This window comes from Fibrisoma limi BUZ 3, assembly GCF_000296815.2.
Taxonomy (GTDB): domain Bacteria; phylum Bacteroidota; class Bacteroidia; order Cytophagales; family Spirosomataceae; genus Fibrisoma; species Fibrisoma limi.
Genome location: NZ_CAIT01000009.1, coordinates 1 through 57,671 on the forward strand (window position 1 = coordinate 1; position 57,671 = coordinate 57,671).

General features: G+C 54.8%; 47 protein-coding genes (1 of these 47 running past the window's edge). 31 read left to right on the forward strand and 16 right to left on the reverse strand.

Going from position 1 to position 57,671, the window contains the following annotated elements; translation table 11 throughout:
* Positions 1 to 22: 22 nt before the first annotated feature.
* The 3 genes from BN8_RS19510 to bshA form a co-directional block, all read right to left on the reverse strand.
* Complete coding sequence (locus BN8_RS19510) at positions 23 to 655, reverse strand: sterol desaturase family protein (RefSeq protein WP_009283654.1); 633 nt, start codon at positions 653 to 655, stop codon at positions 23 to 25.
* A gap of 86 nt (positions 656 to 741) precedes the next feature.
* A complete protein-coding gene (locus tag BN8_RS19515) occupies positions 742 to 2,079 on the reverse strand; it encodes an NAD(P)/FAD-dependent oxidoreductase (RefSeq protein WP_009283655.1) in 1,338 nt (445 codons plus the stop codon).
* A gap of 114 nt (positions 2,080 to 2,193) precedes the next feature.
* Positions 2,194 to 3,330 carry an N-acetyl-alpha-D-glucosaminyl L-malate synthase BshA gene (gene bshA / locus BN8_RS19520; RefSeq protein ID WP_009283656.1) on the reverse strand — a complete coding sequence of 379 codons (1,137 nt, stop codon included), beginning with the start codon at positions 3,328 to 3,330 and terminating at the stop codon, positions 2,194 to 2,196.
* A 207-nt stretch (positions 3,331 to 3,537) separates the two neighbouring features.
* Here bshA and BN8_RS19525 point away from each other — a divergent pair, with 207 nt between their 5' ends.
* Positions 3,538 to 4,455: a geranylgeranylglycerol-phosphate geranylgeranyltransferase gene (locus tag BN8_RS19525; protein WP_009283657.1), complete on the forward strand. Its 918-nt coding sequence runs from the start codon at positions 3,538 to 3,540 to the stop codon at positions 4,453 to 4,455.
* 78 nt (positions 4,456 to 4,533) lie between these two features.
* The gene (locus tag BN8_RS19530) at positions 4,534 to 5,235 is read left to right on the forward strand and encodes a TapB family protein (RefSeq protein ID WP_040006365.1); all 702 of its coding nucleotides are present in this window, start codon (positions 4,534 to 4,536) and stop codon (positions 5,233 to 5,235) included.
* Between the two features lie 45 nt (positions 5,236 to 5,280).
* Here the strand turns inward: BN8_RS19530 and BN8_RS19535 are convergent, their stop codons facing one another.
* Positions 5,281 to 5,847 carry a hypothetical protein gene (locus tag BN8_RS19535; RefSeq protein ID WP_009283659.1) on the reverse strand — a complete coding sequence of 189 codons (567 nt, stop codon included), beginning with the start codon at positions 5,845 to 5,847 and terminating at the stop codon, positions 5,281 to 5,283.
* A gap of 234 nt (positions 5,848 to 6,081) precedes the next feature.
* On the opposite strand from BN8_RS19535, the gene BN8_RS19540 reads away from it, so the two are divergent.
* From BN8_RS19540 to BN8_RS19615, 16 genes are all read left to right on the forward strand, one after another.
* Positions 6,082 to 6,462 (forward strand): MerC domain-containing protein, encoded by a 381-nt coding sequence (locus tag BN8_RS19540; RefSeq protein WP_009283660.1) that lies wholly within the window; start codon positions 6,082 to 6,084, stop codon positions 6,460 to 6,462.
* A 363-nt stretch (positions 6,463 to 6,825) separates the two neighbouring features.
* Complete coding sequence (locus BN8_RS19545; RefSeq protein WP_009283662.1) at positions 6,826 to 10,074, forward strand: SusC/RagA family TonB-linked outer membrane protein; 3,249 nt, start codon at positions 6,826 to 6,828, stop codon at positions 10,072 to 10,074.
* 101 nt (positions 10,075 to 10,175) lie between these two features.
* On the forward strand, positions 10,176 to 11,771 hold the full coding sequence (locus BN8_RS19550; RefSeq protein WP_009283663.1) for a SusD/RagB family nutrient-binding outer membrane lipoprotein: 1,596 nt from the start codon (positions 10,176 to 10,178) through the stop codon (positions 11,769 to 11,771).
* Between the two features lie 19 nt (positions 11,772 to 11,790).
* On the forward strand, positions 11,791 to 12,417 hold the full coding sequence (locus tag BN8_RS19555; protein WP_040006627.1) for a hypothetical protein: 627 nt from the start codon (positions 11,791 to 11,793) through the stop codon (positions 12,415 to 12,417).
* 130 nt (positions 12,418 to 12,547) lie between these two features.
* Positions 12,548 to 15,373, forward strand: coding sequence for a M14 family metallopeptidase (locus BN8_RS19560; RefSeq protein ID WP_040006367.1), 2,826 nt, complete (start codon positions 12,548 to 12,550; stop codon positions 15,371 to 15,373).
* A 78-nt stretch (positions 15,374 to 15,451) separates the two neighbouring features.
* On the forward strand, positions 15,452 to 16,774 hold the full coding sequence (locus tag BN8_RS19565) for a M20/M25/M40 family metallo-hydrolase (protein WP_040006368.1): 1,323 nt from the start codon (positions 15,452 to 15,454) through the stop codon (positions 16,772 to 16,774).
* 88 nt (positions 16,775 to 16,862) lie between these two features.
* Entirely contained in the window at positions 16,863 to 19,517 is a 2,655-nt protein-coding gene (locus BN8_RS19570; protein WP_009283667.1) for a M14 family metallopeptidase, read from the forward strand.
* Between the two features lie 123 nt (positions 19,518 to 19,640).
* Positions 19,641 to 20,084 (forward strand): hypothetical protein, encoded by a 444-nt coding sequence (locus tag BN8_RS19575; RefSeq protein ID WP_009283668.1) that lies wholly within the window; start codon positions 19,641 to 19,643, stop codon positions 20,082 to 20,084.
* Positions 20,085 to 20,386: 302 nt separating this feature from the next.
* Complete coding sequence (locus BN8_RS19580; protein ID WP_009283669.1) at positions 20,387 to 21,598, forward strand: GTP-binding protein; 1,212 nt, start codon at positions 20,387 to 20,389, stop codon at positions 21,596 to 21,598.
* A gap of 82 nt (positions 21,599 to 21,680) precedes the next feature.
* Positions 21,681 to 24,143 (forward strand): TonB-dependent receptor, encoded by a 2,463-nt coding sequence (locus BN8_RS19585; RefSeq protein WP_009283670.1) that lies wholly within the window; start codon positions 21,681 to 21,683, stop codon positions 24,141 to 24,143.
* Between the two features lie 10 nt (positions 24,144 to 24,153).
* The gene (locus BN8_RS19590) at positions 24,154 to 25,602 is read left to right on the forward strand and encodes an ABC transporter permease (protein ID WP_009283671.1); all 1,449 of its coding nucleotides are present in this window, start codon (positions 24,154 to 24,156) and stop codon (positions 25,600 to 25,602) included.
* A 1-nt stretch (position 25,603) separates the two neighbouring features.
* Positions 25,604 to 26,956, forward strand: a complete 1,353-nt coding sequence (locus BN8_RS19595) for an ABC transporter permease (protein ID WP_009283672.1) — start codon at positions 25,604 to 25,606, stop codon at positions 26,954 to 26,956.
* 200 nt (positions 26,957 to 27,156) lie between these two features.
* Entirely contained in the window at positions 27,157 to 27,858 is a 702-nt protein-coding gene (locus BN8_RS19600) for an ABC transporter ATP-binding protein (protein WP_009283673.1), read from the forward strand.
* A 12-nt stretch (positions 27,859 to 27,870) separates the two neighbouring features.
* Positions 27,871 to 29,295: a DUF3526 domain-containing protein gene (locus tag BN8_RS19605; protein ID WP_009283674.1), complete on the forward strand. Its 1,425-nt coding sequence runs from the start codon at positions 27,871 to 27,873 to the stop codon at positions 29,293 to 29,295.
* 14 nt (positions 29,296 to 29,309) lie between these two features.
* A complete protein-coding gene (locus tag BN8_RS19610) occupies positions 29,310 to 30,734 on the forward strand; it encodes a DUF3526 domain-containing protein (RefSeq protein WP_009283675.1) in 1,425 nt (474 codons plus the stop codon).
* A 76-nt stretch (positions 30,735 to 30,810) separates the two neighbouring features.
* Positions 30,811 to 33,054 carry a carbohydrate binding family 9 domain-containing protein gene (locus BN8_RS19615; RefSeq protein ID WP_009283676.1) on the forward strand — a complete coding sequence of 748 codons (2,244 nt, stop codon included), beginning with the start codon at positions 30,811 to 30,813 and terminating at the stop codon, positions 33,052 to 33,054.
* 57 nt (positions 33,055 to 33,111) lie between these two features.
* Here BN8_RS19615 and BN8_RS19620 read toward each other — a convergent pair whose 3' ends face one another.
* The 8 genes from BN8_RS19620 to BN8_RS19655 all read right to left on the reverse strand — a co-directional run bounded on the left by BN8_RS19620 (position 33,112) and on the right by BN8_RS19655 (position 41,707).
* Positions 33,112 to 34,323 carry a hypothetical protein gene (locus BN8_RS19620; RefSeq protein WP_009283677.1) on the reverse strand — a complete coding sequence of 404 codons (1,212 nt, stop codon included), beginning with the start codon at positions 34,321 to 34,323 and terminating at the stop codon, positions 33,112 to 33,114.
* A gap of 144 nt (positions 34,324 to 34,467) precedes the next feature.
* Positions 34,468 to 35,565, reverse strand: a complete 1,098-nt coding sequence (locus BN8_RS19625) for a cytochrome-c peroxidase (RefSeq protein ID WP_009283678.1) — start codon at positions 35,563 to 35,565, stop codon at positions 34,468 to 34,470.
* A 1-nt stretch (position 35,566) separates the two neighbouring features.
* On the reverse strand, positions 35,567 to 36,382 hold the full coding sequence (locus BN8_RS19630; protein ID WP_009283679.1) for an MbnP family protein: 816 nt from the start codon (positions 36,380 to 36,382) through the stop codon (positions 35,567 to 35,569).
* Positions 36,383 to 36,521: 139 nt separating this feature from the next.
* Positions 36,522 to 37,163, reverse strand: coding sequence for an SCO family protein (locus tag BN8_RS19635; protein ID WP_009283680.1), 642 nt, complete (start codon positions 37,161 to 37,163; stop codon positions 36,522 to 36,524).
* Between the two features lie 2 nt (positions 37,164 to 37,165).
* Entirely contained in the window at positions 37,166 to 37,609 is a 444-nt protein-coding gene (locus tag BN8_RS19640; protein ID WP_009283681.1) for a hypothetical protein, read from the reverse strand.
* Between the two features lie 21 nt (positions 37,610 to 37,630).
* A complete protein-coding gene (locus tag BN8_RS19645; RefSeq protein WP_009283682.1) occupies positions 37,631 to 38,827 on the reverse strand; it encodes a sialidase family protein in 1,197 nt (398 codons plus the stop codon).
* Positions 38,828 to 38,851: 24 nt separating this feature from the next.
* On the reverse strand, positions 38,852 to 41,206 hold the full coding sequence (locus BN8_RS19650; protein WP_009283683.1) for a TonB-dependent receptor: 2,355 nt from the start codon (positions 41,204 to 41,206) through the stop codon (positions 38,852 to 38,854).
* A 123-nt stretch (positions 41,207 to 41,329) separates the two neighbouring features.
* Positions 41,330 to 41,707 (reverse strand): hypothetical protein, encoded by a 378-nt coding sequence (locus BN8_RS19655; protein ID WP_009283684.1) that lies wholly within the window; start codon positions 41,705 to 41,707, stop codon positions 41,330 to 41,332.
* A gap of 150 nt (positions 41,708 to 41,857) precedes the next feature.
* Between BN8_RS19655 and BN8_RS19660 the strand changes: the two genes are divergently transcribed.
* From BN8_RS19660 to BN8_RS19710, 11 genes are all read left to right on the forward strand, one after another.
* Positions 41,858 to 42,796: a helix-turn-helix transcriptional regulator gene (locus BN8_RS19660; RefSeq protein ID WP_144051781.1), complete on the forward strand. Its 939-nt coding sequence runs from the start codon at positions 41,858 to 41,860 to the stop codon at positions 42,794 to 42,796.
* 80 nt (positions 42,797 to 42,876) lie between these two features.
* Positions 42,877 to 43,341 (forward strand): hypothetical protein, encoded by a 465-nt coding sequence (locus BN8_RS19665; RefSeq protein WP_009283686.1) that lies wholly within the window; start codon positions 42,877 to 42,879, stop codon positions 43,339 to 43,341.
* Between the two features lie 11 nt (positions 43,342 to 43,352).
* Positions 43,353 to 43,676 (forward strand): DUF3817 domain-containing protein, encoded by a 324-nt coding sequence (locus BN8_RS19670; protein WP_009283687.1) that lies wholly within the window; start codon positions 43,353 to 43,355, stop codon positions 43,674 to 43,676.
* Positions 43,677 to 43,706: 30 nt separating this feature from the next.
* The gene (locus BN8_RS19675) at positions 43,707 to 44,633 is read left to right on the forward strand and encodes an ABC transporter ATP-binding protein (RefSeq protein ID WP_009283688.1); all 927 of its coding nucleotides are present in this window, start codon (positions 43,707 to 43,709) and stop codon (positions 44,631 to 44,633) included.
* Positions 44,630 to 45,415: an ABC transporter permease gene (locus BN8_RS19680; protein ID WP_009283689.1), complete on the forward strand. Its 786-nt coding sequence runs from the start codon at positions 44,630 to 44,632 to the stop codon at positions 45,413 to 45,415. The genes BN8_RS19675 and BN8_RS19680 overlap by 4 nt, the downstream gene beginning before the upstream one ends.
* 64 nt (positions 45,416 to 45,479) lie before the next feature.
* On the forward strand, positions 45,480 to 45,812 hold the full coding sequence (locus BN8_RS32965; protein WP_144051782.1) for a DUF6660 family protein: 333 nt from the start codon (positions 45,480 to 45,482) through the stop codon (positions 45,810 to 45,812).
* Positions 45,813 to 45,881: 69 nt separating this feature from the next.
* Positions 45,882 to 48,092, forward strand: coding sequence for a TonB-dependent receptor (locus tag BN8_RS19690; protein WP_009283692.1), 2,211 nt, complete (start codon positions 45,882 to 45,884; stop codon positions 48,090 to 48,092).
* Positions 48,093 to 48,098: 6 nt separating this feature from the next.
* A complete protein-coding gene (locus BN8_RS19695; protein WP_009283693.1) occupies positions 48,099 to 49,034 on the forward strand; it encodes a cation diffusion facilitator family transporter in 936 nt (311 codons plus the stop codon).
* A gap of 244 nt (positions 49,035 to 49,278) precedes the next feature.
* Entirely contained in the window at positions 49,279 to 50,331 is a 1,053-nt protein-coding gene (gene rhaT / locus BN8_RS19700; protein WP_009283694.1) for an L-rhamnose/proton symporter RhaT, read from the forward strand.
* Positions 50,332 to 50,443: 112 nt separating this feature from the next.
* Positions 50,444 to 52,273 (forward strand): glycoside hydrolase family 15 protein, encoded by a 1,830-nt coding sequence (locus BN8_RS19705; protein ID WP_009283695.1) that lies wholly within the window; start codon positions 50,444 to 50,446, stop codon positions 52,271 to 52,273.
* Positions 52,274 to 52,367: 94 nt separating this feature from the next.
* A complete protein-coding gene (locus BN8_RS19710; protein ID WP_009283696.1) occupies positions 52,368 to 53,021 on the forward strand; it encodes an MOSC domain-containing protein in 654 nt (217 codons plus the stop codon).
* Positions 53,022 to 53,607: 586 nt separating this feature from the next.
* On the opposite strand, the gene BN8_RS19715 is transcribed toward BN8_RS19710, so the two are convergent.
* The 3 genes from BN8_RS19715 to BN8_RS19725 form a co-directional block, all read right to left on the reverse strand.
* Entirely contained in the window at positions 53,608 to 54,621 is a 1,014-nt protein-coding gene (locus BN8_RS19715) for a restriction endonuclease (protein ID WP_009283697.1), read from the reverse strand.
* A gap of 236 nt (positions 54,622 to 54,857) precedes the next feature.
* Positions 54,858 to 55,190, reverse strand: a complete 333-nt coding sequence (locus tag BN8_RS19720; RefSeq protein WP_009283698.1) for a HigA family addiction module antitoxin — start codon at positions 55,188 to 55,190, stop codon at positions 54,858 to 54,860.
* Positions 55,191 to 55,205: 15 nt separating this feature from the next.
* Positions 55,206 to 55,484 (reverse strand): type II toxin-antitoxin system RelE/ParE family toxin, encoded by a 279-nt coding sequence (locus tag BN8_RS19725; protein WP_040006370.1) that lies wholly within the window; start codon positions 55,482 to 55,484, stop codon positions 55,206 to 55,208.
* A 385-nt stretch (positions 55,485 to 55,869) separates the two neighbouring features.
* On the opposite strand from BN8_RS19725, the gene BN8_RS19730 reads away from it, so the two are divergent.
* Both BN8_RS19730 and BN8_RS19735 read left to right on the forward strand, forming a co-directional pair.
* Positions 55,870 to 56,628, forward strand: coding sequence for an SDR family oxidoreductase (locus BN8_RS19730; protein ID WP_040006371.1), 759 nt, complete (start codon positions 55,870 to 55,872; stop codon positions 56,626 to 56,628).
* A gap of 82 nt (positions 56,629 to 56,710) precedes the next feature.
* A complete protein-coding gene (locus tag BN8_RS19735; RefSeq protein WP_009283700.1) occupies positions 56,711 to 57,301 on the forward strand; it encodes a TetR/AcrR family transcriptional regulator in 591 nt (196 codons plus the stop codon).
* Between the two features lie 113 nt (positions 57,302 to 57,414).
* Here BN8_RS19735 and BN8_RS19740 read toward each other — a convergent pair whose 3' ends face one another.
* On the reverse strand, positions 57,415 to 57,671 hold the 3' end of the coding sequence (locus BN8_RS19740; RefSeq protein ID WP_009283701.1) for a RagB/SusD family nutrient uptake outer membrane protein. 1,420 nt of this gene lie beyond the right edge of the window; 257 of the gene's 1,677 nt are visible here — the last part of the coding sequence; the start codon falls outside the window, past its right edge; the stop codon is at positions 57,415 to 57,417.

The following is a 57,671-nucleotide window of genomic DNA, read 5'->3' on the forward strand; positions in this document are numbered from 1 at the left end:
CGACGATCGCTCGCTTTTTTTGTTACTTCTGATAAGACCTAAAGATGTAGTCCCAGAACGGCGACGATACGCCGAAGTTACTATCAGGATTTTTGTAGTGGTGAACGCTATGGTTAACCCACAACTGCTTGAAGAAATTCTTCGGGGGCGGATACGCATGCACAATGAAGTGCACCGACAGATAGCCCGAATAGCCCACCAGAAAACCCGGGAAGAACGCATACGACGATTCACCCATGATCAGGAAAAACAACCCGAAGAACACGAACCACATAATAATAGCCAGCGCCGGGGGCATGGCCAGCCGCGTCTTATCTTTTGGATATTCGTGGTGAACGCCGTGGAAGGTGTACTGAATTTTGGCCCGCTGCGGTGTTGTAGGTTCCAGGTGATACAGGTACCGGTGCAGTATGTATTCAAACAACGTAAAGACGAATAAACCCGTAAAGAATAGAGCGATAATGCGACCCGTTGAGTAATCGGTGTAATTCAATGCGTACCACAGCAGAAACGCCGACGAGGTCAGCCACATGCTGATGGGTACCATTATGTGAGTCCGCGATAAGGCTTCCAGGATCGGGTTGTCAAACAGTTTCTTTGTCCCGCTGTTTTTAGGCCGTGCGTGACTTTTAAAGTTGTCAACAGTTCCTTGCATAGAAGTATTCGTTTAAATAGTGGCGCGAAAGTACAACGAAAAGTGGTTCTTGAAAATAAATTTAGTAAAGTAGGTTTACTAGTTGCCTATGTCTTAGTAACCTCCAACTGGTCAGAAAGTTTTTCCTGCATGGCCCTGATGTTTCCCTGCGGGAGTTTCTGTCGGATGATCAGGCGCAACGAGTTGTTATACGTCAGGTAATTCCACATCCAGTTCAGGAAAATAAACAGCCGGTTTTTGACGCCGAGAATGTTCATCAGGTGCACGAATAGCCAGGTCAGCCAGGCAAAAAAACCGCCAAAATGCAAAAATGGCAGATCAACCACAGCCAGCCCCCGACCGATGGTCGCCATCGTACCCAGGTCGCGGTACGTGAACTCTTCCGGCTGTTCGCCTTTAACCCAGCGAAGCAGGTTTTTGGCCAGGTGTTTACCCTGCTGAATGGCCGGCTGCGCGATTTGAGGGTGTCCGTTGGGCCATTTCTCCTCCGTCATCAACGCTACGTCGCCGATGGCAAAGACGTCGGTAAAGCCCGTTACCTGGCTGTACCGGTTCACGGTTATACGTCCGCCACGGCCTATTACCTCCGTCGGCAATCCGTTCAGCGGGTTTGCTTTTACGCCAGCCGCCCAGATAAGGTTGTTGGTCCGGAGCGTTGAGCCGTCGACCATGTACACCGTCTCGCCATCGAAGTCCTTTACCCGCGTGTTGAGCCGGACATTAACGCCAAGATCCAGCAGGTATTTGAGGGAATGGTCCTGCGATTGCTTCGACATCGGCCCCAGCAGCTCCCCGCCCGACTCGATGAGGTGAATATCCATCATCGTAAAGTTAAGCTCGGGGTAGTCGCGGGGCAGGACGGTTTTGCGCATTTCGGCCAGCGTTCCGCAAAGCTCCACGCCCGTCGGTCCTCCGCCTACCACCACAAAATCCATCAGTCCATTTTTTTCCTCTTCGGTTTCGACGCTCAGCGCATCTTCGAAATTCTGCAGAATTCGATTCCGGAGCGCAATCGCTTCCGACACCGACTTCATCGGAAGAGCCTTCTCGATGATGTTCTGCATGTTGAAGAAGTTGGTGTCGGCGCCGGTCGCAACCACGAGGTAATCGTAGGTGATTGGCCCCAGTTCGGTATCAATGGCTTTGTCGGCCGGCCGCACGCCCGTTACGTTCGTTACCCGGATGTGTACGTTCTTGCAGTTGCCGAACACGGCCCGTAGCGGAAACAGAATGGAGTTTGCCTCCAGACCGGCCGTAGCAACCTGATAGTACAGCGGTTGAAACTCGTGATAATTGTGCCGGTTAACCAGCACTACCTGAAACTCTTTCCGTCGCGATAGCCGTTTGGCCAATTTCAGTCCACCGAAGCCGGCCCCCACAATTACCACCCGCTTCCGGTCCGTTTTGGGTATGTTTGGATTCATTCGTTATTCGGTTTTCTGTTCACGGTTTACAGTCTGCTGTTTTTGAGTAAGTCGCCATTCGGAAACGATCCATCGAAAACCGTAAACTGAAAACTGTAAATCCTAAATGCTTGTTTAAACCGTTTCCCGCGCTTCCTGAAGCACACGCTCGTAATACGCTTCGTATCGCGGCAGTATCAGCGGCAGCGCAAACTCTTCGGCGCGGGCCAGCGCATTTCGCTTAAAGGTAGGAAGATTCGCTTCGTCGAGGATGTACAACGAGTTTTTGACCATGTCGTCTACGTCGCCAACGGGGCTCAGAAAGCCCGTCACGCCCTGCACGTTCAGTTCGGGCAGGCCACCGGCGTTGGATGATATAACGGGTACCTCACAGGCCATGGCTTCGAGTGCCGCGAGTCCGAAACTTTCGTTTTCCGACGGCATCAGAAACAGATCGGCCACCGACAGCACTTCCTCCACGGCATCCAGCTTACCCAGAAAACGAACCTGATCGTAGATGCCCAGTTCGCGCACCAGTCGTTCGATACGGGCGCGTTCGGGGCCGTCGCCGACAAGCAGCAATTTAGCCGGCATGTGCTCCTGAATGTGATAAAACGTCATAACGGCATCATCAATACGTTTGACGCGCCGGAAGTTCGACGTATGCACAATGAGCTTTTCGCCGTTGGGGCAGATCGCTTTTTTGAAATGTTCTTTCTGCTGCCGCTTGAACCGGCTCAGGTCGATGAAGTTGGGAATGACTTCAATTTCGCGATGGACGTTAAAATGGGCGTAGGTATCCTGCCGCAGATCTTCCGACACGGCCGTTACGCCGTCGGACTGGTTGATACTGAACGTAACGACCGGTTCATACGACGCATCCTTACCCACCAGCGTGATGTCGGTCCCGTGTAAGGTGGTAACCACCGGTACGTGTCGCCCCTGCGACCGCAGAATCATTTTGGCCATGTAAGCCGCCGACGCGTGCGGAATGGCGTAGTGAACGTGCAGCAGATCCACGTTTTCGTTCAATACAACGTTGACCATCTCGCTCGCGAGCGCCGATTCATACGGCGGATACTGAAAGAGCGGATACGAGGGGATATTTACTTCGTGGTAGAAAACATTCTCATTGAAAAAATCGAGCCGGGGTGGTTGCTGGTAGGTAATGAAGTGGATCTGGTGGCCGTTTTTGGCCAGTGCCTTACCAAGTTCGGTGGCTACTACGCCACTGCCCCCGAAAGTGGGGTAGCACACAATACCGATTTTCATAGAATGGAGCCCGAAGGCCGGGAACGGTTTTCCTTACAACAACAAACCAGCATGAAAAGAATCCCGATTCTTACGTAAAGTATTTGTTACAGTGATGTTGGCCGGGGTGCTGCTCGTTTCCTCGCCCTCAGCCGGGTCTGCCGGAGTGCGAAATTGCCCTCTGGCAGGTGGCCCATGCTACGAATAATAGGAACGGCTGGTTAAACCATGCGGCATGATAAAAAAGCCGTATTTTTGCAGTTTAAAAGCCCCCCCATGCACCAGCCCGTTCCTTTCTCGGCATTCGTCTATGGATTCCTTCGGCTGATCCGTGTGCAAAATCTGTTGATCGTGGTGCTCACTCAGTTTCTGGCCCGCATTTTCCTTGTTGGGCCACAGGAGCAATGGCTGCGCATTCTGATCGATCCGACCATCTGGCTGCTGTCATTCTCAACGGTTTGCATTGCGGCAGCGGGCTACATCATCAACGATTATTTCGATATCAAAATCGACCTGGTCAACAAACCCGAACGGGTCGTTATCGGCCGTTATCTTAAACGCCGGGTGGCCATGGGCGCTCACCAGCTCCTGAACTTCGTGGGGTGTGTCATAGGACTCTATCTAAGCAACTGGGTATTTGTAACCGATGTCGTAGCGGCCGGGCTGCTCTGGTTTTATTCCGCGCAGTTCAAGCGCCAGCCGTTTATCGGCAACGTAGTCATCTCCCTCCTGACGGCTCTCTCGCTGATCGTGCTGGCGGTGTATTATCGCCAGAACGCCGATATGCTCCTGATCTACGCCCTGTTCTCGTTTGCCATTACGCTGGTCCGGGAGATCATTAAAGACATGGAAGACATCCGGGGCGACGCCCGCTTCGGGTGCCGGACACTCCCGATCGTCTGGGGGCTGCGCCGGACCAAATACCTGCTCTACGTCCTCATTGCATCATTCATTGCCACCCTGTTTCTGATGGCCGATTCGCTGGGGAACCTGCGCCTGGGCTGGATTTTCCTTATCCTGCTGATCCCGATCGGGTGGCTGGTGTACCGGCTCGTTTTCGCCGATACCCGCCGGGACTTCGGCTACCTTAGCAATCTGTGTAAGCTGATCATGCTGATGGGCGTCCTGAGCATGGCCTGGGCCTGACCTTTCCCTCAAACGTTCGGCAAACGGGTTTGCCAAACGTGTAGTTTTATCGACTAAACGCTTACAAACCTACGCTTTATGAAACAATTGGTCCTTTCCTTGCTGATGACGGCAGCCGTTCTGACAACTGGCCGGGCGCAGACATGCGCCGGTATGACGCTCAAACCAGGGATGAATTTTGAGCTGACAACCTACAACGCCAAAGAAAAACCGAACGGCAAAATCACGTATCAGATTAAGAATGTAAGCCGCGAAGGCAACTCAACCATCGTTGATATTACAACCCAGTTCCAGGACGAAAAAGGCAAAGCCCAGCCCCCATCCGATATCCGCTATACATGCACCGGTGATGAAATTATGGCTGACTTATCAGGTATGATGGCGAGTATGCAGAATACGGCCTTCAAAGATGCCCAGATGAAGATGAAACTAAATCGACTGGTGTATCCCGGGAAATTCAATGTTGGGCAGAAACTACCCGACGGTGCTATGGAAGCTGAGTTTTTCACCAACGGCACGCGAATGATGGAGATGAACATGACCATGAGCAACCGGCAGGTAGAAGGTCAGCAGTCGATCACGACGCCGGCCGGTACGTTCGATACGTACAAAATAACCTCGGACATGGGCTTTGAAAACCGGACCATGGGCATACCGATTCGGGGGTCAATGCGGGTGGTCAGCTACCGGTCTGGCAACCTGCTGTTCGATGTCAAGTCAGAGACGTACAACAAAAACGGCAAGCTGATGGGTTATACCCTGCTTAGCCAGGTAAATTAAACCAACTGGCCGACTACCCGCGGGTGGTCGGCCAGTTGCTAGTCGTTAGTTGGCAACGGTTATGTTGAACTGTACGTTCAGATCATCGTCGCCGGGGGCAGGCGTTCCATTCTTTGTACCAGGCTGATGGCGTAGCTGTACCGTAACCGTACCGGTGCCGGCGGCTCCTGTACGAACGGTTCCAGTGATACCAATGGGCAGATTATTCTGATCCTTATCGCCATAGGTATAGGTAAATAACGAAGTAGGATTGGGCGTAAAAACAAATAGGTGTTCATCGCTCTCCTCTTCCACTTCTTCCAGAATGTTAAGAGTTGGTGTCTTGCTTTCATCAAGCAATTGAGCTACGTCCAGGGTATAGGTCTGGTTGGCTCTGAGCGTTACGTTACCAGTAATAACCGGTGCCGAGCCACCATCACCGTCAACATCCCGGAAGGTGATCGTCTGCGATTGCGGGCTGGTTACCCCCTGCTGCGTAAAACGCAACGTCAGAGTTGTTATCAGTTCGTTCTCATCGGCCGGCTGGGGGTTATCGGCGTTGTCGTTGCAACCACTTAATAAAGGCACTGCCAGGATCAGCAACCATAGCCATTTTTTCACTACGTTGTTCATGCAGGTAAATCGTTGAATGTAAACACATATCAGTTGATACGGTCGGCAAAGCTATTTCAAATGCAATATAGTTGCAAAAATTTTTGCAACTATATTGCATTGCTTATGGTTTCTCTACGCAATGGTCTTTGTATCTTTGTCCTGTACATTGATCGCCAATCTCATTTTTGCAACATTGTTGCAAATAAGAAAATAGTGCTATCTTTGCGCTGTTAAGTCTTTGGTACGCTGTCTATGAAAACAGATAGTCTTGATAAGAAAGCCGACTACATTGGGATCACCGGTTCGGTATTGTGCATGATTCACTGTCTCATCACGCCGATGCTGCTGATGACGTCTTCGCTTTTAAAGCATGACGCCTTCCGCATTGGGTACCTGAGCCTGGATTACGTGTTTATTGGCGTTAATATCGTGGCTGTCTATTTCGCCACCCGTCATTACGCTTCGCCCGTCATCCGTATTTGCCTATGGGCATTTTTGAGTCTCTTTACGGTAGCCATCCTGCTCGAGGATGTAAACGAACTGTTTGAATACCTTGGCTACTTAGCCTCGGCAGGTCTGGTGATTTCGCACCTGTTCAATATCCGTGCCCACCGCCTGCAACACGCTCACTAAGTCGTCGGTACCTTCTTTATAAAGTTATACTATTCAATCGCCCGTGATGTCTCCGTAGATGTCACGGGCTTTTTTATGCAGATACTTCTCTCTATGTGATTCCCTCGCATCGACGTTACCCTGAAACATATACGTATAAACTACGGGACCAAACGGTCTTAAAATGGATGAACAGGAGAAAATATATCATTTAACTAATTCTAAAAAAAATCAAATATTAGAATTAAATACTGATATTATTAATTATTTTAAAATATTATTTGCTATATCTATTGAATTAAAAAATATAATCTAATAATATTGATTTGCTTTCGCAGGATTACTATTCTCTCCGTATCCAATTAACTCCCTCTATGAAACTGTATGAAAATACATCTATGTGCTTTTCTCATTCTATTCCCTCTTTTAGCGTTTAGCCAGCAACGAACCATCCGGGGGAAAGTCCGCGACGACGGCGATAAAGCCGGGTTACCCGGTACGTCGGTGACCGTTAAAGGCACTACGGTTGGGACTGTTACCGATGCGCAGGGCAGCTACCAGATCAGCATACCGAACGGTGATGCCGTGCTGGTCTTCTCCTCGGTTGGTTTTCAGTCGAAAGAAGTAACCGTTGGTAATCAGCAGGTTATCGACGTGGCGCTGACGGTCGATACCAAACAACTGAGCGAAGTGGTCGTGACGGCCGCTGGTATTAAACGGGACAAAAACGCGCTCGGGTACTCCGTCAGTACGATCGATGCCAGTAAGCTGGCGCAGAAGTCAGAACCCGACCCGCTGCGGGCGCTGACCGGCAAAGTGGCCGGGGTCAACGTACAGGGTTCGGGTGGGGCCGCCGGGGGGGCCACCAACATCACCATCCGGGGTAACTCATCGCTGGGGAACAACAACCAGCCGCTGTTTGTAGTCGACGGGGTTCCGTTCGATAACTCCAGCTTCGGCGGTACGGATGGAACGGTCGGCGGATCGACCGTCACCAACCGGGCGTTCGACCTCGACCCGAACAACATCCTGACGATGACCGTTCTGAAAGGCGCTGCGGCTGCCGCACTCTATGGATCGCGGGCCGCCAACGGGGCCATCATCATCACGACCAAGGCCGGAAAACGCCAGAGCCGGAAAGGGCTTGAAATTACGTTCAATACGGGTTATTCGACTGAGACCGTAGCGGGCCTGCCCGAGTATCAGACCAAATACGGTCAGGGTACCAACTTCGACTACCGGAGTGGCGTGTTTGGGTCGTGGGGGCCGCCGTATCCGGGCGTCACGAGCCTGATCCCGACGCGCCAGACCATCCCGCACCCGCTGACGACCAACAACCGGTACCCTTCAACGGTTTTCCCCGACATCTACCAGGCCGACGGAACTACGCCGATTCAGGTGCCATATCAGTCTTATTCGCAGTACAACGCCAAAAATTTCTTCCGGACGGGCAGCGTCTTTGAAAATGCGCTGTCGGTGTCGACCGGTGGAGAGAAAGGCAGCTTTACGGCGGGTCTGTCACGTACGGGTAACCAGGGCGTTGTTCCGGAAAACGAGATTACCCGTACGGCGGTTAACATCGGCGGAAACGCACAACTGGACAACAAATTTTACGTCAGCGGGGCGCTGAACTACGTCAACACCGACCAGACATCGCCCCAGCTCACGGCCGCGAACGGTTCTGGGGCTTCGATCCTGGACATTCTGATGTTTGTGCCGACGAGTTTTGACCTGACCAACTACCCGTACACCAACCCCCTGAACGGCAACAACGTGTACGACCGGGTAGGCACCGATAACCCCTACTGGTCGGTTAAGAATAGCCCAACCACGAGCAAGGTAGACCGCTACTACGGTAATATCGTACTTGGCTTCGACCCGCTGCCGTGGCTGAACGTCCAGAACACGGCCGGCTTCAACGTGTACACCGACCGCCGAACCGTCGTGAACGGCAAGGGGGGCGACTACTTCCCGAACGGCAACATTACGAACGACAACATCTTCCGGCAGGAACTGGACAACACCCTGTTGCTGACGGCTACCAGGCCCATCAGCGAAGACATCGGGCTGAAGGTCATTCTGGGCAACAACGTAAACCAGCGGGTCACGGAGCGGCAGGTGGTATTCGGAGACGGCATCATCTTCCGTGGCATCAACTCCCTGAACAACACCAGCGTTACAATTCCGCGTGTGCTGCCCAACAACCGGAATACCCTGCGGCAGCGGTTCTATGCCATCTTTACCGACATCTCGCTGGACTATAAGAACTACGCCTTTCTGAACCTCGTTGCCCGTAATGACGTATCGTCTACGCTGCCGCCTGACAGCCGCAGTTACCTCTACGGTGGAGCCAGCGCGTCGCTGATCTTTACCGAAGCCTTCCGGTTGCCAAAATCGATTCTGTCGTTCGGTAAACTGCGGGCGGGCTATACGCGGGTCGGTAACGAAGCGACTCCCTACCAGACCCAGACGGTATACATCGCCAATCCGGTGCTGGGAGCCGGTGCATCCGGTACGGGTACCATCGCAACGCCCTTCATTGGCCAGAGTGCACTGACTCAGTCTGACCTGCTGGCGAATGCAACCCTGAAGCCGGAATTTATCAACGAGCTTGAGCTGGGGGCCGAACTCCAGTTCTTCAACAACCGGGTCGGGCTGGACGTCACGTACTATAATAAGATCAGTACGTCGCAGATCTTTACGGTCAATGCGGTACCTTCTTCGGGTTACACGCAAAAAGTGATTAACCTCGGTAAGTCATCCAACGAAGGGATTGAAATCGGACTGAACGCTACGCCAGTGAAAGCGCCCAACGGCCTGACCTGGGATATTTCGTCGGCCTTTACGCTGAACCGGAACATCGTGCGCGACATCGGTTCGCTACGGGAACTGCCCTATGGTGGTTTTGCCGACCTGGGTAGCGTTCATATTGCCGGTCGGCCCTACGGCATGATTCGCGGCTCCACCTACGCCCGCGACGACGAAGGCAACATTCTGGTGAATCCCAACACCGGTAAGCCAATCCTGAGCGGCAAAACAGAAGCCATCGGCAACCCAAACCCCGATTTTATACTGGGTGTCACCAACACACTGACGTATCGGGGGCTGACGCTCAGCGCCCTGTTCGACTGGAAGAAAGGGGGCGACATGTATTCCTTCACGGCCTATGAACTCCTGAGCCGGGGCGTTACCCGCGACACGGAAGAACGAGAAGCTATCCTCATTGGACCGGGTGTACTGGGCGACGTAAACACGCTGAAACCCATCCTCGACGGCGAAGGCCGGAAAATCCCGAACAACGTAGGCATTGCCGTAGCTGACTACTATTTCAGCGGTGGCTTTGGTCCCGGCGGTGCCGCCGAAGTGAACGTATTCGATGCCACGGTGTTCCGGCTGCGCGAAGTCTCGCTTGGCTACCAGATTCCGAAGCGGTGGCTCGAAAAAACGCCGTTCGGTTCGGCATTCCTGTCCATCAGCGGCCGGAACCTGTGGTACCTGGCGCCCAACTTCCCGAAGTACCTGAACTTCGATCCGGAAGTCAGTTCGCTGGGAGCCGGCAACTCGCAGGGTTTCGATTTCATCGGCATTCCAACGACCCGGCGACTCGGGGTGAATCTGCGGTTCAGTTTTTAATTTTCAAACCGCAAAGACGCAAAGCAAGCGCGAAGAGCGCAACGTACTTGGCGACCATTGCGCTTCCTTCGCGTCTTTGCGGTTAAAAAATACCAGGTAATATGACATTTAAAATCATACGAATAACCTCTTTACTGGGGCTACTCCTGACGGCCGGAGCCTGCAATGAGTTTGTCGATATTAACTCTGATCCGAACAACCCGACTACGCCGGTACTGGAACTGCTGCTGCCGGCTACGCAGGTATCCATGACGGGCAGCCTGCGGGACGTGAATCAGGGAACGTCGGTGCTGGTGCAGCATCTGTACACCAACAACGCCAGCCGCAATTTCCAGGACGGTACCGATTACCAGCAGTCGTGGAACGGGTTGTACACGCAGGTGCTGAACGACCTCGAAATCATCATTGAAGAAGGTACGCGCCAGAACCGCTGGGATTACGTTTCCATCGCCAAACTGGAAAAAGCCTACATCTACAGCATCATGGTCGACCTCTGGGGCGACATTCCGTTTACCGAGGCCTCGAAGGGTAACACTGTTTCCGACCCCGTTTTCGAGACCGGAGCTACCATTTACGACAAGCTGTTTACGCTGATCGACGAAGCCCTGGCCGATGCCAATAAAGGCGCATTTGCCATCCAGCCGGCCAGTGCCGACATCATCTACCGGGGCGATAAGAACGCCTGGATTCGCATGGGCAACTCGTTAAAGCTAAAGCTCTTCAACCAGATACGTCTGGTTCAGCCGGAGAAAGCGAAGACCGGAATCAACGCCCTGCTGTCGGCTAATGCGCCCCTGATCAGCGCCAATACGCAGGACTTCTCGTTCCGCTTCGGCTCCAGCGAAACCCCTGCTAACCGGCATCCCTGGCACCGCGCTGAATACCAGGCCAGTAAATCGTACTACATGAGCCAGGGTTTCATCGAGCGGTTGTTTAACAACGACGACCCGCGGATTCGGTACTACTTTTTCCGGCAAACGCCCAACTATACCGTAGGCTTCACACCAACCGGCAACGGGTACTTTGGCCGCTACACCGGCGACCCAACGGCTTCGCCCAACGACAACGCCCTGAAAGCTACCGTCGGGGTGTATCCGGCCGGGGGGCTGTACGACAATGCGCCGATCAACAATATACCGGCTTCTAACACCTTCGTGACCAACACCGGAGCTACCGGTGCACCAAAAGTCGTGACCAACACCGACGGCACGGGGGCGGGTGTGTTCCCATTCATCACGAACGCGATGGTCAAATTCATCCTGGCCGAAGCAGCCCTGACACTGGGTACGACCGGCGACGCACGCCAACTGTTTCAGGACGGCATTACGGCGCATTTGAACAGCGTCAACACGATTTCGTCGACCTCGGGTAACTCGGCCCCGGCCATTCCGGCTGCATCGATCACGGCCTTTGCCGCCAACCGGGCGAGCCAGTTCACGGCCGCTGATGATGCCGGAAAGCTCACGCTGGTGATGACCCAGAAATACATCGCGCTCTACGGCAACGGCATCGAATCGTACAACGATTACCGCCGGACGGGCCTGCCGGTGTTACCGGCTCCCATCGCCCCCCTGAACACGTTCCCGCTGCGACTCACGTATTCAATCACGGAACTGTCGACCAACGCGAACGTATCCAGCAAAGCGGATCAGGTACAAACGGCGCAACAAACAACCCCGGTGTTCTGGGACAAATAAGGGATACCACTTAATGACTATGAAAAAGATCTTTCTCTATACCGCTATAATTCTGCCCATTCTCCTCGACGCCTGCAAAACTGAGGACTACGTCTGGGAGAATTATACCTACACAGCCGTTCCGCTGGTGGCGGTCAATACGTCCAAATCGGCGCTGCCAACGGTAGCCACGGCCAACACGTCCTTCTTCGATCTGGGAGCCGCCAATATGGCCAGTCAGGAGTTTGAATATGCACTGCGGTGGGAAGGTTTCGGGCGTACCGAAGTCACCTCAATTGATGTATATTTGGGTTTTTACAAAGCACCGGCAACCGGCAATCCGCCCTATCCGATCGCTATTTCTCAACCGGGTGGTCTGTATCCGACGGCAACTCAGTTTCCGCTGCCGAGCCGGGTCGGGTCGGCCGACAAATTATACGAAACGGTTACGCAGTTTCCCAAGACGTTTACGGTTACAGCCGGCCAGATGGCAACGTTTACGGGCACGGACCTGAGCAAGGTCGCCCAGAATGATTATTTTCTGTTCAAGTTTATCCTGAACCTCAAGGACGGCCGCCGGATTGTCGGCTTTCAGGAGAACGTTTGCGACGAAGCCCGTGGCGAAGTCGGCGACTGCCGCGTCGGTGTCCGGTTCCGGAGAAAGTGAAATTAGTTCGTAGTTCTTAGCTTGTGGTTTGCCGTTCAGATTACCGTACTGACCAACGGCCCGTCTAACCACGAACAAGGAGCCACAAACTACTAACCAGCCAACGTATTACCCTAAACAACCCGCTATGATGCGTTTTTTTCCTCGTTTACTTTTGATCGGCCTGCTGTTCAGCCTGACTACGGCCTGGGCGCAGAACATTCTTTCGCCCAAAGAGCACTTTGGGTTCAACATCGGCGACGATTACATGCTCGCCACCTATACCCAGACCGAAGCGTATTTTAAGAAGATTGCAGCCGCATCGGACCGGGCTAAACTCGTGGACATTGGCATGACGGAAGAAGGTCGGCATCAGTACATGCTGATCGTTTCGTCGCCGGAGAATTTGAAGAAGCTGGACCGGTATAAGGAGATTTCCCAGAAACTGGCCCGTGCCGAAGGACTGACCGATGAGCAGGCCCGCGCTCTGGCTAATGAAGGTAAAGCCGTGGTCTGGATTGACGGGGGGCTGCACGCCACCGAAACGGTTGGAACCATGCAGTTAATCGAAACGATCTGGCAACTGGTGAGCCGCAAAGACCCGGAAACCCTGCGGATTCTGGATCAGGACATCATTCTGCTGACCCACGCCAACCCCGATGGGCAGGAGATCGTCACGAACTGGTACATGCGCGAAAAAACGCCGGAGAAACGATCGCTGGACAACCTGCCCCGGCTCTATCAGAAGTACATCGGTCACGATAACAACCGCGACTTCTTCATGCTGAACATGAAAGAAACCCGGAACATTGGCCGCCAGTTGTTTGTCGAGTGGATTCCGCAGATCATGTATAACCACCACCAGCGCGGTCCGGCCGGCTCGGTGCTGGCGGGTCCCCCCTACCGCGACCCGTTTAACTACGCGTTTGACCCGCTGATGATCACGGGAATCGACGCCCTCGGCGCGGCCATGATCAACCGCCTGAACTCCGAAAACAAACCGGGATTCACGCGCCTGGGCGGTTCGGTGTTCTCGACCTGGTACAACGGTGGTCTGCGTACGACGACGCACTTCCACAACATGATCGGCCTGCTGACCGAGATCATCGGCGGTCCAACACCCGAAGACGTACCGCTGGTACCGAACCGTCTGATTCCGAACGGTAACACACCCTTCCCGGTTCGGCCGCAGAAGTGGCATTTCAAGCAGTCGATTGATTACTCGCTGTCCTTGAATTACGCCGTGATGGATTATGCTGCCCGCTACCGCGACCAGGTGCTGTACAACATCTACCGGATGGGTAAGAACTCCATCGAGCGCGGCAGCACCGATACGTGGGCGCTCTCGCCGAAGCGCATCGACGCCATTCAGGAAGCCTACAAAGCCGATCCGAAAAAGCCGACCTCGACCACCAACGCGGCTCTGGCCCAGTATGGTCTGCTGCCCCGGGGTGGCGGCATGCCGGTTAAGTACTACGATACGATCATGAAAGCGCCGACCCTGCGCGACCCGCGCGGTTTCATCATCCCGGCCAACCAGCCTGATTTCGCCACGGCCGTCAAGTTCCTCAACGCCCTGATCCGGACGGGTATTCAGGTACAACAGGCCACGGCCGATTTTACCGTAGCGGGCAAGAAATACCCCGAAGGTTCGTACATCGTCAAGACCGATCAGTCGTTCCGACCACACATTCTCGATATGTTCGAGCCGCAGGATCACCCCAACGATTTCCAGTATCCGGGTGGCCCGCCGGTACGTCCGTACGATGCCGCCGGCTGGACCCTGGCCTACCTCATGAACGTACAGTTCGACCGGATTCTCGACGGTTTTGACGGTCCGTTCAAGAAGCTGCCCTACGGCGAACTCCTGTCGCCCGAAGGCCATATCAACGGGGGTGGCAGTGCCGGCTACGTGCTGAGCGCCCGCGCCAATAACTCGTTCATCGCGGTTAATGACCTGCTGGCATCGGGTGTGGAGGTGTACCGCCTGCCCAACGGCGCTGGCGGTAAGTCGTCGGTGGAAGCCGGTGCCTTCTTTGTGCCGGCGTCGGCGAAGGCCAAATCGTTGCTGGACAAGTCCGCGAAGGACCTCGGTCTGGAAATTACGGGCGTGTCGAAACGCCCCACTACGTCGATGATCAAAGTATCGCCCATGCGTATTGCGCTGTGGGATACGTACGGTGGCTCAATGCCGTCGGGCTGGGTGCGCTGGCTGATGGAGCAGTATCACTTCCCGATGAAGGTGATTTACCCGTCGGATATTGACGCCGGCGATCTGCGCAAGAAATACGACGTAATCGTGTTCGTAACCCGGGCCATTCCGCCCGTCAGAGGGGAGGAAAACGACATTTTCCGGGCTCTCGAACGCGAACCGAAAGAAGAGACAACTCCGGCCGAATATCGTCCGTGGTTAGGCCGGATCACCGCCAGCAAGTCGATTCCGCAGATCAAGGCGTTCCTGGAAGCCGGCGGTACGGTTGTGACTATTGGCTCCAGCACGAACCTGGCTTACCACCTGAACCTGCCGGTCAAGAATGCCCTGACCGAAATGACCAGCAGCGGACAGGATCGGCCACTGCCCGGCGAGAAGTACTACATTCCAGGTAGCGTACTGCGGGTGAACCTGGATTCGACCCAGCACGCTACCTGGGGTATGCCGAACCTGACGGATGTGTATTTCGACGCCAGCCCGGTCTTCAAGCTGGCTCCCGAAGCCATCGCCAAAGGGACGGTGAAACCACTGGCCTGGTTTTCCAGCAACAAACCGCTGCGTAGCGGCTGGGCCTGGGGGCAGTCGTACCTACAGGACGGCGTAGCGGCTTTCATGGCTCCGGTCGGCTCGGGTAAACTCTACGCCTTCGGCCCCGAAATCACGTTCCGGGCTCAATCGCAGGGTACGTTCAAACTGCTCTTCAATCAGCTCTACTCAACCGGTTCATCCCCTCAATCGGGCAACGAGACGGTGAGCGAGGAATAATCCTGATGTTTCCGGCGGCCCAACCTAACCTGGTTGGGCCGCTGATTTTCTCCGACTCTCCACGTTTTCATGCACTCTATGAATCGACCGTTTACCATAGCTATGGTCGCGTCGGCGCTGATGGCCGGAACTGCCCAGCCGATTCTGGCGCAGGAAGAAGCCGACGATGCGACCGAAAAAGTGGCCATTGATAAGCGATACGTCAACGAAATCAATGCCCTGGCCACCCGCCCGGCCGTGCTGAAGGCCAATCAGATTTTCATGGATCTGGAGCCGCAGACCAAGCAGGACCTGATCAGGCTGACCGAGATTCCGTCGCCCCCGTTCAAAGAAATGGAGCGGGCTAAAGCCTACGCGGCCCTGATGCGCGAAGCTGGTGCCGATTCGGTCTGGCTCGATGAAGTCAGCAACGTCCTGGCCAAACGCAAGGGGAAATCCGGCAAAAAGACCGTGGTGGTTGAAGCGCACCTCGATACGGTTTTCCCGGCCGGTACCGACGTCAAGGTCAGGCAGAAAGGCGATACGTTGTATGCGCCCGGCGTTGGCGACGACACCCGTGGGCTTACGGCCGTGCTGACCGTACTGCGCGGGCTGGAAAAGGCCAACATCGAAACCGACGCGGACGTGCTGTTCGTGGGAGCGGTGGGCGAAGAAGGGCTGGGCGACCTGCGGGGCGTTAAACACCTGTTCCGCCCCAATGGTCCTAAGATCGATTCGTACATCGCCGTAGATGGACACGGCATCAGCAGCATCACGCACCGGGGCCTGGGGTCGCACCGCTACCGCATTACGTTCCGGGGGCCGGGGGGGCATTCATACGGCGCGTTCGGCATCGTAAACCCGCACGGTGCTCTTGGCAAAGCCATTGCGTATTTCACCGCCGACGCTGATCAATTCACCAAACAGGGTATCAAAACGACGTATAGCGTAGGTGTCATCGGGGGCGGTACATCCGTCAACGCCATTCCTTACGAGTCGTGGATGGAAGTTGATATGCGGTCGGAAAGCCCCGAGCGGCTGGCCGGTGTCGACAAGCTTTTGCAGGCGGCTGTTCAGCGGGCACTCAAGGAAGAAAACGCCATGAAACGGAGCGGCCCCGACCTGACCGTTGAGGTCAAGATGGTTGGCGACCGTCCGTCGGGCCGCATTGAACCGACCGTTCCGCTAGTGCAGCGGGCCATGGCCGTTTCCAGCTACCTCCAGGCTGAACCAGCCCTGCACGTAGGCTCGACGAACGCCAACATTCCCATCGCCAAAGGCGTGCCATCGGTTACCATCGGCAGTGGTGGTACGGGCGGAGGAGCCCACTCATTGAAAGAGTGGTGGCTGAACGATAAAGGCCACCTCGGCCTGCAGCGCATCATGCTGGTCCTGCTCGCCGAAGCGGGCATGGCTAAGTAACGGCACGGGTCGGACCGGCGCCCATCCGGCTCAGCCTTGTCAATAGCTAACGGATTTCGACGTATTACACATAACCTCCCTCAATGGCATGAAATCGATTGATCTGAAAATGACCGTTTACCGGAGCCTGCTGCTGGTTCTGGCGGCTATGCTGGCCGGTTTGATGGCCAACGCCCAGGTACCCAAACCCGCCGACGTATTCGGCTTTGAACCCGGCGCCGACTACAAGCTGGCAAACACAAAGATGCTGATGGATTACTACCAGCGTCTGGACAAAGCCAGCAACCGGGTACAAATGACGACCATTGGCAAGTCGGTGTTGGGCAAACCCCTGCTCCTGCTCATGGTATCCAGCGAGGCCAATTTGAAGCAGTTGGAACGCTGGCGGAGCGTCAGTGAACAACTGTCGCGGGCCCGCATCGACGACGCCCAGGCGCGTCAACTGGCCGCTACGGGCAAGGCCATCGTCTGGATCGACGCCGGAATGCACGCATCCGAAGTAGCCTCGGCGCAGATGATGCCCGAACTGGCCTACCGCATGGCAACGGAAGAATCGAGCGAGATGAAGAAAATTCGCGATCAGGTTGTGGCGCTGCTGATGGTCGAGATGAACCCCGACGGGCTGGATATAGTCGCCGACTGGTACCGGCACAACCTCGGCACACCCTTCGAAACCACACAACCGCCCTGGTTGTACCACCACTACGTCGGCCACGACAACAACCGCGACTGGTTCACCAACAATATGCCCGAAACGAAGGCGGTGTCGAATGTACTGTACAACCAGTGGTACCCACAGATCGTCTACAACCACCACCAGACCTCACCAGCCTGGACACGCATCTTTATTCCGCCTTTTGCGAACCCGGTTAACCCGCAGATTCACCCGGGCGTAACGGCCGGTGTCAACATGGTCGGTACGGCCATGGCCAGCCGCTTTGCCATTAAACGGATGCCGGGCGTGGTGTCGCAGTTGCGGTTCAGCATGTGGTGGAACGGCGGGATGCGCACCGTACCGTATTTCCACAACCAGATCGGTATCCTGACTGAGACCGCACACGCAACGCCTTCGCCCCGCTTCTACCCGCCTGATTCCCTGCCCAAAACCGTTGGGCAGGGCGTCACGGCATCGACTGGCGGCACCGAAATCTTCTACGCTGATCCCTGGAAAGGTGGGCAGTCGCGCTTCCGGGACGCGGTCAATTACATGGAAGAAGCCTCAATGGCAACGCTGGTATTAGCCGCCGACAAGCGCGAGGAGTTTCTGTACAACATCTACCGCATGGGCCGCGACGCCATCGAAGCCGCCGGTAAAACCAAGCCGTTTGCCTACGTCATCCCGGCCGAACAGTGGGACAAAAGCGAAGCGCTGAACCTGGTGAATATGTTCCGGCAGAGTGGCGTGGAAATTCACCTGGCCACGCAGCCGTTCCAGGCCGGAGACAAATCTTACGCAGCCGGCTCGTACATCATTTACGGTAGTCAGGCGTTCAGCCCGTATGTCGTGGACCTGATGGACAAGCAAGTACATCCCAACCAGCGGTTGTATCCAGGCGGCCCACCGATTCCGCCCTACGACCTGGCCGGCTGGACCCTGCCGATGCAGATGGGCGTGAGCGTTGCTAAAATTGGGAACGCATTCAACGCGGAGGCCGAACTGCTCAAAGGAATGGCTGCGGTAGTACCCGGTCAGGTAGCGGCCGACGCGGGCTTTGGCTACGTACTCAGCCGCAACCAGAACGCCAGCGCTATGGCGGTGAACCGCCTGCTGAAAGATGGCGAAACGGTGTTCAGCCTGTCTTCAGGCGTCCCATCGGTCGAAGCCGGGTCGTTCCTGATCCAGAAAGGAGCCGCCACTGAAGGACGGGTCAAACAACTGGCCAACGAACTGGGGCTCACGTTCACGGGCATAGCGAGCAAACCAACCAGTGCCGTAAATCCGCTCAAGCTGCCGAAGATTGGGCTGTACAAATCGTGGGTAGCCAACATGGACGAAGGCTGGACGCGCTGGCTGATGGAAAGCTACGGCTTCCCGGTCGATACGCTCCACGACGCCGACATTACCAAGCGCGACCTGTCAGCCTACAACACCATCATTATTCCCGATCAGGATGCCAAACGGATTCTGAATGGACACGCACCGAACACCATGCCCGCTCCATACGTAGGTGGCATCGGTCTGATAGGTGCAACAGCGCTGCAGCAGTACGTCAACAACGGCGGTACGCTGGTTACCTTTGATGGAGCCAGTGATTTCGCCATCGAAATGCTGGGACTCCCGGTGAAGAACGTAACGGAGGGGCTGTCGAATCAGCAGTTCTACATTCCCGGTTCGCTGATCCGAACTGTTGTAGACACGAAGCATCCGCTGGCCTACGGCATGCAGCCCGAAGTGGCGGCTGCCTTCTCAAACAGCCGTGCTTTCGAGATCGTGAAGCAGTCGCGGGAGGGCGAAGGCGGTCGCGAAGAAATCAAGGTCGCTCCGGCACCGAAAGTGGAGGTGATTGCCAGCTACGCCAAAAAAGACTTGCTGATGAGCGGCTGGGCCCTGAACGAAGACCGGTACATTGCCGGCAAACCGGCCGTAGTGCGGGCGTTTCAGGGGAAAGGCAATGTCGTGCTGTTCGGCTTCAGTCCGCAGTTCCGGGGGCAGCCGCGCGGTACGTACAAACTGATTTTTAACGCACTTTACGACAGTACGCTGCCCAAAGGCACCGGCGAACTGAGTTCAAAAAGCGAATAACTGACTAATTTTCATTTATAAGGCTTCTGGAATTTGGCTTATACGGGCCAACTTCCAGAAGCCTTAATTTTGCAACTTTGTTGCGAATAAGCTATCTTGGTAGCTATAAATCCGTTTGCTGCCATGAAATTCCTCTTCGCTATCTTACTCCTGTGCGTAGGCATATTCTCCTGTAACTCCACCGAAAAGCGCGATCCGTTGCTGGAAGAAGCCGCCCTTTACCATAATGAAGCCACCGAGATACAGGCCATTATCGAACCGAAAATTGATCAGATCGATTCGTTAAAAACCATATTGGTCAAAAGCCCTAAACAGGACGCCACAGCAACCGTCGCAACGCTCGATAGTTTGAAAACGGCTTTTGAAGAGTGGGAAGAAAACCTGGTTGAAGTGCCCGGTATGCCACACAATCATAACCACAACGGACCGGCCCATCATCACCATAACGACGCGACCTTGAAAGACCTGCCCGCCGACCAGATGCGTGACCTGCAACGAGAGACGCTATCGAGCATTAAGCAGATTCAGCAGCGGTTAGATGCAGTAATGGCGCAGGTAACGCAATAGCGTCACGTTGCGCTTTCGTTGCCGTGTCCGGTTTTAGTGTAAGAATCTTCTCAATGACAAGACATCGACTGGGCTAAGTCTACTGCCCTAATTGGCCGGGAATGGCAACGTAAACAGATTCCATTTAACGGCCCAACAGGTCATTTCAATGAGCGGGGTTTTATTTATGCAACATTGTTGCATAAATAAAACCCCGCTGTATATTTGCGTAGTCAAACAGACTTTTCTGCACTTGGTCGCATCCCATCGAGTCGGCTAAATATGCCCTGATTCGGGTCTCATTTTGCATCATATTACTTACCATGAAAAAATTACCCGTAACTGTACTCAGTGGCTTTCTGGGCGCTGGTAAAACGACCCTGCTCAACCACATCCTGCACAACAAACAGGGGCTGAAAGTGGCCGTTATCGTCAATGACATGAGCGAAGTGAATGTAGACGCCCAGTTGGTCAATGATCAGAATACGCTCTCGCGCACCGAAGAGCGGCTTGTCGAGATGAGCAACGGTTGCATCTGCTGCACCCTGCGCGAAGACCTGATGCTGGAAGTGGAGAAACTGGCGCGGGAGAACCGTTTCGATTACCTGCTCATCGAATCGACGGGTATCTCAGAACCGCTACCCGTAGCGCAGACGTTCTCGTTTGTTGATGAAGAAAAGGACATTGACCTCTCCCGCTTCTCGCGTCTGGACACACTCGTGACGGTTGTGGACGCGTTTAACTTTCCTCGTGATTTCGGCTCGATCGATAACGTGTATCAGCGCTCGTTAAATGACGACCCCGCCGACACGCGCCCTATCGTGAATCTCCTGACTGACCAGATTGAGTTTGCGAATGTTATCATCCTCAACAAAACTGACCTGCTCAACCGCCATCAGGTGGGCGAACTGAAAGCCATTCTGCACAAGCTTAATCCCAAAGCCCGGCTGATCGAATCGCAGTTCTCCAAAGTTGACCCAGCGCAGATACTTAATACCCGCCTGTTTGATTTCGATGAAGCGTCGCAGTCGGCGGGCTGGATTCAGGAATTACAGAATCACAAGAACGGCATCGCCCATACGCCCGAGACCGAAGAGTATGGTATCAGCTCGTTTGTGTTCCGCGACCGCCGACCGTTCCACCCGGCGCGGTTCTGGCAGTATCTGAGCGAGAATTTTCCGGCGGGTATTATCCGCAGCAAGGGCTTGTTCTGGCTGGCGTCGCGCCCCGACGATGCGCTGAATTTCAGCCAGGCCGGGGGCAGTCTGCGGGCCGAGCGGGCCGGGGTATGGTGGGCGTCCATGCCGTTTGCCAAACGAACGCAGTACGGTGCGTTTCTGGAAAATCAAAAAGCCATAGAAGCGCGCTGGCATAAGCGCTTCGGCGACCGGCAAAACGAGCTGGTCATCATTGGACAGGACCTGAACCAGGCGCGAATCACGGCCGAGTTGCAGGAGTGTCTGTGCACCGAACTGGAGCTGAAGCACATAGAAACGGGCGGGGCGTTCAAAGACCCCTTCCCGGTTTGGGAGTAATGGGCAGAGAGAGGACCGGCAGATTATTACCTGGCTTACGGCGTCATGAAGTAAGCTATTGCTATTTACACAATCTCGATCGATGAAACACGTATTTACCTTTTTGCTTGTGCTGGGCTCGTTTTGCCTGCACGCCCAAACCATCACCGGCAACGTACTCGATGCCAACACCGGCGCTCCCGTCGTGGGCGCAACCGTCAAACTGCTCAATACCGATAAAGGAACGGTTACCGATACGGAAGGCAAATTCACCATCGACGGTGCCGGCACGTTGCAGGTTTCGTTTGTGGGCTTTAGAACCACCACCGCCAGAACCCGCGAGCGGTTCTTTACTGTTGAACTCGTTCCCGAAACTGCCGAGCTACAAACCGTGGAGGTCGTTGGCCGGGTGGCGAAAGACTATACTAGCGAGTACTCGTTTTCCGCGACCAAAATTGCCGCGCTCAATAAAGACATTCCCCAGTCCATCAGCACGGTGACCAAAGAACTGATTGCTGACCGGCAGGCGTTTCAACTGGCCGATGCCGTCAAGATTGTCAGTGGCGTTACGCCCGCCAGTTTTTACAACCAGTACACCATCCGGGGCATTAGCCAGAACGAAGAAGGCCAGATTATCAACGGCATGCGCACCCGCCAGTACTATTTCCTGCAACCCCTGACCGCCAATATCGAGCGGGTGGAAGTCCTGAAAGGACCGGCCAGCGCGTCGTTCTCCTCGGTCGATCCCGGTGGGAGTATCAACCTGGTAACCAAGAAACCGCTGGCCGTCGACCGCAAAGAAGTGAGCCTGAGTGTGGGCAGTTTTAGTACCCTGCGCAGTACGCTGGACTTTACGGGGCCGCTCAACGCGCAGAAAACGCTGCTCTATCGCGTCAACGGCGCGTATCAGGAAGCCCGCAGCTACCGCGATCTGGTCCGCAACAATGCGGTGCTCATCTCGCCTTCGTTCTCGTACGTACCCAACAACCGAACGGCCCTCAACGCCGAACTGATCTACAGCAACATGACGGGCAACCTCGACCGGGGCCAGCCTATCTTCGGCGCGGTGGCGGGCGTAACCAACCTGAACAGTACGCCCATCAGCCTGAATCTGGGGGCCAGCAACGACTTTTTTAAGTCGAAGCAACTGATCATTATGGGTAACCTGGTGCACAAGTTTACCGATCACATCAGCTTCAACGCATCGTACATGAAGCAGACCTGGCAGGAAGATTTGCAGGAACACCGCACCACCAATGCCTTCGCCGTCGACATCACCAACAAACCCGTTACCTCGCTGGCGGGTATGCAGTTCGTGCAGCGGCAGCAGTTCTGGAACATCGACAACCTGAATGCCTACGTTAATTTTAATTTCAACACGGGAGCGGCCAGACATGATCTGCTGGTGGGTTACGACCTTTCCGACTGGCATAAACTCAAAGGGGGCGGACAGAATACAGCACGTGGGCTGCTGCTCACCAACGGCACGGTGGCCGCGTCGTTCGTGCCGGCTAACGCGGCTAACTACCAGACTATTACGGCCGGGGGTGTGATCCTGCCTCGCCCGAACGTGAACTACTTCGACCTGAACAACCCGACCTACACCATCCGGAACGTTACTGACTACACACTCAACGCCCGGACACCGCTGCCCGCAGCGCTCACGACCACAAACGCCATCTACATACAGGAGCAACTGCGCTGGAACAAGCTGCTGATCTTGCTGGGGTTGCGGCAAGAGTGGTTCCGCGACATTACCAACTACCAGTCGCCGGGTGAGCTTTCCTTTACCAAAACGGCCCTGCTGCCCCGCGTCGGCATTACCTACGCCATTCGGCCCAACCTGAACCTCTATGGTACGTACTTGGAAGGGTTTCAGGGGCAGTCGAACACGGTCACGCTCATGCCCAACACGGGAACCTTTTTCAACACCGCCAAATCAGCTAACCTGTTCGAGCCGCTGCGGAGCGATCTGAAAGAGATTGGCGTAAAAGCTCAATTCTTCGGTGGGCGTATCAGCCTGAACGCGGCCGTGTACGAAATCAACCACCGTAACCTCTTGCTCAATGCCAACCTGCCGGCTTTCCCCGACTCGCTGGTGACGCGCGGGGCCGAACGCAGCCGGGGTTTTGAGATGGATGTGGCGGGCTACCTGCTGCCCAACTGGCAGGTTAATGCTTCTTACAGCTACATCGATGCGGTGATCGTCAGCGACAACGAAGCCAGCCTGGTTGGGCAACGGAAGCAGAACACCCCCCGCCACAGCGGTAACCTCTGGACGCGCTACAATTTCACGCCCAACTCGCCCCTCGGCGACCTCGGCATTGGGTTTGGGATGCAATACAGCGGCAGCAAAATTCCCTGGTTTTCACGGGCGTTCGAGATACCGGCCTATACCCTTTTTGATATGGCCGTGTATTACACCCCCGCCCGGACCAATGTGCAGGTGGCCCTCAACGTCAACAACCTGACCAACCAAACATACTGGATTGGTGCGCAGAATTACCTCCGGCTCTTCCCAGGTGCCCCGCGTAATACGATGCTCACGCTGACGTACCGATTCTAACGATTATTCTATGCACCTCAACACGCAACGCCTGCTGGCCCGTCATGTCTGGCACACGGTCTTTCGCAACCGGGCTGTGTTCTGGCTGTTCGGTTTGGTGGGGCTCGTCGCCGGGTATGCCGCCTGGTCGGGCTGGACGACCTTCCGGCAGCAGAAGGCCAGCCAGCATTATTACCAGCAGGAAGCCCGGCGCGACTGGCTGAGCAACCCCGACAAACACCCGCACCGTATGGCCCACTACGGCCACTTTGCCTTTCGGAGGCCGTCCCCCCTGAGTTTGTTCGACCCGGGCATGGACCGGTTTCTGGGCAATGCCATCTATCTGGAAGCCCACAAGCAGAACACCGTCAATTTCTCCGAAGCGGGCTTTTCGACCGGGTTAATGCGCTTTGGCGACCTCAGTATTGCCATGCTGCTTCAACTGCTGCTGCCCTTGCTGATCTTTTTCCTCGGCGCAGGCAGTATTGCCGCCGATCGCGAAAACGGCACGCTCAGGCTCCTGCTGAGTCAGGGCGTAAGCTGGACGAATTTGCTGCTGGGCAACAGCCTGGGCCTGTTCATGGTCGGTCTGACGCTGCTGGCGCCGTTGCTGGTAGTGGCCGCCGTGCTGTGGCTAATGGCTCAATCGGGTGCTCCTTCGGTCGATGAAGTCATCCGGTTTGGGTTGCTGATTGGGTTCTACGGTCTGTATCTGGCCCTGTGTTGCGTGGTGGCGGTACTGGTATCGGCCTGGAGCCGCACGACCAAAACGGCGCTGGTGTCGCTGATTGGGCTGTGGTTGATGACAACCATCGTGCTGCCGCGTGCGTCGCAGGCGCTGGGTACGTACGTGTATGGTCTGCCCTCGAAAACCGAGTTTCAGACCGCCATTCAGGCCGACATCAGTAAAGAGGGCGACAGTCACAACCCCGACGATCCGCACTATAAATCCCTGAAAGACTCCCTGATAACGGCCTATGGCGTGAAAACGACGGACGAACTACCGTTCAACTACAGCGGCTACGTGATGGCGGAGGGTGAAGAAATCAGCGCGGCCATTTACAACCAGCATTACAATACCCTGCTGGAGCGGTTCCGTCAGCAAAACCAGTTTGCCCGGGCCACGGCCTTTCTGAACCCGTATCTGGCCCTGAAAAACCTGTCGATGGCCCTGGCCGGCACCGACTTTTTAAGCTACGTTGATTTCCAGCAGCAGGCCGAAACGTACCGCTATGAACTGGCCCAGAAAATGAACGAGTTACAGATGCACCACATCCCCAACAAAAAGCTGGGACCGACCGAAAAAGCGTACTCGATTGACCGGAAATACTGGCAGGACGTACCTGATTTCACTGACCGACCGCTGTCTGTGGGTCAGGTTTTGCCCGCCGAATGGGTGTCGGTGGTTGCGTTTGGCGCGTGGCTGCTGTTGCTGACTTTTCTGGTTCACCGGGCCGCTCACCGTTTAACCGCCGTATGATATGCTGAACTTATTGTTCCGAAGTTTTATCCGGTCGATGGGCGTTAAAATCGGGTTGGGGTTTCTCTTCCTGGCCGGGCTGGTGAGCCTGCTGATAGGGCGGCAATTTTTGGACAGGCAGGCACGCAACAGCCGGGACGTAATAGCCGCCCAGCGGGTCGATCTGGAGCGCCACGCCCGGTTCCACCCCGACGAGATTGGGCTGGTGCTTTATTACGCCCAGTTTGCGCTGGTTAACCAGACGCCCGCCCTGGCAGGGCTGAGCATCGGCCAGCGCGACGTGAACCCGTCAATCCAGCGCGTTACAATTCGCGGCCTGGAGGCCCAGAAGTACGATGCCGACCTGAACAACCCGACTAACCTGCTGCTGGGTAACATCGACTTCAGCTTTGTCCTGATTTACCTGTTTCCGCTGCTGATTATCGCCTTTACCTACAGCGCTATTTCGGAGGAGCGCGAAAACGGAACCTGGCGCATGGTGGCCGTGCAGAGCCGGAATTTGCTGGGCTTCATCGCGCAGTTGTTTCTGGTCAGGTTAGCGGTGGTGCTGAGCCTGCTGCTGGTCTTGCTGGGGCTGGCGGTGGTAGTCCTGGGGATACCGCTCGACGGACCGTTTTTCCTGTTTGCTGGTACGTCGGTGGGCTACGTTTTGGTCTGGTTTGGCCTTTGTTTCTGGGTGGCCTCGCTACACCGGCCATCGGGTACGAATGCGGTGCTGCTCATCACGATCTGGCTGGTGCTGCTGCTGATTTTACCGGCGGGTATCAATCAATACATGCTGAGCCGTTACCCGCTGCCTGAAGCGCTGGCCACGACGGTGAAGCAACGGAAAGGCTACCACGAAAAATGGGATATGCCCAAAGAACCAACGGTGGCCAAATTCTACGCGCATTACCCGCAGTTCCGCCCCTTTGGGATTCCCAATACTACCTTCAACTGGCTCTGGTACTACGCCATGCAGCAAATGGGCGATGATGAGTCGGCGCGTGAGTCGGGCGAGTTGCGGCAGAAGTTGCAGCAACGTGAAGCCGTCAGCCACGCGTTCGGGCTGCTGATTCCGTCCCTGCACGCCCAGTTGCAGCTCAACGAACTGGCGCAGTCGGGCCTGGGCAACCAGCTTCGCTTTCTGGACGAGACGACGCGCTTCCACGAACGGCTACGGCTTTATTTCTACCCCAAAATATTCAGCAACTACCCCGTCAAGGCCGAGCGCTGGGACCGCCACACCGTCAAAACCTTTTCCGACTGCTCACCCATTCGGGCGGGCTACGTATTGCTGCCTCCGATGCTGTTTGGACTGCTGTTCGGTGGACTGGGCTGGCTGAATTTCCGGCGGAATCTATACGTTTTATAACGTCCACGATCATGTGACAGGCGGTCAGGTTCAGCGGGCATCAACCCTAATCGCTGGTAAAGCCTGAGTGTAATGGCACCACCGCTTATGTGATTTTTCTTAGGTATTTTTTGCTACTAAAATAAAAGTGGTGGTTAAGATGCAACGATGTTGCATCTTAACCACCACTTTGTTAGTTTTGGTTTTAACCTACTGCCACTATGCTGCAAGCCATTGACTTAACCAAGCAATACGTGCCCGGCAACCCGCCTTCACTTTCGGAATTGAACCTGACGGTGCAACCGGGCGAGATTTTCTGCCTGCTGGGCCAGAACGGAGCCGGTAAAACAACCACTATTAACCTGTTTCTGGGCTTCATCAAACCCACCTCCGGTCAGGCCCTTATCAACGGCTTTAACGTAGCTGAGTACCCGCTGGAAACGAAGAGATTTCTGGCCTACCTGCCCGAAACGGTTATGCTCTACCCCAACCTGACGGGGCTGGAAAACCTTAATTTCTTCTCGTCGCTGGCCGGCTATCGGCACACGCCGGATGAATTGCATCAGCTACTTACGCAGGCTGGTTTACAGTCCGAAGCCCACGGTCGCCGGGTGGGTAGTTACTCGAAGGGGATGCGCCAGAAAGTGGGCATCGCCATTGCGCTGGCCAAGCAGGCTAAAGCTCTGCTGCTCGACGAACCTACCAGTGGTCTCGACCCCAAAGCGAGCAATGAATTTTCGGACCTGCTGTTGAGCCTGGGCGAATCGGGAACGGCTATTCTAATGGCCACCCACGACATTTTCCGGGCCAAGGAAGTCGGCACCCGCATCGGCATCATGCGAGAAGGAAAGCTGGTAGAGACCATGCCTACCCACGACCTGACGGCCAACGAACTGGAAGCCATATACCTCCAAACGGTGTAAACGATCATCGCCATGATGCTCCAACTCATTGCCCAAAAAGAATTTACCGCCACCCTGCGCGACCGGCGGTTTTTGGTCGCGGGTGCGCTGGTGCTGCTGCTCCTGCTGGTGGCTACCTGGACAGGCTTTCGCAACTACCAGTCGCTGGCCCAGAAACGGGCCGAAGCCAACCAGTCGGCGCGGGCGGCCTGGCTGGGTCAGCCCGAGAAGAACCCGCATTCGGCGGCTCACTACGGTACGTTTGCCTTTCGGCCTAAATCAGACCTGAGTTTTCTGGATTTCGGGCTGGATACCTATACCGGTTCCAGTGTGTATCTGGAAGGACACCGCCAGAACGACGCCAAGTTCAGTGCCGCCGAAGACGCTACCTCGCTGATTCGATTTGGTGAAATGACCGTGGCCTTTGTGCTGCAACTGCTTATCCCGCTGCTGATTATCTTCCTCTGCTTCGGGGCCTTCACGCAGGAACGGGAAGAGAATACGCTCAACATCCTGCTCAGTCAGGGGGCTTCGGTGCAAACCTTGTTCTGGGGCAAAGTTGCCGGATTTGCGCGGGTCATTGGGCTGGTGGTGGTGCCCGCTCTACTGCTGGCGGCTACGCTGCTGTTTGCCCAAACCGGCTTCCAGGGTACGGCCGATACGGCGCTCCGGCTGGGTCTGTTTGTGCTGGTTTACACGCTGTATTTCGGTTTGTTCATTATCGGCAGTGTGTTCGTATCAGCCCGTTCCACGAGTTCTCGGGCGAGTTTGCTGACCCTGCTGGGTATCTGGATCGCGGCCTGTATCGCCCTGCCCAAAGCCACGGCCAATCTGGGCGAGAGCCTGTTCAAAGTGCCTTCCAGCTACGTTTTCCAGAAGGAGCTGCACGAAGATGTAGAGAAGGGAATCGACGGCCATAATCCGGAAGATGCCCGGGCTAAGGAACTGGAAAAGCGGGTGCTGGCGCAGTATGGGGTGGATTCGGTGTCGCAATTACCCGTCAACTTCGATGGGATTGTGATGCAGGAAGGCGAAAAATACACCAGCATGGTTTATCAGAAGCATTTCGGCGAGCTGCAAAACCAGTTTCAGAAACAGAACAGCCTGGCTACGATTACCGGTTTTCTGAATCCGTACCTGGCCGTGCGCGACCTCTCGATGGGCCTATCGGGTTCAGACTACGACCACTTTCTGGACTTCAAGGCTAAGGCCGAGGCCTACCGCTTTGCTCTGGTCGAACGACTCAATAACCAGATGAAAGTCTTCTCCAAAACCGGCGACTGGGAAAAGACCGTCAGCCGTGATTTCTGGGCCAAAACACCCAATTTTCAGTATCAGCTTCCGTCGGTGGGCTGGGCCTTGGGCAGGCACTGGCTGTCGGTGCTGGCCCTGCTGCTGTTTAGCGGGGCGCTGGTCTGGGGCGTTGGGCGGGGCCTCAAAGATGTTCCTCTTGTTTAACCTGGTCCAGACCCATGAACACGCTTCTACTAATTCTAAAGAACGACTGGCGCATCCTGAAGCGGGGCAAGGCGCTGAAAATTCTGGGCTTACTGGCCTTTGCGTCGGGAATTTACGCGCTGATTTACGGCAAAACGTTTGTTAGCCGACAGCAGGAAACGATAGCCTTGCTCCGGCAGGACGAACGGGCACGGCTCGACTCGCTGGCGGCCTGGGCCAGGCTCGATACAACGGTGGCGGGCAACAAAGCCAAGTGGGAAAAAGCCACCAGTGCCTACGAGGTGAACGTGCCCGAAGGCTACCGCTACGCCCTGCACGACCCCTCCGCCCTGACTCCGCTTTCGCTGGGTATGCGCGATCTGTTTCCGTACTACCAGGACGTGTGGGGCCGGGCTATTTTCCGGCAGGTCTTTAAGCAGGAGATCACCAATCCACAAAAACTGTCGGTCGGCCATTTCGACTGGGCCTTTGTGGTCATTTTTCTGTTGCCGCTGTTTCTGATTGTGCTTTCGTACAACCTGCTGTCGTCCGAGAAAGAGCAGGGGACGTACGCCTTGCTGCGATCGCAACCCATTACGTTGCGACAGGTGGTGCTGGCCAAACTCGGGCTTCGGCTGGGCTTACTGCTAGGTTTTCTGGCGGTTATCATGCTCCTAGCCATTCCAATCCTGGGGATTCCCCTTGGACAGGATGGCGGGCTATGGCTGAAGTTTTTTGGGGTTGCCACGGGCTATGGCCTGTTCTGGGGAAGCGTCATTTTCGCAGTCGTCTCGTATCAGAAATCATCGGCATTCAACGCCCTTACGCTGCTGGGCTGCTGGCTGGTACTGGTGCTGGTATTGCCCGCGCTGGTACAGCAATGGCTCACCGTCAGCCAGCCCATCGACCGCAGCACGTTTGAAAACCTCGTCCGCGACGAATACAATGCCGAACAGCCCGATTCCGTCGTGCTAAAACCGTATTACGCCCGCCATCCCGCCCTTTATCTGCCAAAAGATACAGCTAAACATGACCAGAACGCCAGACTGCCCGACCTGCGGCCTTACTACGCCCGAAACGAAGCCGTTGACCAGACGCTGGCCCCGCTGGTAGGCCGCTATGAAGCGCAGGTAGCCGCTCGCGAGGCTACTGTCTCGCGGCTCAACTGGCTGCTGCCTGCCGTCAACGCGCTGGATCTGTTCAACGGGCTGGCCGGCACGTCGGCAGCGGCCCACCGCGACTACCTGCTCCAGATTCGGACCTTCCACGCCCGCTGGAATGGCTTCTTTGTGCCCAAAGTTTTCAAAAACGAACGGCTCAAACCGGCCGATTACGCACAATTTCCCAGCTGGACGTTTCAGTCGTCGGCTCCTGATTTTTCCATTGGTGGCGGTCTGCTGAAGCTGGTGCTGGTGGCCGGCCTGGTGTTTGCGCTGGGCTGGTGGCGGCTGGGCCGGTAGTCCTGAAATCCTCCAGCCGGCTCGGTAACCTTTCGTTTATCCAGGCAGGCTACAGAGAGCACAGACCCCCTGCTTTATGAAGCGAAACAAACATCCCTGGCACCTGATATGCAGTCTGCTGCTGACCGGCTCGGCATCCCTGGCGCAGGATGCCACCATATTCCCGCCCGTCCAGCCGCAAAAGACGATCTCAGCCGTTCAAATTTTTAATAGTCTGACCATCGACGGGCGCCTGGATGAAGCCGACTGGCAGTTGGCACCTACCGCCCAAAATTTCTTTCAGGTACAGCCCAATCAGGGCTTACCTCTGCGGTTTGATACGCGGGTCAAAGTAATGTACAATCGGAAGTTTCTCTACGTGGGGGCGTTTTGTCCCGATTCGCTCGGGCGTCGGGGCATTCGGGTGCCGGACCTGCGCCGGGATTTTGATTACTTCGAGAATGACCTGTTCGCAGTCATCTTCGACCCATTCCAGGACAAGCGCAACTCGCAGTCGTTTCAGACCAATCCATTTGGTGCCCAGCGCGACCTGATCACCTTCGACGACGCGTTTTACGACCGGGAATGGGATGGCTACTGGAAAGTCCGCACGACCCGCACCGATTCGGGTTGGGTGGCCGAGATGCAAGTCCCCTGGAAAACGCTTCGTTACCCGCGGACACAGACCGATTCGGCAGGGGCCACCTGGGGCGTGAATTTCAACCGCATCGCCCGGCGGCTGGGCGAACGCTCAGTCTGGTCGCCCGTGCCCAGAGCTTATGATGTTTACCGAATGCCTTACGCCGGGGTATTAACCGGTCTGAAGCCGCCCCCGCCCTCGGTCAATATCCGGGTGCAGCCCTACACGCTGGTTTCCTACGACCGCATCGCCGTCAACGGCCAGACTCTGGATGATCGCACGCGGCTTAACGTGGGTGGTGAACTCAAGTGGGCGATTTCCCCGCAGACCATTCTGGATTTGACGTTCAACACCGACTTTGCCCAGGCCGACGCCGACCGGCAGGTGCAGAATCTAACGCGCTTTTCGGTGTTCTTTCCCGAACGGCGTCAGTTTTTCCTGGAAAACGCCAGCCTGTTCATCATCGGTGATCCAGGTAGTTTGCAGCCGTTCTTCAGCCGACGTATCGGTCTCTCCGACGACGGCAACCCGATTCCGCTCGACGCAGGCGTCCGGCTTGTCAGCCGAACCAGCCGCTACAGTGCCGGGGGCTTGTTCGTTCGACAGCGATCAGCATTGGGCTTGCCGGGTGCTACGTTCGCTGTGGGTCGCTACAGCCGCAACCTCGGTCAGCAGCATCGGATTGGTGGGTTGGTAACCAGCCGCTTTGATGGAGCGGACCCGCAGGGGCAGACCGTCTCGAACCAGACGTATTCGGTGGATGGATTTTTTCGCATTACCCAGCCGCTGTCGTGGGATGGCATGGTCAGCCGCTCACAAACCAGTGGAGCAGAGGGAAACGGCGGTCCGTCGCACGGCTGGTCGGCCCTAAGCCGGTTTCGCTATTCGACCAACCAATGGTATCTGTTTTATTTTCAGAATATTGTCACGAAGAACTACCGCCCCGGCACCGGGTTCGTCTACGGCACCAACGTCATCAACACCAACTTCGGCGGCTACCGCATGTGGCGACCAAACTGGCGACCGGCGTCCTTACGGCAGCTCGATCCCGGTGTTTTCGTCAACATATTCCACCGGGCGTCGGATGGCCGTTTCCAGCAGGCTGAACTGGAACTTTTTCCGCTGTACCTGATTGGCGTAAAAGGCTGGAGCGTTGAAGGGTACGTAGTGCCGACCTGGCAGCGGCTGGACGAGCCATTTGCTCCGTTGGGTATTCGCATCGCCCCCAGCAGCTACCAGTACACCCGATACCGGTTTTATTACGGCAATGACCAGTCGCGAAAACTCGCGTACAGTCTCTTCCACGAGGGAGGACGGTACTACGACGGTAAGCTCCAAACCTGGACCGCTACGCTGCGCTACTCACCCGTTCCCCAAGTGTCGATGGCGATGGAGTACACCCGCAACATCGCCCGTGAACTGGGCGAGCTTCGGCAAAACCGCACCACTGAACTCATTACGCCCCAACTCCGCCTGGCGGTCAATCCACGGCTGCAACTGATCGGTTTTTACCAGAAGAACACGGCCGTCAATCGCGACGTCTGGAACGTGCGGCTAGCCTGGGAGTTTCAGCCGCTATCGTTCCTATACATTGTTTATAACAGCAACGGCAACCAACTCTACGATAATGCATTACAACGCACTAACCTCAACCGTGCCGACCAGGTCATTGGCAAGCTAACGTATCTGAAGCAGTTTTAAATGGTAGAAAAAAGCCCCACTTACTTAAGCAGGGCTATTTAAAGAGTAATCTATGAATTAATCATCCTTTTCTACATCCTGCTGCGCGCCGATGACAATAACTTTGGCCGGTTTACCACTCACTTTCAGGGCTTCAGCGGCTGTTAACGTCCCCCGGCGAACCACCCGAATCTCGCCTTTGTCCGGCTGCGTAATGTAAATAAACCGCCGGGAGATGGTCATATCGGGCTTCACTTTGGCATTCGGGTCAATCACGTCAATGACCTTAGCCGACCTCAGCGGTGCATTGGTCTTGCCGTCGAAGCTCTGTAACGTACCGTCGTTCAAGAGCGCATACACGTCGCGGCCTTCGTTATCAACCCGGAACGCGGCAATCTGGGTACTCTCCAGCACCGGCGTAATTTTGTTCTGGTTGACGTCGATCCGATAAACACCTGCTTTTGCGCTGAAACCGTAAAACGCGTCAGCTCCTTCGTTGTACATAACCGTACCGAGCCATTCCTTCCCAATGCTGGCCGGGTAAGTGATATTCCGCTGGTTACCTTCCTGATCCACCACCAAAATCCCATCAGGATGGCCGAACAAGGCCACTTGTCCGTTTCCCGCGTCGCCGTGGATGCCCTTAGTGGCCAACACGGACTTCTTCAGCACCGTACCGTTTTCATCCACAATCTTCACGCGCTCCGGTAAGGTGCTGGCTACGGTGCCGTCTTTCTCCGTCACGGCGAACGTATTATTGCTGTACGCCACTACAGCGCCGTGATGCGGTACGTCTACCTTGACAATTTTTGGTTTTACACTCGCATTGTGCAGATCTTCCTCACGGGTCAGGGTGAGTGACCCTTCGCCGTCGTTGAACACGGCAATCCGGTTGCCCCAGAAGTAGGTGTGCGTGGGCTTAGCCGCTTCCGATGTCAGGGTTGCCCACTTTGGCGTTCCAACCACATGAGCATGGTCGTTATGATTCTCGATGCCACTGTCGAAAAACTGTACGTAGTTGTTGGCATAATTAAGCACCAGCGCAAACCGCCCGCTTTTGGTCGGATACAGATTCGAGCCGACAAACTTGGCCTGGAAGGACTCACTGGTGCCTTTTGCGGGGTTCACCAGCGACAGGGCAGGCGTTTCGGCATCGCTGACTAGCAGACGGGCGAAAGCCGCTTCGCGCTCGACGGGAGCAGGCTGGTCGTTATTCCGATCGCAGGCCGTACTGAACAAGCCCAGTGAAACTACCAATAGGAAACGATGCGATTGCGTAAAAGAAAACATAGGAATCGGATGGTTATACTTGCAACAATGTTGCAAATATAACCATCCGATTTAACTTTTTGCAATAACGTTGCATAAAAATACGCAGCGGTTCCAGGGCGTACCCTGGAACCGCTGCGTATCAAGTTGAATGCTATGTATGAATTATCGCTCTGGCTGGAACTGCCGATCGGCTACGAACTGCTGGTCGGTGAGCGTACGCAGGAACGCGATGATATCCTGCTGCTCCTGTTTCGTGAGGGCAATGCCTACCTGTCCATTCTGCTTCAGCACCGGATCGAGCGCGGCATTGTCTTTTACTCCGCTGGCGTAGTGGTTCAGAACGGCTTCGAGGGATGAAAAGCGCCCATCGTGCATATAAGGCAAAGTCCTCTCAATATTCCGCAGACTCGGCACCCGAAATTTGTTCTTGTCCGATTCATTCAGGGTGATGTTGTAGCGGCCCAGGTCTGGTTTGGGTGCGTTCGGGTTGGGCAGCAGGCCGTTGTTCCGGAAACTCTGGTCGGTGAACAGCTCGCCCGCGTGGCAGGTCGAGCAGTTCTGTTTGAACAGATTCAGGCCACGGAGTTCCTGCTCATTCATCGTGCCGCCCGCTTCTTTCCGGACGTACTTGTCGTACCGCGAGTTGGCCGACACCATTGTCAGCATGAATTGCGACAGAGCCTTCAGAAACCGCTCCTGACTTACCTCCGTTGTGCCGAACGCGGCTTTGAACAGGGGTGGATACTTCGCACTTTTCCGCACCTTTTCCAGCACCCGCGTCAGCGTATCGCCCATCTCAACCGGGTTTTGAATCGGTGCGATGGGCAGCAGATCCAGATCGCGAATGCCACCGTCCCAGAAGAACGTCCGGCTCCAGGCTACGTTCTGGATGTTCAGGCCGTTACGCGGGCCAATCTGATCGCGGATACCGTGGCTCAGTGTATGGTCGGTATGCGCAAAAGCCGCTTCCGGAATGTGACAGAATCCGCAGGTGATGGTGCCGTCGTGCGACAGTGTGCCGTCGAAAAACAGTGTCTTTCCGAGCCGGACGCCCTCCTGCGTCAGCGGATTCTTGCTGAAGTCATACACCGGATCGGGAAAATTGGCCGGTTTCTGCCACGGGTACGGTGTTGTCTGGTACTGCGGAGGTTCCGGCTCAGTTGGATCGACCGGCTCAACCGGGGCGTTCGACTGACACGATACCACCAGCCCGAACAGACCGGCACTGATCAACACCCCAAGTCCCTGCCACCGCTTCATTTCAGTTCGTCTTTACGGGCTGACTGTATTGAAACATGTTAGCGTAGTTGCTGGCAATTGTAGCCGAGAATGGCGACACCATCACGTTGTTGTTCTGGGCGATGCTGACCCGCTGCGCCCCGTCAAACACCCGGAGAATATCGGCCCGGATCGTTAATCGTGGGGTATTGGTAGCTGATACCTGCGCTACGTCCGACCCGAACGATAGAGTGGCCGTCCGCAGATTGTTGATGGTTTTCGTTTCATAGCCACCGAAAAAACCGACGTGGTAAACGAAGCTTCTTGTTCCAGCCGGATTAACGGGTGCCTGTGGTGAGACGCCTTCAAGCTTGAAGAAAATATAGCCCGAATTCCAATCCCAGTACATGCCGCCGTTGTGCGCGCCAGCCGGTTCCAGCACGCCCTTCCGACGGCTAATATCCATCGTACTGCGCAGGCTGTCCACCCCAATCAGGTATGACACACCTACATAATCCCCGGCGGGTACGTTAGTGATCGTTACGGTCTGCGACGCAGGTTCGGCTTCCTTGATCAGGAAATAACTGCTGTCCTGCGGCACTACGTATTCGGATCCATCAGCGCGCTTCAGGCGAACATTACTAACGAAGTAGTTGAGCAGCGAAACCGAGAACTGCTCCCCGGCCGCGTTGTTGTAGATACCCGTTTGAAGCCGCAGATCCTCCGTGCCGACCACGTTGTCGAACACCAGTTGCAGCCGGCCGAATTCGTTGACACCAAATTCAGGATCGGGGTCATTGCAGGCCCAGACCGATACGCCAAGCAGGAGGGCGAGCATGAAGTAGCAGAAGTTTCTCATGTTGATAGTGTAACGTGTAAATCTCTATGAGACAGATAACCGGCTGTCTAAACAGCCGGTTATCTGTCTGGATAACGAACACAAACAGACTAAAGTATTAGCCCTAACCGACTTCTAATCCGGTTCCGACTACTCGGTTTTACCGGTACTCGTCCCGTAGTTTTTTGATGTCGGCAATGAGCTTCTTCGTCCCCTCCTCGGTTGTACCGTCGTACATGCCGCGGATATGTTTCTCCTTGTCGACCAACACAAACGCACCACTGTGAATGTAGCCGCCCGGTGCGGTCGAATCGGCCTTCGCCGTCACCAGATAATGGTGTTCACCAATGTCGTAAATCGTCTCCCGGTTGCCGGTCACAAACTGCCAGGTGTCGCCCGTTACGCCGATGTCCTGCGCGTATTGTTTCAGCACGGCGGGCGTATCGTGTTCCGGGTCGATGGTGTGCGAGATGATCCGAACGTCGGGGCTGTCCTTATACGCCTGATACACCTCCAGCATGTTCTTTTTCATGATGGGGCAGATCGTAGGACAGGTCACAAAGAAGAAATCAGCGACATAGATTTTTCCGTCGACATCCCGTTGCGTAACGGTTTTCCCCTCCTGATTCGTGAACGAGAAGTCAGGGATGGTTGGGTACACCAGCTCCTCAATCTCTTTCCCGTCGACCATTTTCTTCATCATCTGGGGTTCGCCCAGCACCGGCAGCTTCTCCGCCGACAAGGCGCATCCGGCCAGCCCCGCTAACAGGCTGATACAGATTAACAGTTGCTTGAGCTGCATGGCTATTGCAGATACTTCTGAGCGTCGGCGATGCTCTTCTGCATCTGGTCGCGAACGTCGTTAACCTTCCGTTGTTGATCCTTGAGGTATTCGACCGCTTTGGTCTGATCGAGTTTACCCAGCGTATCGCCGTTGTACTGGTGCATCCAGTCCATCATGGCTTTGTCGGCCTCGGTCAATCGGCTGTTGATTGACACCCCCATTTCTTTGGCGGCCGGGTCCGTTGTTTTTTCGACCTTGGCCGTCACCTCCTTTTTCAGCCGCAGGATGTCGCTGATCTTGGGCATAACGCTGTCGTGAACAGCCATGACCTGCTGTTCGAGGTCAGCAACGGGACCGGCGCTGCTTTCAGCAACGGCGTGGTTATGTTCTGAATGAGAATCTGATTTCGACTGACAGGCACCGGCCAGCAGGCCCAGGGCGATAACTACTACGTGTATTTTCATGGTTTCAGCAAGGCTTTATTTTTACAACGAATCTACAAATCGATAAACAATTACGGCGTTCTCCTCCCCATTTCGCTCCTCATACGCGATCAGCAGACCGTGTGATGTAGCCAGCCCAACCGGATAGCTGGCGTTCACCGCATCCGTTGTCAGGTAAGTCGTTGGTCCGGTTGGGTTGGTCCGGAGCGCGATTTTCTGGCTGTAGGCCGGCATGGGTTCGTCGGCGGCCTGACCGGGCTTACGAACCGATTCGTCCCACAGCCAGACCAGCCGGTCGCCAGCGGCTACTACCTGTGGATGTTTTGCCCGGTTAGACAGGACGGTTGCTTCCAACTGAGACTTTCCAAGCTTTGCCAGCCGGAGCCCCACGGCATCTTCCTTTCCCGAAAACCAGGTGGCAAAAACTGCATCGCCAGCCTGCGTCACTACGGGTCCCGTATGCGGGCAGGCATTGACGGTCCAGTGATCGGCAAAAACGACCTGCGGACGACTGAACGTCTGGCCACCATCCGCCGACACGACATGACTGATATCACGGTCACCGTTGGGCAGCAAGTCACGGTACGTCAGGTGAATCTGGCCCCTGGCATCGACGAACACGTTGGTTCGGCAACACTGACAGGCATTTTCATCCACAATCACTTCATCGGTAAACCCACCCCCAGGTTTCGTCTGCACAAATTTAACACTACGTCCTTCCTGATCGGGCAATTTTTCATCCAGCCAGACGATGCCGATTTCCCCGTTGGGCAGGCGCGTCAGGTCGCTGAACGAATGACCTTTGCCGGGTGTCGTATCGCGGTGAAGGGGCTTAGGCATCGTCCAGGTTTTGCCGCCATCGGCCGACGTAACATACAGCAGGTCGCTGGCGCGGGGTGAGTCGGCCGTTGGTTTGCTGATCTCAAAAAGGGCCAGCATGGTCCCATCGGCTTTAACGGCCAGCTTTGGCATCCCTTCAGCATGGACCGAAAGGGTAGCGGGTGCCTGAACCCGAATCTTGCTCCCGAACGTCCGCCCGCCATCGCCAGACCGAGCGACGTAAAATCCTGCGGCTTTATCGCCTTCTTTTTCAACCCAGCTCAGCAGCGGATTTCCGGCCGCGTCGGTGGTCAGGCGAGGGGTTGCTCCCACGTAAGCGGGGTTCGACAGGCGGGTTTCGACGACCGGTTTCCCGACGAAAAACGCCAGTAGCAACGTGATAATAGACAGACTTCTCATGACTATGCGTGGTGAAATTGCGTTTTACTTACCCGTGAAATTGTATTGAACGCCCACTACGAACGTCCTCGGCGCGGCTGGTGTGTAGGTTGTGCGATCGGTCGCGTTGTTCCCACGCGTGGCATTGGTGGCGTAAAGAACATCCGTCACATTCAGCACATTGACAAATACCTCGATGCCTTTCCATTGGTACCCCGACCGCACATTGGCAAAATCGTAGCCGCCATAGCGAACCGAATTGATCTGGTTCTGGTACCAGCCCGCTACGTGCTGCCACTCCAGTGACGCCCGGAAATTCCGGAACCAGGCCGGATAGTAACTGATCTCGGAATTCCACAGCCAGCGCGGGGCCGAAGGCATGTCCTTCCCGTTGACGTTCTGTACCGCATCCGACGCTCGCTGGCTCAAGGTAAATTCGACGAATCGATGGATGGCGTGCGTACCGCTGAACCGAAAAAACACCTGTTTTGACGGCCGATACGTCACCCCCAGTTCAACACCCCGGTGCATCGTTTTCCCCGCCGACTGATAGTCGAACGAGTTGTCGGGCTGACGAATGTTGAGGAGTTCGTTTGCACCCGTCATCTGATACAGCGCGGCATCGACGTACACCTTATTGTTCAGCACCGACGCCCATCCACCAATTTCCAGGTTAGTAAACTGGGCGGGCTGTAGGTTGTAGTAGAACAGTTCGCCGGATGCTGTAGGCCTGCTACGTTTCAAAAAAATCGACGTGAGCGCTGGGGGCGAGAACCCTGTAGCAACATTGGCGTAGAGGCCCAGACTGGATGGTCCTCTACCTGCACCGAGGTCGTAGGTAGCGCCAAGTTTGGGCGTCACCTGACTGTAGGCCTTATTGCCCGTGCTTTTATCCAGGGCATTGGTATAATCAAATGCCATTCGGTCGTAGCGCAGCCCAGCCGACAGCCGCAGCTTAGGCAGTGGCTCCAGATCATACTGCGCATAAACCGCTGTACTTTGAATATCCGCCTGATAATTAGCTAACTGTACATCCGGCCGCTCACGGAGCTGGGTGTATTTGAGCACCGATTTCTTATCGGGCCGGAGATCAGCCGCGAGCTCAGTCTGGTAGGCGTAGTACGTGTTGGGTGACAGATCGAGCGTGGCCCCAACAACAAGCTTACTTTTCAGGAAACTGACCTGCTGGGTATGCTGGGCGATAAAACCGGTACTCCTGAAATCGTTGCTGTTGATCTGCCCCGTAGCGGTAGACGAACCACTTGTCCATCGGATCGAGTACGTTGGGTTCTGCCCCAGGCTGTTGGTACGAACAAAAGCCGTAATGAATGTTTCAGACCCGTCTTTCCAATCGTGTTCGAAGGTCAGGCGACTCCGGAACGAAACCGTTTTGCGATACGTAAAATCGGTCGTGCTCACGTATTGCCGGGCAAAAAAAGCGGTGCTGTCTACACTCCCACTCGTCTGCGAGTTGTAGTTGTTGTACGAAACCGTACCCGTCAGTTGGGTATGGGGCGAAACGGCGTATTCGAGCCGGGCAAAGTACGACGATTTATCATAATCCGACCGGGCCAGCCACGAATCGCGCTGCCGCGACACGAATCCACCGACATACAGGCCAAACGTACCCTGCTGCGCTCCGGCTCCAACCTGAAGCCGTTGGTAACCCCACTGATCGACCTGGATACCAGCGCGGGCAGTGGGCACGGCGGTAGGGCGCTGGGTAATGAAATTGACGGCTCCACCCACAGCTTCCGGCCCGTAAATCGACGAGACCGGGCCTTTGACCACCTCCATCGAACTAACCGTGAACTGATTCATTTCGAGCAGGGCATTGTGGTTGAACACGCCCATCGGCCGAATCGGTACGCCGTCTTCCATGTAGAGGAAATAGGCGTTGGTGGTCATCGGCTGGCGAATGGCCATCATGTGCTGCTCGTTGTTCAGGTTCACCATCAGCACACCGGGGGCTTTGTTGATGACCTCGTAGATACTCGTCGGCTTCGTTTCGTTGATCAGTTGTGACGAGAGCTTCGAGATGGCAATGGGCGTTTCGGTACGCAGGGCTGCTTCCCGGCTACCCGTCACAACAACCAGTTGCAGATCTTCAACGGCCGGTTCGAGCGCTATGCGAATGGGCTGTGCCCGTACTGCAACCGTCTGTCTGCGGTAGCCAACACCACTGACCATGAGCGAATCGGCCGTCGTTTGCAGGGAAAAATGACCGGCCGCATCCGTAGCGGTACCGATCGTACGGCCGGGAACCGAAATGGTTATACCGGCGAGGGGTTCTTTCGTCAGCGCATCAAACACCCGTCCGCTCACGGGTTGCTGCGCCCAAACGGCAGGTATCGCCATGAGCGAAAACGCCCACGGTACTAATCGTCTGGAGATAATCATGAAGTTTTTGCTTAGGTTGATAGGATCAGGCCAATACCGCCGGTTGCGTATCCGGACGGAAACGGCCATAAGGCGACACGGCCGGCCCATTCAGGCCGGAGGTGTGCATCCAGATCAGATCAACTAAGCCTGGGGTGGCTGCAACAGCCCATCAAGTGGAGCTGCATAGGCGTGGAGCAGGTACTTGGGAAGGCCGGCCAACGGAAGATCCGTGACTGACGCGCCAAAGGCAAACGGCACATGGGATTGGCAGAACAACTGCAGCGTCGGTATATGCTGGACACGCTCGGTAGTTTCCTGATCCTGCTTTTCCTGCTGTGCCTTCAACCGTTTAGCCAGGAAGCAGTGGCCGTCGCAGTGAAGTTGGGGTTTATCGCGATTTTCGCAGAGAACGCGGGCGATGTACTCCTTGTTGGCATGGTAATACGCGATGGTTCCCCACTGACTGACAGTCGGCAGCAGTGTGGACACGAGCAGTATATAAACCAGCAGGGTACGCATGAAACAGGAGAGATACGTGGCAAAAGTACGCACGCTTTTGGTTGAGTGGTCAACTACACGGCAGATTTATTCGCTGGCCGGTAGCCACGCTCCAACCCCTGTTGCGCAAAAACGCCCCCTACGCCCTGCATTCATTTAGCCACTACCTTTGTGATTGATTTTTACCAACCAGCCATGCTCGCGCCGACTACCGACATACCCAGACTAACGACCGCCGACCTCTGGAAGCAGTACGTCCTCGGGGGCGACCGCCAGGCACCGACTCTGCACCCAACGGTCGAAGATTTTTACGTAACCCGGCTGGAGAATTTTCGCCAGGCGCTCCGGCTACCTACCCAGCCGCATCGTCGGGATGTGAACGAACTGGTGTTTGTCACCAGCGGCCGATTGGTTCGGGGCTGCAACCTGAGCACGATTCAGATGGAGCCGGGCAGCGTTCATCTGTTGCTGGCCGGTCAGATCGCCAGCGTGAATTACCTATCCGACGACGTAGCGGGGTTCTATTGCCACTTCAGTCTGGACACCATCATTCGGCTTTACCACCGCGAACACATGGTCCGGGAGCTGGATGTGCTGCATACGGCTATGGCCGACAGGGCCATTACGTTGCCCAACAAGATCAGCCTTGCCGTTACGTCGGTGTTTGAACGGCTGCTCGACGAACATACGTCCAGTAATGACCTCAGCCTGATCGACGCCTATCTGGTTACGCTTTGCTACGAAATCAAGAATGCCTTACCCGTAGCGGGGGCCAAACCCAGGCCGGGTCGGGCGTATGAACTGACCGAGCGGCTCCGGCAACTGATCAGCCAGCACACCGGCTGCCACCTGCCCCTGACGGTCTACGCCGACCAGCTCGGCGTCTCGCCCAACCACCTCAACAAGGCGGTTCGGGAGGTAACCGGCCAGCCCGCCAGCACCCTCATTACCGAAGCCCGGCTGCTGGAAGCCAAGGTACTGCTCCGCCATTCGGACCAGCCCGTTGGGGAGATTGCGTTCCGGCTCGGTTTTAATGACCAATCCTATTTCAGCCGATTCTTCCGGAAGGCAACCGGTCTTACTCCCCAGGAATTCCGAAAAAAGGATTGATTTGTCCTAATAATGGTTCGATAACTACTCACCGTTTTGCCCGGCAGACCGGACCTTTGCACCGTGTTAATTTACCCACGATGTACAACATTCTTCTGCCTGTTCACTCTTACCTGCGGTGGCTCGTGCTGCTGACGTTGATAGGAACCCTACTGGCCGCCCTGCATGGCTGGCTTACCAACCGACCGTATTCCAAAGTCGACGGGGCGCTTCGTAGTGCCGCTACGTCGATTGCCCACCTCCAGTTGCTGATTGGGTTTGTGCTCTATTTTAAAAGTCCGATCACCAGCTATTTCCGGGCGAACTTCAGCGCGGTTGCAGGATCGCTGGAATTCAGTTTCTTTGGCCTGATTCACATCAGCCTGATGCTGCTTGCGGTTGTGGTGCTGACCCTGGGTTCGTCATTCGGCCGACGTGCGGAAACGGCTCTGGCCAAACATCGTACCGTAGCGTTGTACTTTTTGGCCGCTCTTATTGTTATCCTGATAGCCATTCCGTGGCCGTTTTCGCCCCTGGCGCAACGGCCCTATTTCCGAACATTCTAGCTATTCATCGTATGCTCTCTAAATTGCTTTTCACGCGAATCGGCCGATTCAAGCTGGTTGCCTGGCTCGAAGGGATTTCGTTTCTGGTTCTTCTGTTCATTGCCATGCCGCTCAAGTACGTGTGGGGTCAGCCGTGGCTGGTCCAGAACGTCGGGATGATTCACGGTATCCTGTTTATTCTGTACATGCTGTATCTGTTGCAGGCCAATGCTGAACTGCGCTGGAACGTCCGCAAAACACTGATTGCCGCTGCGGCTTCGTTTATTCCGTTCGGTACGTTCTACGTCGACCTGAAGATGTTGCCCCGCACCGTTGACGAAGCGGAACCGAAGTAAAAAGTCCCCTCGCTAAACTGCCTGATCCGGATGATTAGTCCACCACCTCAGCTCGATACGCCCGCGGTTCGCTTCACGCAGGTAAGCAAACGCTACGGTAACACCAAAGCCGTCGATGGGCTTGATTTGACGATTCCGCAAGGTGGGGTGGTAGCGCTGCTCGGCCCCAATGGCGCGGGGAAATCCACAACCATCGGGTTATTGCTGGGCTTGATGAAGCCCGACAGTGGCCGGGTTGAATTGCTGGGCAACGACCCGCGCCAACCCAAAAGCCGGCAAGTGGTCGGCGCGATGCTCCAGGATATTGGCGCTCCGGATACGCTGCGAGTTCATGAGTTGATTGATTTGTGGTCGAGCTATTACGAATTGCCCCTTCCGCTGGACTTCGTACTGGACGTAGCGGGTCTGGCGGAGATACGTCAGCAGAAATTTGGGAAGCTCTCGGGTGGGCAGCGTCGGCGGGTAGCGTTTGGCATTGCCATTTGCGGTAATCCCGATATTCTGGTGCTGGATGAACCCACGGCCGGTCTCGACCTGACCTCGCGCAGTCTGCTTTGGCAGCAGGTACGGCATTTTGCCCGAACGGACCGGACTGTCATTCTGTCGACGCACCATCTGGAGGAGGCCGATGCCCTGGCCGACCGGATTGTGCTGCTCAACCGGGGGCGACTTATTGCCGATGGAACCCCCGAACAGATTAAAGCCCAGGTGGGTGGTAAACGCATTCGCTGCCGCACCCGCCTTGACGTAGCTCTGCTTCAGTCCATGCCACTGGTCGCGGACGCCTACAACGAAGGCAGTCTAACGTACCTGCTGACGCACGAAGTCGAGATGGTACTGCGTACACTGCTCGCGCTCGACCCGACCCTTTCTGATCTGGACGTAACAGGTGTCGGTCTCGAAGAAGCGTTTCTCCGCTTAACGGACCAACAGCCACTTATCCCGGAGAGCAAATGACCGCAACTAGCCGCATCCTGACAATGTACCGGACGCAGGCCAGATATGAATGGCTGAAATTCGCCCGGATGCCGGTGTATCTGATTACGCTTTTGTGCGTTCCAATGCTGTTTTACCTATCGACAGGCAGCAACCAGCGGATGCCGCCCCTGACAGAGGGCATTTCCACGCGGCTCTACCTGCTAACCACATTAGGTACGTTCGCTACGTTCGGCATTGCTCTGTTCGGGTTTGGCGTAGGGTCTGCCATTGAACGCGGCCAGGGATGGATACGAACATTACGCCCGGCCCCCATTTCACCTTGGGTTCCTGTTGTTGGTAAATTGGTTGTCAGTACCACACTCACAGCCGTTGCCGTACTGCTTCTGCTGCTGGAAGCAACGGTTGTTTTCGGTGTCCGGTTGCCCTTGACAACGGCCTCGCTTCTGCTGCTGACCTTGGTGGGCTGTTCAATTCCGCTGTCCAGTATCGGTCTGGCGCTGGGGTCGCTGATTGGCCCTAACTCAGCTCCGCTGATCCTCGTTATCCTGTACCTGTTCGTATCGTCAATATCGGGCATTGTGGTACCGATGCAGATGGTAGCCAGGGGCAATCCAATGCTGGCTGATATTGCTCCACTCTGGCCAACCTATCATGCCGGTCAGTTGGCGTTGTCGGTTGTGCGACCGGCATCGTTTAATACGATACTGATCCATATCATTGTGCTGGCGGGATACCTTATCGGGGCGTTAGCGATAGCGGTATGGGCACGTCGGCGGAGTGAAGCACAAACATTTGGCTAATATTTGTCATTCCTGCTCTTTTTTGACTACCGGTTGCACCTGGTACCCGCGTACATTTGTGGCCATGAAACGGCTCATCTGGCTTCTGGCGATGTACGTACTGGTGCTGACGGGACTCCCCTGCCCCGACAGCGACTGCCACGCGCACGCCGTTTCCAGTGCCAGCTTACCGGTGGCCGGCGCTCCCGACTCGCACGACGACGATGACCACCACCAGGCCCCGTGCAGCCCGTTTTGCCACTGCGCTACCTGCGTCGGCTTTACCGTACCGCAGCCGTCGATCAGCGGCCTGCTGCCGCAAACGGCCTGTCGATTACTGACTCCGTCAGTCTTTGCGTACCATCCCATTCATCACGAAGACGTAACCGCGTCTATCTGGCAGCCCCCAAAACTCTGAACGTTTTTCCTGGATTTTTTCCGGCCGACCATCTACCGGCTGATTGTCCCATTGTATCCATTCGACACGATGAAAAACGTTTGTTTATTCTTACTACTTAGTCTATCCAACATTACCTTTGGTCAGGACTCGCTCCGGCTCTCCGTTCGTAGCCGCCTGGCTCAACAGGTTATTCCCGGTGCTGCTGTTCTATTGCTTGGCACCTCCAACGGCGCTGTCACCGACGCATCAGGCAATGCGACGCTGCGCAACGTACCTACCGGGCCGCAACGCATCCGGATATCGGCGGTGGGCTTTGAGACGGTAACGCAGACCGTGACCGTTCCTACGACTGATACCCTCCGAATTGCGCTGACCCCGTCGGACGAAGAACTGGAGGAAGTAATTGTTACCTCTACACGTACCGGCCGTACCGTAGCCGATGAACCCACCCGGGTGGAAATAATCGACGGCGAGGAACTGGACGAAAAAGCCAACATGCAGCCCGGTAATATCTCGGTTATTCTGCGGGAAAGTACCGGCATCCAGGTGCAGCAGACCTCCGTTACGTCGGCCAATGCGACGCTGCGCATTCAGGGTCTCGACGGCCGATACACACAGTTGTTGCAGGATGGCTTTCCGTTGTACAGCGGTTTTGCCAGCGGGCTTAGCCTGATGCAAATCCCCCCGTTGAATCTGCAACAGGTTGAGGTTATCAAAGGCTGCCAGTCTACACTCTACGGCAGCGGGGCCATTGCCGGACTGGTGAACTTGATCACAAAAAGCCCTACTGCTGAACGGGAACTGTCGTTTCTGGTGAATGGCACGTCGGCGCTGGGACTGGACCTGAATGGCTACTATGCGCAGCGATACGGCAAACTTGGGGTTACGCTCTACGCAACGCACAACCGGCAGCGGGCCTACGACCCCAATAAGGACCAGTTTTCCGACATTCCGGACATTCGCCGGACAACCTTACAGCCCAAACTGTTCTGGTACCCGAACGAGACAACGACGCTGTCGGCCGGCCTGATCTACAGCAATGAGGATCGCATTGGCGGATACCTACCCGTTCTGCATGAGCAACGGCAGGATGGTTACACCGAAGAAAACGACTCCCGACGTGTAGCCACGCAATTTCGGCTGGACAAGCGACTGGCCAATTCGGCCGCGCTCACGGTAAAAAACAGTTTCTCCCGGTTCCGGCGCTCGATTACCCTGCCTGCCCAAACCAACGCGTACCGGTTCGATGGGAATCAGCTCTCCACGTTCACGGAAGTCAGCTATTTCAAACACCGGCAAAAATCGGACTGGATTTTTGGCGCTAACCTCTGGACGGACGAATTCCGAAACGAAAGTCCGGTGAATGGCAGTATAGTAGACCCGCTGGTTTACCGGCAGGGTATAACGGGGCTTTTTATTCAGAATACGCTGACCTTATCACCGGCTTTAAGTCTGGAAAGCGGCCTGCGGGGCGACCTCGTTACTACCCGCCCCAGCAATACGTCGGACCGCGAGGCCCCCGAGTTTTTTCTGCTGCCCCGTTTTTCGCTGCTCTACCGGGCGTCGGCGCAATGGACGAGCCGGCTGGGGGGCGGCCTGGGCTACAAGGCCCCGACCCTCTTTACGGAAGAAGCCGAACGGCAGTCGTTCCGGAACATTCGCCTGACATCGGTGCGCGACGTACAGTCGGAAGAATCGGCCGGGCTGAACTGGGACATTAACTATCGTACTGAACTAACCGACGATCTCACGCTGTCGGTCAATCAGTTGTTCTTCTATACGCGGCTAAACCGTCCGGTCATTCTGGATTACATCGGGTTTTCGCTCGCGCAGCAGCTCGTCAACGCACGCGGCCACATTGACACGCGGGGGTTTGAAACGAACGTTCGGGTTGTCTACAAAGACATCCACGCATTTCTGGGTTATTCGTTCATCGACACCAAACGCCACTTCAATGGCCTCAGTGATGCGCTGCCGCTCACGGCCAAACACCGGCTCTACATGACAACGCTCTACGAAACCGAGCGGCTCAAAACCGGGTTCGAAGCGTTTTATACCGGACGGCAGCAACGATCGAACGGCGGTCTGACGCGGCCGTACTGGTCGTTGGGGTACATGATTGAGAGAAAATGGAAGTGGGGGAGCATTTTTGTCAACTTCGAAAACTTCCTGGACGTCCGGCAGTCGCGGTTCGAAACGCTGGTTACCGGCACCCCGCAACAGCCTACGTTCGTGAGCGACATCTATGCCCCAACCGATGGCCGAATCATTAACGGTGGTTTTAAGTTAAAGCTATAGAAACCTATGGCACACGATCATTCTCATACGCACACCCACGGACAAGCCGGTCACAGTCACGGCCCGGTAGCCCTGACCTCGGTCAACCGTGCTCTGATTATTGGTGCGGTGCTGAACATCATCTACGTTGTTGTTGAAGCCGGTCTGGGTTTTTATTACAACTCCCTGGCGCTGGTGGCCGATGCAGGCCATAACCTCAGCGACGTAGCCGGGCTATTGTTGTCCTTACTGGCGTTTCGGCTGGCGCAGGTTCGGCGGACCGAGACCTTTACGTATGGCTACCGCAAAAGCACCGTGCTGGCATCGCTTATCAATGCCGTGTTGCTGCTGGTAGCGGTTGGGGCGATTGTCTGGGAAAGCAGTCAGCGATTTCGGCAACCCGAGCCGATCGCGGGTGGGCCAATTGCCTGGATCGCAGGACTGGGTTTGGTCGTCAATACCGTATCGGCGCTGCTGTTTTTCCGCGATAAAGAGCACGATCTGAATATCAAAGGCGCGTATCTGCACCTGATGGCCGATGCCCTGGTATCGCTGGCCGTAGTAGTTGGCGGTCTCGTTATCGGCTGGACGGGCTGGTACTGGCTCGACCCGACACTGGGGCTGGTCGTTGCCACTGTGATCCTGGTTTCGACCTGGCGGCTGCTGACCGACAGTGTCCGGCTCTCCCTCGACGGCGTTCCGGCAACGATTGACCTGGCCGATGTGATGAGCGACCTGCGGGCCGTTGCGGGCGTCCGCGATGTACACCACGTACACGTTTGGGCCATGAGTACGACCGAAAACGCCCTGACGGCCCACCTCGTGCTGCAACCGGGCCTGACCGCATCGCAGGTGGCTGACCTCAAACACGACATCCGACACCGGCTCGAACACCGCAGCATCGGCCATGCCACGCTGGAAACCGAGGTCACCGCCGACAACTGCTCTGCCGACGAGTGCTGACCGACATCACCCCAAACCCCTGAAGGGGCTTAGCTTCGCTACTTCAGGATTCCAAAGTTAGCAGCGCTAAGCCCCTTCAGGGGTTTGGGGTGATAATCCGCAAAAGCTATGTTGAAGTAATTTGATTCCCTGACTGAAAAGTTTGTCGTTTTCCCCATCCAGAAATCAGTATGAAAGCCTGCGCATTTGACTTTAAAAGACAGCTTATCAAGTCAGACGATTAATTGCCACCGTAGCGACGTACATGCAGGCACTTCTAGGCATCATTTACCACACCATTGGTGGCGGATTTTCGGGCAGCTTCTACATGCCCTTCAATAAAGTTCGGGGCTGGGCCTGGGAGAGTTACTGGATTGTAGGCGGTCTTTTTTCCTGGCTGATCGTCCCCCCCCTGGCGGCCTACCTGACCATTCCTGACTTTACCAGCATCATTGCGTCGGCCGACATGAGCACTACGTCCATCACGTTCCTGATGGGGTTGCTCTGGGGTATTGGTGGGCTTACCTACGGCCTGGGCGTGCGTTTTTTAGGTATGTCGCTGGGCAACTCGGTGGTCCTTGGTTTTTGCTCTGCCTTCGGTGCGCTGGTGCCTTCTATCTACTATAATATTAATCCCGTACCGGGCAGGACCTCGTTCACGGATATGCTGGGCTCTCAGGGTGGGCAACTGGTGCTGCTGGGCGTACTGGTGTGCCTGATTGGTATCGGCATTTCGGGCCGGGCCGGTATGCTCAAGGAAGCCGAACTCTCGGAAGAAGCCCAGAAGGCTTCCATCAAGGAGTTCAGCCTGACCAAAGGCCTGATCATTGCCGTTATTTCGGGCATTCTGAGTGCCTTCTTCAACTACGGAATCGAGGCCGGTAAGCCCCTGGCCGACCAGGCTGTTCGTCAGGGCAGCGACCCGCTGTTCCAGAATAACGTGACCTATGTCGTATTGCTCTGGGGTGGCCTCACGACCAACTTCCTGTGGTGCATGTACCTCAACGCCCGCAATGGAACCTTCGGCGACTATACCAATTCCCGTACGCCTATTGCATCGAACATCCTGTTTGCGGGCATAGCCGGAACGATGTGGTTCCTGCAGTTCTTCTTCTACGGTATGGGCGAAAGCAAGCTGGGCAACGGAGCCTCTTCCTGGATTACGCACATGGCTACCATCATTCTGACGGCTAACCTCTGGGGGCTGTATCTCAAGGAGTGGTCGGGCGTATCGTCCAGAACCTTCCGCACCTTCGTGGCGGGCATCGTCGTAATTTTGATTTCGATTGTCCTGGTGGGGATTGGCAATTCACTGTAAATTTCATGCTTTTCAAAACCATAAGGGCCTAAAAGTGCTTGAAAGGTATTGACAGCTAAGCCCCTGGCGGTAACGGGACGCTACTCTGTCGTTCACCTTATTCAATGTGCTTATGAACGCAGGGGCGTATCAACCCATTGCCAATTATGGTATTATTGGAAATCTGCATACGATTGCGCTGGTTTCCGTGACCGGTTCCATCGATTTCATGTGCTTTACGCGATTTGACTCGCCGAGCCTGTTCGGGGCCATGCTGGATGCAGAGCGGGGCGGAACCTTCGACATTACGCCCCAGTTGGACGACGCCGATACCAAGCAACTATATCTCCCCGACACAACCGTACTGATTACGCGCTTCCTGTCGGAAGTTGGTGTAGCCGAAATTACCGACTTCATGCCGGTAAAGACGTCGGAACGTAATTGTGTGCTGGTGCGAACGGTATCCATCACCCGCGGTAACGTACCGTTCCGGATGCGATGTATGCCCCGGTTCGACTACGCCCGCGCTGAACACCGCGTCGAAGGTGGGCCGCACGAAATTGTGTTTACCAGTCTGTCGAATCCAAAATCGTCATTCCGGCTCATCAGCAACGTACCCATGACCATCGACGGCCCGGACGTGTACGCGGAGTTTACGCTGAGCGACGTAGAGCAAGCCCATTTTGTGATTGAATCCTCGTCTGACGACGAAAAGCGCACAGCAGAAGAGGCTATCCAGTTCTATACCACGTCTGATTTTGAATCCACCGTCGATTACTGGAAAACCTGGATTGGCCGCTCGCAATACACGGGTCGCTGGCGCGAAATGGTCAATCGTTCAGCCCTGACACTGAAACTCCTTACGTCCTATCAGTTTGGCTCGACCGTGGCAGCGCCAACGTTTGGCCTGCCTTCGGTCATTGGGGGCAACCGTAACTGGGACTACCGCTTCACCTGGATTCGGGATGCGGCCTTCACCATGTATGCGTTCTTACGGCTGGGTTTTATGGAAGAAGCCGCGGCCTTTATGCACTGGATTGAGCAGGAACTGGACACCATCGACGAAGCTGGCGAAACCCTCCAGCTTATGTACACGCTGGATGGTGCTCGCGAATTGCCCGAGCAGGAACTGAATCACCTGAGCGGCTACCGCAACTCGGCTCCGGTACGTATCGGCAATGCAGCGTTTTCCCAGTTTCAGCTCGACATTTACGGCGAACTGATGGACTCCATTTATCTCTACGACAAATACCACGGGGCCGTTACTTACTCTTTCTGGAAGAAGATGGAACGGCAGATTGAATTTGTCTGCGACAACTGGGGCCGACCCGACCACGGCATCTGGGAAGTACGTAGCCAGGAGTGTGAGTTCCTGCAATCCCGGCTCATGTGCTGGGTAGCCCTCGACCGGGCCATCAAAGTCGTGGAGCATCGCTCGTTTCCCTCGCCCATCGACCGGTGGCGTACCATTCGGGATGAAATCTACCGCGACATCTACGACAATTTCTGGAGTGAGGAGAAGCAGTCCTTTGTTCAACACAAAGGTGCCAATGCGCTAGATGCCTCCGCCCTGCTGATGCCACTCGTGCGGTTCATTCACCCGCACGAACCCCGCTGGCTGTCTACGCTGGAAGCCATTGAACGCGAGCTGATTTCCGACTCGTTAGTGCATCGCTACCGGCTCGATTCGGGAGCCATCGACGGTCTGGAAGGCGAAGAGGGGACGTTCACGATGTGCAGTTTCTGGTACGTCGAATGCCTGTCGCGGTCGGGTCAGTTATCGAAGGCCCGGCTGCTGTTCGAGAAAATGCTGTCGTATTCCAATCACCTGGGTCTGTTTGCCGAGCAGTTGGGCAAGCGGGGTGAGCACCTCGGCAATTTCCCGCAGGCCTTCACCCACCTCGGGCTGATCAGTGCCGCTTTTGACCTGAACCGGCGGCTGGATAGCTTCCAGACGTATTAAGCGGCTCGTTACGTAGACCTGGCAGTTGCCCGGCTTAATCAGCCTTGGCCCGGGTCTATTTATTTAGTAAGTTACGTTTCATTCATCTTCTGACATGAATCAACGTATCGTCTCCGTGAACGTAGGCCTACCCCAACTGATCGAGTGGCAGGGTAAGCCGGTTAGCACCAGCATTTTCAAAGCACCGGTGGCGGAACGGCTACAGATCAGCCGGTTGAACGTAGCCGGTGATCAGCAGGCCGATCTCAGCGTACACGGCGGTCCCGATAAAGCCGTGTATGCTTACGACCTGGAGCACTATACCTACTGGCAGCACCAACTGGACTGGCCCGACTGGACCTACGGTCTGTTTGGCGAAAACCTGACCACCGACGGCCTACCAGACGAGACTGCGTACGTCGGTAGTATCTACCGCATCGGTACGGCCCGGTTGCAGGTAGCGCAGCCCCGCTTTCCGTGCTTTAAGCTAAATGCCCGATTCAACGACCGTAGTATGGTCAAAAAGTTCAGCGACGCCATGCGCTGCGGTATCTATTTCCGGGTCATTGACGAAGGAGACGTGCAGGCCGGAGATTCTGTCACGCTGGAAGAAGAGCCGGATCGAACACTGACCATCCGCGACGTTGCCGAGGTATATTTTTCGCGTAGTGCCGACCCCGACCGGATGGATCAACTGGTGAACCACCCCTACCTCGCTAAAAACCTCAGCAACCATTTCAAGCGGTTTCGATGGTCGATTGAAAAGTAAGCATATATCATTCGGGGCTTTATTTCACGGTGTAGCTTAATTGTGCGTAGTTCTGACCCCGGCTGGCAGATTAGTTGGCAAAAACAACCAATGCATTATTGTTTATGTAAGATAATGTACGAATAATATTAATGTGTTGATCAATTCTTTACTATACTTTACGACTCAACTTGTCGAGTTTAGCACATATCAGCGTTGCCCGCTCTGTCTTACATCAGGCTAGGGCTGCGGCCAGCCCTAGGCGCCTGTCGTTCCTGCCACTCTCGGTCTCAGTGAATTCTGCAATGATTGTATAGCTTTCCTGGGTTGAAACCGGCTCACGGCGTCGGCTTGGGCCTCTAAGCCTAATCCGCTACGACCCTAGCGCTCAGTTGACACACGATAGCAGGCTACCGCTTTTTTCATGGGATAGAGGAGGGGGTTGGTCATTTTGTTACAATACAGACGGACGTTTGTATTGTAACAAGATACAAATGGGATTCTTGACTAATACAACTAATACTTAATGAAAGCATTGAATGGGGTCGGTTGCTGTCCAACCTGACAATCTAAATTCAAAGTGCCCCCCACTCACTTTTTATTTTTATTAAGTTCCATTAGGGTCAATAAATTTTCCGGTTCTTGTATCTATCGTGAATTTTGATGATAGTTTGGTACTATTACCGCTGTCTACTGCTACAGTTCCCAAATATCTCCCGTCTTCATCTAACTGCTCATAATAAAATTGTGTCTCTGTCTCGTCAAATTTCACCGTCAGTAATTCACCCTTTTTGGAATCTAATACATCGCTGTGTGACCTTACTTCAACTTCTTCCGAATCTTTGCTTCTAGGTCGACAAGTAACTTTGATCAACACTTTTATTTTAGCCACTGATGATTTTTTACCAGCTATATATATATTAATTGGTCTGTCAAAAGGCGACAAAATATACGTATCAGTGATTGTAATTTCTTGTTGAAATAAGAGCACACCACGCCTTGTAGCCTCTTTTTGAAGGGACTCCAATATCTCCCTCCGTATACCTAGCTTTTCTATTTGTTGATTCAAAAATTGTAAAGTAGGGACAGGTGTATCGTCAGAAATTGCTAGAGTCGAATTTTCATTTACTGCTTTTTTTGGTATATCTATTTCACCCAAAAAATTATTATTAACTGTTATTGTGTAATCTAATATTTCAAATCTAAGCCCTATGTAGCCAGTTTGATTTCCTTCTTTGTCAGGTAATACTACATTTTTTATAGTTGAAAGTGTTTGTAATTCAATATCGAAATGCGCAGCATTTTCTATCGCACCTGACTGAAAACCATTAGAAGAAATAAGGACTTTTTTATTTATATTACTAACAGTACTGCATTTACTGTTGAACGCTTCTATCTTTTCAACGGGAACAGGTCCTACATAATCCTTACATTCAATAGCAATTCTAAAATCGTAGCCATTTACTTTAGTTACAATAAATACGTCGAATTCCCTATTCTTACCAAGTCTATCTTTAACTAGATGATTGGTGTAAATTTTAGTATGTGGTAAATCCCTATAAGCCTCTTGGATTAGAGCAACCATTTTCTCAAACGGTCTACCGCTCTTTAATTTTGCCATAAAAAAAATAACGAGCTAATAATTTTCATTGCCATTTGCAATGCTCAATAATGTTTTGCGCGTGGTATCTAAGTCCTCTGCTCCTGATTATCTTCGCCCTTAAGCCGTGGTACCATTTTAAACATTCAACAGAAAACTCTGCGACTTCTTTTATCGTTTTTTACAAAGTCATTCGTGTAGAAATTATCCGCTTGATATTGCTTTTCTGTCGGCTGCCAAAATGCTCTTATTTTTGATTAAGCTGGTTGTAACCCCTTGTCCTGCAAAGGCCAGAAATGCTGCACCTTACCGCGTTCAACAGCACGTTCAGCATGCCATAGATCATAATTGCGCTGCACGTTTAGCCAAAACTCTGCACTCGTGCCAAAGGCTTCGGACAAGCGGACGCACATTTCAGAGCTAACGCCCTGGTGCTCGTTCAAGATAGCGGAGAGCGTTTTCCGGGTGACGCCCAGTCCCTTCGCTATTTCGGCCTGCGTGTAGTTGTGTCCAGTTTCCTCTTTCAAACCTTCGATGGTTTCTTTAATCAATGCCCCTGGATGGGATGGTCTCATGCCTCGGTTTAACATGGCTGTATCTCCTTGTTAGTGATAATCTACATAGTCAACATCATGCACATTGCCATCTTCAAACCTAAAGATTATGCGCCAGTTACCAGACACGTTAACCGCATAGAATCCCTTCAAATTACCTGACAGCGGGTGCAACCGGGAACCTGGTGTCCCTATGTCATTCAATGATTGGGCAAATTCCAGTCGGGTTAAGATGTTCCGGATTCTGGTCACATGGGCGGCTGGCAGTTTTGAGGGATCTTCCTGCTCGTAAAAAAGCCTTAGGCCCTTGTGCTGGATGCTCTTAATCATAACCGAAATGTAACATATAACGTTACAGGTGTCAAGCAAAATTATTTTCTACTTTCTTCTGTCGTGGCCTCGGTCGCGCTGCTTTTGTCTGTAATTTTCCAATATCTCAGCAGCTTCTTCGGTCAAAACTGTATCCGGTTCCGGCTGCGGCTCACGGTCGGGTTCTTTAGAAACGCCCTCTGTTTCAGCTTAAAATTGACTGCTAACGCTTTTCAGCCACGCTCAAAAGCAGCGTTCAGGCGTTCAATCTGTCCATCGAACCAGCTTGGATCAACGTGTTCAGCCTGCATCTTTTAACATCACATTTAAAAATTTCGATGTTTTCTTTGGAATGATCGTTCTATTACTAGTACCTTTGTTTTGGAACAATCATTCTAAAACAGATATGAATCGCTTACAAGGAAAAATCGCTGTTATAACCGGCGGCAACAGTGGAATTGGTTTCGCCACCGCACAGGCCTTTCTGGCTGAAGGAGCCGAACATGTGATCATTACCGGACGCAAAGCCGACTCGGTTCAACATGCGGCTCAGGAACTGGGCGAGAATGTAACTGGTCTTGTTTCAGACGCCAGCAACATGGCCGACGTTCGGCGACTGGGCGAACAGGTTAAGGCAATTACCAACCGAGTGGATGTGCTGTTCGTTAACGCGGGGGTCGGTCAATTCGCGCCGATTGATGCCATGACGGAGGCGGTATTTGACTACAACATGGACATCAACTTCAAAGGCGCTTACTTCACTATTCAGAGCGTACTGCCGCTGATGCCGGCGGGTGGTTCCATTTTGCTGAACACGTCCGTTAATGCGCACATGGGGATGCCCGGTGCCAGCGCCTACGCAGCCAGCAAAGCCGCCCTGATTTCGCTGGTTCGCAACTTATCGGCTGAACTGTTACCCCGTCAGATTCGGGTCAACGCCGTTAGCCCCGGCCCGGTTGTTACGCCTATGCACAGCGCTGAAAAATTGCAGATCTCCGAAGAGCAACTTCAGCAAATGGGTCAAAGCATCGTCGGACAAGTCCCCCTGGGCCGGTTTGGTTCGCCGGAGGAAATTGCCAAAATTGCCGTGTTCTTCGCATCTGACGACTCTTCGTTTGTGCTGGGTGCCGAACTCATCGCTGATGGGGGTATGGTGACGCTGTAATTTTTTTGCCTAATTCCGGAACGAACATTCTATATAGCGTAGTTATGGTCAATATCGACTGTAACTACGCTATTTTTATGCCATGGCGCGACCGAAAGCATTTGATGAAGAAGCCGTTCTGCAAAAAGCCGTGAACTTATTCTGGTGCCGGGGGTACGAAGCTACGTCCGTGCAGGACCTGGTGGATTGCCTGGGAATAAACCGTGCCAGCCTCTACGACACCTACGGCGATAAGTACGAGCTGTACGTCAAAGCGCTGGAACGGTATCGCGACACCGGGCAAAGCGGCTTATGTCAAAATATGGATAAGTCCAGGCCAGCGCTTGATCTACTGCGGGATTTGTTTACCGAGGGTATTCAAAACTCACTGGCCGACCCGGATCAAAAAGGCTGTTTTATGGTGAACTCAGCCGTTGAACTGGCCGCCCACGACGAAACGATTGGCCGTATCGTGGCCGATAACCAGCGTGCGTTCGAAGCCCGACTGCAACAGGTCATCGAGCGTGGTCAGCAGGAAGGAACAATCAACCGCGTCCACTCGGCCGCCAGCCTGGCTACGTTTCTGTTCAATACCTACACCGGCATAAAAGTACTAGCCCGGACCAGGCCCGAGCCGACGGCTTTGTATGGTGTTATGAACATTGCCATGAGTGCGCTACAGCCTAGTTCTTAACGGAACGACTCGACAGACTGCCATCCTGCTTTTGCATAACCTTCTATTTATAAACCAGTTAGCCCCGCTTCTTCAGAAGAAGCGGGGCTAACTGGTTTATAACGTTACTGTGCTTAATACCCTGGGTTCTGCGCCAGATAGCCCGGGATGTTCGATGCGCCATCGATGGCCGTTTGCGGAATTGGGAAAATCCGCTTCTGCCGATCGGCGTTCGTCTTCTCGGTCCAGGTACCTTCGTACTTGCCGAACCGGATCATGTCGGTACGGCGGAGGCACTCCCAGTACAATTCAAAACCACGCTCGCGGAACAGTAGGTCGAGGTTCATGCTCGTCAGGGCCGGAGCGGGTTTGACGGCTGTCCGGGCGGCCC

Excerpts from the sequence above, each read along its gene's own strand:
- BN8_RS19620 (WP_009283677.1), bottom strand. The coding sequence starts at position 34,323 with ATGTTTTCTTTTACGCAATCGCATCGTTTCCTATTGGTAGTTTCACTG.
- BN8_RS19565 (WP_040006368.1), top strand. The coding sequence starts at position 15,452 with ATGAATCGACCGTTTACCATAGCTATGGTCGCGTCGGCGCTGATGGCC.
- BN8_RS19510 (WP_009283654.1), bottom strand. The coding sequence starts at position 655 with ATGCAAGGAACTGTTGACAACTTTAAAAGTCACGCACGGCCTAAAAAC.
- BN8_RS19515 (WP_009283655.1), bottom strand. The coding sequence starts at position 2,079 with ATGAATCCAAACATACCCAAAACGGACCGGAAGCGGGTGGTAATTGTG.
- BN8_RS19695 (WP_009283693.1), top strand. The coding sequence starts at position 48,099 with ATGGCACACGATCATTCTCATACGCACACCCACGGACAAGCCGGTCAC.
- BN8_RS19545 (WP_009283662.1), top strand. The coding sequence starts at position 6,826 with ATGAAAATACATCTATGTGCTTTTCTCATTCTATTCCCTCTTTTAGCG.
- BN8_RS19605 (WP_009283674.1), top strand. The coding sequence starts at position 27,871 with ATGATGCTCCAACTCATTGCCCAAAAAGAATTTACCGCCACCCTGCGC.
- BN8_RS19625 (WP_009283678.1), bottom strand. The coding sequence starts at position 35,565 with ATGAAGCGGTGGCAGGGACTTGGGGTGTTGATCAGTGCCGGTCTGTTC.
- BN8_RS19580 (WP_009283669.1), top strand. The coding sequence starts at position 20,387 with ATGAAAAAATTACCCGTAACTGTACTCAGTGGCTTTCTGGGCGCTGGT.
- BN8_RS19650 (WP_009283683.1), bottom strand. The coding sequence starts at position 41,206 with ATGATTATCTCCAGACGATTAGTACCGTGGGCGTTTTCGCTCATGGCG.
- BN8_RS32965 (WP_144051782.1), top strand. The coding sequence starts at position 45,480 with ATGAAACGGCTCATCTGGCTTCTGGCGATGTACGTACTGGTGCTGACG.
- BN8_RS19670 (WP_009283687.1), top strand. The coding sequence starts at position 43,353 with ATGCTCTCTAAATTGCTTTTCACGCGAATCGGCCGATTCAAGCTGGTT.
- BN8_RS19675 (WP_009283688.1), top strand. The coding sequence starts at position 43,707 with ATGATTAGTCCACCACCTCAGCTCGATACGCCCGCGGTTCGCTTCACG.
- BN8_RS19590 (WP_009283671.1), top strand. The coding sequence starts at position 24,154 with ATGCACCTCAACACGCAACGCCTGCTGGCCCGTCATGTCTGGCACACG.
- BN8_RS19640 (WP_009283681.1), bottom strand. The coding sequence starts at position 37,609 with ATGAAAATACACGTAGTAGTTATCGCCCTGGGCCTGCTGGCCGGTGCC.
- BN8_RS19525 (WP_009283657.1), top strand. The coding sequence starts at position 3,538 with ATGCGGCATGATAAAAAAGCCGTATTTTTGCAGTTTAAAAGCCCCCCC.
- BN8_RS19680 (WP_009283689.1), top strand. The coding sequence starts at position 44,630 with ATGACCGCAACTAGCCGCATCCTGACAATGTACCGGACGCAGGCCAGA.
- BN8_RS19735 (WP_009283700.1), top strand. The coding sequence starts at position 56,711 with ATGGCGCGACCGAAAGCATTTGATGAAGAAGCCGTTCTGCAAAAAGCC.
- BN8_RS19550 (WP_009283663.1), top strand. The coding sequence starts at position 10,176 with ATGACATTTAAAATCATACGAATAACCTCTTTACTGGGGCTACTCCTG.
- BN8_RS19665 (WP_009283686.1), top strand. The coding sequence starts at position 42,877 with ATGTACAACATTCTTCTGCCTGTTCACTCTTACCTGCGGTGGCTCGTG.
- BN8_RS19730 (WP_040006371.1), top strand. The coding sequence starts at position 55,870 with ATGAATCGCTTACAAGGAAAAATCGCTGTTATAACCGGCGGCAACAGT.
- BN8_RS19725 (WP_040006370.1), bottom strand. The coding sequence starts at position 55,484 with ATGATTAAGAGCATCCAGCACAAGGGCCTAAGGCTTTTTTACGAGCAG.
- BN8_RS19540 (WP_009283660.1), top strand. The coding sequence starts at position 6,082 with ATGAAAACAGATAGTCTTGATAAGAAAGCCGACTACATTGGGATCACC.
- rhaT (WP_009283694.1), top strand. The coding sequence starts at position 49,279 with ATGCAGGCACTTCTAGGCATCATTTACCACACCATTGGTGGCGGATTT.
- BN8_RS19585 (WP_009283670.1), top strand. The coding sequence starts at position 21,681 with ATGAAACACGTATTTACCTTTTTGCTTGTGCTGGGCTCGTTTTGCCTG.
- BN8_RS19690 (WP_009283692.1), top strand. The coding sequence starts at position 45,882 with ATGAAAAACGTTTGTTTATTCTTACTACTTAGTCTATCCAACATTACC.
- BN8_RS19710 (WP_009283696.1), top strand. The coding sequence starts at position 52,368 with ATGAATCAACGTATCGTCTCCGTGAACGTAGGCCTACCCCAACTGATC.
- BN8_RS19600 (WP_009283673.1), top strand. The coding sequence starts at position 27,157 with ATGCTGCAAGCCATTGACTTAACCAAGCAATACGTGCCCGGCAACCCG.
- bshA (WP_009283656.1), bottom strand. The coding sequence starts at position 3,330 with ATGAAAATCGGTATTGTGTGCTACCCCACTTTCGGGGGCAGTGGCGTA.
- BN8_RS19645 (WP_009283682.1), bottom strand. The coding sequence starts at position 38,827 with ATGAGAAGTCTGTCTATTATCACGTTGCTACTGGCGTTTTTCGTCGGG.
- BN8_RS19530 (WP_040006365.1), top strand. The coding sequence starts at position 4,534 with ATGAAACAATTGGTCCTTTCCTTGCTGATGACGGCAGCCGTTCTGACA.
- BN8_RS19570 (WP_009283667.1), top strand. The coding sequence starts at position 16,863 with ATGAAATCGATTGATCTGAAAATGACCGTTTACCGGAGCCTGCTGCTG.
- BN8_RS19555 (WP_040006627.1), top strand. The coding sequence starts at position 11,791 with ATGAAAAAGATCTTTCTCTATACCGCTATAATTCTGCCCATTCTCCTC.
- BN8_RS19715 (WP_009283697.1), bottom strand. The coding sequence starts at position 54,621 with ATGGCAAAATTAAAGAGCGGTAGACCGTTTGAGAAAATGGTTGCTCTA.
- BN8_RS19705 (WP_009283695.1), top strand. The coding sequence starts at position 50,444 with ATGAACGCAGGGGCGTATCAACCCATTGCCAATTATGGTATTATTGGA.
- BN8_RS19535 (WP_009283659.1), bottom strand. The coding sequence starts at position 5,847 with ATGAACAACGTAGTGAAAAAATGGCTATGGTTGCTGATCCTGGCAGTG.
- BN8_RS19630 (WP_009283679.1), bottom strand. The coding sequence starts at position 36,382 with ATGAGAAACTTCTGCTACTTCATGCTCGCCCTCCTGCTTGGCGTATCG.
- BN8_RS19575 (WP_009283668.1), top strand. The coding sequence starts at position 19,641 with ATGAAATTCCTCTTCGCTATCTTACTCCTGTGCGTAGGCATATTCTCC.
- BN8_RS19615 (WP_009283676.1), top strand. The coding sequence starts at position 30,811 with ATGAAGCGAAACAAACATCCCTGGCACCTGATATGCAGTCTGCTGCTG.
- BN8_RS19560 (WP_040006367.1), top strand. The coding sequence starts at position 12,548 with ATGCGTTTTTTTCCTCGTTTACTTTTGATCGGCCTGCTGTTCAGCCTG.
- BN8_RS19610 (WP_009283675.1), top strand. The coding sequence starts at position 29,310 with ATGAACACGCTTCTACTAATTCTAAAGAACGACTGGCGCATCCTGAAG.
- BN8_RS19655 (WP_009283684.1), bottom strand. The coding sequence starts at position 41,707 with ATGCGTACCCTGCTGGTTTATATACTGCTCGTGTCCACACTGCTGCCG.
- BN8_RS19635 (WP_009283680.1), bottom strand. The coding sequence starts at position 37,163 with ATGCAGCTCAAGCAACTGTTAATCTGTATCAGCCTGTTAGCGGGGCTG.
- BN8_RS19720 (WP_009283698.1), bottom strand. The coding sequence starts at position 55,190 with ATGTTAAACCGAGGCATGAGACCATCCCATCCAGGGGCATTGATTAAA.
- BN8_RS19595 (WP_009283672.1), top strand. The coding sequence starts at position 25,604 with ATGCTGAACTTATTGTTCCGAAGTTTTATCCGGTCGATGGGCGTTAAA.